Raw genomic sequence first — 54865 nt, forward strand, 5'->3', positions numbered from 1 at the left:
CACCGGATCACGGCGTTCTTGACGAACACCCCACTCGGGGTTGTCCCTGGCCAGGCCGCTGGCCTCGAGCTGCGTCACCGGCAGCATGCCCGGGTCGAGGACCGGATCCGGCAGGCCAAGGCCACCGGGCTGCGGAACTTCCCGTGCTTTGGCTGGGCGGAGAACAACGCCTGGTTGGAAGTGGTGCTGACCGCGACCGACCTGGTCGCCTGGACGAAGCTGATCGGCTTCGCCGATCAGCCCGACCTCGCGCGGTGTGAGATCGCCACGTTCCGCTACCGGGTCCTGCACGTCGCCGCCCGGCTGACCAGATCCAGTCGCCAGCTCCACCTACGACTGGACAAGACATGGCGGTGGGCCACCAGCATTGCCAACGCGTTTCACCGATTACGGGCCGCGTTCGCCTGACCACCCGCGGCCCCGCCCGCCCGACCAGGACTCTTGGAGAACCGCCCACCCGACGCGCCAGTCGGGCCACCAGCATGCGCTGGCCGACAAAACCACCCGCACACGGCCCCAACGGCACTCACAAGCAGTTACTGGCCGCCACATGAAAGAGGGAGGGTAGTGCCCGCGCACGCTGACCCGGCGGGAGGATCCCTTGGCGGGGAACGGGTCGCCGACCTGGAGGAGAGTCTTCATCGGAACCACTGGTCTGGTCGGCGCCGCGAGCAGGGTCTTGTCGACGCCCTTGTCCCGGGCAACCCCAAGCTGCCAGAACCCCAGCTCGGTGAGGATGACGACGATGGCCAGCAGAACGACGAGCCACCCCAGCCAGCGAGGGGTCAGGGCGGTCCGAAGCACGTCAGCCAGGGTACGTCGGCGGCCTGTACGGACGCTCCATGGCCACCGGGGTGCGCACGCCACCGACCCGCCACCTCGCCGACAGGCATACCAATCCACCGAGCGGCATACCAAATAGGTATGCCGCTCAGTGCTGTTGTATGCCTCTCGGCGGCACAGAAATTCGGTGTCGCCGATGGGGGTCCGAGCCGTAACGTGGAGTTGCCATGAAGAAGCTTCCCTACGCCGACCCCGGCACTCCCGACCTGCGCAGCCCCTGGCGGTACCTCCTGTGGACCGCGCGGGGCCAGCAGCGCACGCTGTTCGGCGCCGCGGCCTACGGCACGGGATGGATGCTGTCGCAGGCTCTCGTGCCGGCGGCCGTCAGCCTGGCCATCGACCAGGGCATCAGGGGTCACCACACCGGTCGACTCGTGCTCTGGTCCGCCGTCGTGTTCGCCCTCGCCGTGACCTCGGCGCTGAGCGGGATGATGCGCCACCGGTATGCCGTGGAGAGCTGGATGCGCGCGGCGTTCCGTGTCGTGCAGCTGATCGGGCGGCATGCGACGCACACCGGCGCCGCGCTGCCGCGGTCGATGCCGACCGGAAAGGTCGTGGCCACCGTGGCATCCGACGCGATGCGAGTCGCCAACCCGTTCGACGTGTTCGGTCGCTTCTGCGCGGCGATCGTCTCGTATGTCGTGGTCGCGATCCTGCTGCTCAGCTCGTCGGTGCGGCTCGGCCTGATCGTGCTGCTCGGTGTGCCGGTGCTGCTGGCCTCGCTGACCTTGGTGATGCGACCGTTGCAGCGCAAGCAGACACAACAGCGTGAGGAATCCGGCCGGCTCACCGAGCTCGGGTCCGACACCGTTGCCGGCCTGCGGGTCCTGCGCGGTATCGGCGGCGAGGCCACGTTCCTGCGTCGCTACCAGGACCAGTCGCAGCGGGTGCGGCGCAGCGGTGTCGCCGTTGCGGGCACCCAGTCGACCCTCGACGCCGCCCAGGTCCTGCTGCCCGGGGTGTTCATCGTCGTCGTCACGTGGCTCGGTGCGCGAGCGGTCTTCGACGGCTCGATCAGCGCGGGCGAGCTCGTGGCATTCTTCGGCTACACCGCCTTCCTCGTCATGCCACTGCGCACGGCGACGGAGATGGCGGAGGACTACACGCGAGCGATCGTCGCGGCGGGCAAGGTGATTGCCGTGCTCGAGGTCCCCGGCGACCACACGGACCCCGCACATCCGGTCAACCTGCCCGGCGGGCCGCAGGACCTCGTCGACGCGACCTCCGGCATCCGCATACACCCCGGCCGGCTGACCGCGGTGGTGTCCGCACGGCCGGAGGACTCCGCCGCGCTGGCGGACCGCCTCGGCCGGTTCGGTCCGGACAAGGACGGTGTGACGTATGGTGGAGTGCCCGTCACGGGCGCGCCCGTGGCACAGGTGCGTTCGCGGATCGTGGTCTCTCAGAGCGATCCTCGACTGTTCACCGGCACGCTCCGGCGTGAGCTGGACCCCACCGAGTCGCTCAGCGACGGCGAGATCCTGCGAGTGCTGGATGTTGCCAGTGCTGCCGACGTGCTCGACGCCCTGCCCGGTGGTCTCGATGCAGAGGTCGAGGAGCGTGGTCGCTCGTTCTCCGGTGGCCAGCGGCAGCGGCTTGCACTCGCACGAGCACTGTTGACCATCGCCGAGACCCTGGTGCTGGTCGAGCCTACCAGTGCCGTTGACGCGCACACCGAGTCGCGCATCGCCGGGCGGCTGGTGGCGGCCCGCCGGGGTCGCACCACCGTGCTGATGACGGCGAGCCCACTGTTGCTGGACCACGCCGACGAGGTGGTGCTGCTCGAGGACGGCCGCGAGACCGCCCGCGGCACCCACCGCGAGCTGCTGGCGCACAGCACGGCATACCGCCGCGTCGTGGTGCGCGGCGAAGACCAGAACGACGAACGACCCGTGATGGAGGTGACCCGCTGATGACCGCAATCCATGACGCGCACGACACGACCCGGCGCACCCTGCCGATCGCCGACACGGATGCCGTGCGCGCACACACGGCCCGGCTGATGCGTCGTCACCGTGGCGTGCTGACCCGGGTGATCGGGCTGCACGCGCTCGCCGCGATCGCCGGCCTGGTGGCGCCGCGCGTCATCGGAGAGCTGATCGACGGGCTCACCGGCGGCACGATCACCATGTCGCGCATCAACGACCTGATCATGGTGCTTGCCGCCTCGGTCATCGTGCAGACGGTGCTCGTGTGGTTCGCGCGGCGAGCGGGTTTCGTCATGGGCGAGAGCATCTTCGCCGAGCTGCGGGAGCGCTTCATCGAGCGCGTCGTCGAGCTGCCGCTGTCGACCGTGGAGCGTTCTGGCACAGGCGATCTGGTTGCTCGCACGACCAATGACGTCGAGTCGCTGTCGTATGTCGTGCGCTATGGGATCCCGTCGATCCTCGTCGCCGCGGCGACCGCCCTGCTGACCCTCGTTGCGGCGCTCCTGGTGAGCCCGCTGGTTGCGGTCTCGCTGCTGGTCGGCGTACCCCTGCTGATCACGTCCACCCGCCGCTACCTGCGCTACGCGCGGGACGGCTACCTGCGGGAGCGGGCGGCATACGCGACGAACAACGGGGTCATCACCGAGACCGTTGAAGGTGCTCGGACGGTGGATGCGTTGGGGCTGCAGGGCGCTCGGCGGGAGGAGATCGAGGGCACCATTCGCGAGATGTTCGAGGCGGAGCGCTACACGCTCGGGCTGCGGATGCGGTGGTTCCCGCAGGTCGACCTCGGCATGCTCGGGCCTGCCGCGGTCGCGCTGCTCTGGGGCGGCTGGTTGGTGTCCCAGGGTCACGCGAGCCTGGGGCAGGTCACCACCGTCGTGCTCTACGCGCAGGCGCTGGCGGAGCCGCTGGACGAGCTGATCTCCTGGCTGGACGAGATCCAGGTCGGCACCACCTCCCTTGCTCGGATCATCGGCATCGAGGAGGTGCCGCCCGACCGCAGCGCCGGCGGCGAGACGCCCACCGATGCGCGGATGGCTGCGACGGACGTGCGGTACTCCTATCGCGCCGGCCACGACGTGCTGCACGGCGTCTCGCTCGATCTGCAGCCGGGCGAGCGGCTGGCGATCGTCGGGCCCTCGGGCGCGGGCAAGTCGACCCTGGGTCGGCTGATGGCCGGCATCGACGGGCCGCGCGCGGGTCGGATCGACGTCGGCGGCGTGCCGCTGGTCAACCTCGAGCTGGATCGGCTGCGCGGTGAGGTCGCGCTCGTCACACAGGAGCACCACGTCTTCGTTGGCACCCTGCGCGACAATCTGGTGCTCGCCCGCCCGGGATCGGACGATGAGGTGCTGTGGCAGGCCCTGCGATCCGTGGATGCCGCGGCCTGGGCGTCCGGGCTGCCGGATCGTCTGGACACGGTGGTCGGCCAGGGTGGGACTGCGCTGACCGACGCCCAGTCGCAGCAGCTCGCGCTGGCGCGACTCGTGCTGGCCGACCCGCATACGCTGGTGCTGGATGAGGCGACGTCGCTCCTCGACCCGCGGGCGGCGCGGCATCTGGAGCGGTCGCTGGCTGCGGTGGTGTCCGGGCGCACGGTCATCGCGATTGCGCACCGGTTGCACACCGCGCACGACGCCGATCGCGTCGCCGTGGTCGACGGCGGCAAGATCATCGAGATCGGCTCACACGACGAGCTGCTCGCGATGCAGGGATCGTATGCCGCGCTCTGGCGGTCGTGGAGCGACGAGCCGGTCGAGCACACCGGCTGAGCGGTGCAGTGGATGCGGAAGCTATACCGCGCGCATCCACTGCACCCCAGCACCGCCGCCGGTCGCTGCAGTGAAAACGGAAGCTATACCGCGCGCATCCACTGCACCCCACCCCATCCACAGCCTCCGCAGTGGACACCGGCCCTCCACATCTGCGTCGTTCACCGAAGACGCGGCCCCGCCCTCCCCCGCACGATCTGGGTATGACGACACGAGCCGAGCGTATGCAGCGGCGCCGGCGCGTGGATGCGCTCGCCAGCACCCAGGGCTGGGTGATTTCCCGCCACCAGCTGCACCAGCTCGGCGTCGATCGTCATGCCATCGCCGCCGAAGTTGCGGCACGCCGCTGGTTCCTGCCGGCACGGCATACCGTCGCGGTGCGCACGGGTGCCCTGACCATTCTCGCCACTCAGTGGTGCGCGATCTGGGAGACAGGTGCCGGCGCGGTGCTGGGCGGTGTCACGGCTCTCCAGGCTGCCGGTCTGACGGGGTTCGACTCGGGCATGTCCCACGTGTCGGTGCTGCGCGGTCACTCTCCACGGCGTCTGCGGCCGGTCCGGCTGCATGAACTGACCACTCGCCTGTCCGATGAGGTCGACGCGCGTGGGGTGCCGCGGGTGCGACCCGGGGTCGCTGCCCTACGCGCCGCCGGGTGGGCCGTCTCGGACCGTCAGGCTGCACTGCTTCTGGTGCTGCCCGTGCAACAGCGACTGGTGTCCGCGTCGCGGCTCGAGGAGCTGTTGCCCGTCATCCCATTGCAGCGACGTCGCGGCCTGATCCACTCGCTGGTCCGCGACATCGCCGACGGAGCCGAGTCGTTGGGTGAGCTCGACTTCGCGGGACTGTGTCGGCAGTGGGGCCTGCCGGAGCCGAGTCGTCAGGTCCTCCGTCAGGGACCGAACGGGCGGATCTACCTCGACGTGCGCTGGGATGCCCTCGACCTCGTTGTCGAGATCGAGGGCATCCATCACGAGCACGGGCTGCAACCGGTGGACGACAGCCTGCGGCAGAACGACATCACGCTCAGTCACGACAGGGTCCTGCGCATACCGGTGCTCGGCCTGCGACTGCAGCCTTCGACGTTTATGCGGCAGGTCGTGGCCGCGCACCGTCAAGCTGCCGCGCGCGCCCACGCCACGCAGTGAAAGCGGAAGCTATAGCCAGCGCATCCACTGCCCCGGTCCGTATGCCGTTACGCCGGGCGAGCGGTCGGCATCCCCAGGTCGACGCCGGGCACCCGTCCCGCAGGGGCATCCAGCCGCCGGTATGGCGCACCCTGCTCCGGCCGCTCGTCCTGCTCGCCCTTCTGCGGCCACATCGACATCGCCCGCTCGGACTGCGCGGTGATCGTCAACGACGGGTTCACCCCGAGATTCGCGGACACGGCGGAGCCGTCGACGATGTGCAGGTCCGCGTAGCCCCACACCCGGTGGTACGCATCGATCACGCCGCGCTCCGGCGAGTCGGAGATCGCGGCACCACCGAGGAAGTGCGCCGTCAGTGGGATGCCGAAGATCTCCGACCAGTTGCCACCGGCGATCACCTCATTGCCGCCGAGCTCTCGCAGGCGGTCCGTCATTGCACGAATCGCCTTGTGTCCCGCGGGGATCCACTTGGGGTTCGGCAACCCATGACCCTGCTCACTGGTGAGTCCGATGCGACCGAACCGGCGACGTGCCGACACCGTGATCGAGTTGTCCACCGACTGCATCACCAGAGCAATGATCGTGCGCTCGCTCCATCGCGGGCTCCACGCGGCCTTCGTGTAGGCGATCGGCCGCTTCGCAAAGGTCGCCGCGAACTCGGCGGTGCGCTTCGGACCAGGGTTGTCGCCGTTGACCAGCAGGGTGGACAGCAGCCCCATCAGGTTCGAGCCACGGCCATAGCGCACATTCTCCACATGCGTGTCATGGCTCACGTGGAACGAGGTGGTGATCGCGACTCCGTGCGAGAGATCGACGTTGTCCGGCACCTTTACCGCTGCGGCGCCGCCCAGCTCCTCGGAGTTGGTGCGAGTGAGCACACCGAGCCGGTCGGACAGCCCCGGCAACCTGCCGGTCGCCTTCATCCGATGCAGCAGCTGCTGGGTGCCCCAGGTGCCGGCCGACAGCACCACCTGCCCCGCGGTCACACTGCGCCGGTCTTTCTTGACCCACGCGCCGGTCTGCTCGGTGGTGACCCGGAAGCCACCGCCGGTCAGCGGCTCGAGCTCGACCACCGAGCGCATCGGCTCGATCCGCACACCCTGACCCTCGGCGAGCGCCAGGTAGTTCTTCATCAGCGTGTTCTTCGCGCCCACGCGGCAACCGACCATGCAGTTGCCGCACTCGGTGCATCCGGTGCGTTCCGGTCCTTCGCCGCCGAAGTAGGGGTCGGCCACCGTCTTGCCGGACTCGCCGAAGAACACGCCGACCGGAGTATGCCGGAAGGTGTCACCGACGCCCAGATCGTTGGCGGTGTCCTTCATCAGCTGCTCAACCGGGCCGTTGCACGGGTTCTCGACCACGCCCAGCATCCGAGAGGCCGTCTCATAGTGCGGGTCGAGCTCGCCCTCCCAGTCGGTGATGTCCTTCCACTGGTCGTCCTGGAAGAACGGCGTCGGCGGCTTGTAGAGGGTGTTCGCATAGTTCAGCGAGCCGCCTCCGACTCCGGCACCGGCCAGGATCATCGCATCCGGCAGCTTGTGGATCCGTTGCACGCCATAGCATTTCAGCGCGGGTGCCCACACGTAGCGCCGCACGTCCCACGACGTCTTGGCGAAGTCCTCGTCCTCGAACCGGCGGCCCGCCTCATACACGAGTACGTCATAGCCCTTCTGCGCCAGCCGCAGCGCGGCGACGGATCCGCCGAACCCAGAACCGACGACAACGACATCGTGATCAAAGGTTTTCATTCCGTGGCCACCTCGAAGTAATGAGTGGCGAAGGAACGAAGACTTCGTGGGGTGCTCATGACAGACCAACCTTCTTCATAAGACGCATACTTCCGGACATCGCCGTCGCCCAAGCCTTCTCAGGCACGCCCTTCGGGATCCCGAAGCCGGTGACGTGCTGCACGGTCACGTTCTGCGACTCGGTGTACTTCAAGATGCCCTCGGCGCCGTGCCGCCGGCCGATGCCGGACTGCCCCATGCCGCCCATCGGGGACCCGTTGCTTGCCCAGGCCGCGGCATACCCCTCGTTGACATTGACTGTGCCGCAACGGATCTGGGCTGCCACACGACGACCTCGCGGGATGTTGCGGGTCCACACTGCGGCGTTCAGGCCGTATGCCGTGTCGTTGGCGAGTGCGACAGCCTCCTGGTCGCTCGACACCCGGTAGACCGACACCACGGGTCCGAACGTCTCGCCGTCGCGGCACATCATCTGGTCGGTGACGCCGTCGAGCACGGTGGGTGCATAGAAGTAGGGACCGAGGTCGGGCAACGCCTTTCCCCCAGCCAGCACGGTCGCACCCTTGGAGCGCGCGTCCTCGACATGCGCCTGCACCCGGGCAAGCTGCTCGGGCGAGATCAGCGAGCCCATGTCGTTGCCCCACGCGAGCTCCGGGCCGAGCTTCATCGACTCGACGCGCCCCAGGAAGTGCGTGAGGAACTCGTCGGCGATCGCCTCGTGCAGCACCAGGCGCTCCACCGAGATGCACAGCTGGCCGGCCGATGAGAACACCGCCCGCTCTGCGCATTCCGCGGCCTTCTTGAGGTTGGCGTCGTCGGCGACGTACATCGCGTTCTTGCCGCCGAGCTCCAAGGATGCGCCGACCAGCCGAGCGGCCGCGTCGGTCGCGACCTTGCGCCCGGTCGGGGTGGACCCGGTGAACATCACGTAATCCGCCTGCTCGAGCACGGCCGCGCCGATGTGCGGACCGTCGCCGAGCACCACCTGCAGCACGTCGGGAGGCAGACCCGCCTCGTCCAGCAGCTCGATTGAGCGCAGTGCGGTGAGCACGGCCTTCTCGTCCGGTCGCAGCACCACCGCATTGCCGGCGACCAGCGCCGGCAGCGCATCGGTGAGCGACATCGACAGCGGGTAGTTCCAGGGGGCCACGATGCCGACGACGCCCTTCGGGTGGCGCAGTTCGACCGACTGGCTCAGCACCGGGATGGCGCCCAGGTGGCGGCGCCGCGCCAGGTAGTCGTTCGCCTTGCGGGCGTAGTGCCGGCAGACACCGGCGACGTCCAGGACCTCGTCGAAGGCGTGCCTGCGCGCCTTGCCGGACTCCAGCTGGATCAGGTCGAGCAGCTCGTTCTGGTGGTCGAGGATCAGGTCGTGTAGCCGCAGCAGGATCGCGGCGCGCTCACCGACCGGGGTCTGCGCCCAGGCCGGCTGGGCCGCCCGAGCCAGAGCGTATGCCGCACGCACGTCGTCGGTGGTCGAGCTCGGCACCGTGGCAAGCACCCCGCCGGTCAGCGGTGTCACGCTCACCTGGGTGCCCGCGTCCTTGCCGGCCATCACCCGCCGGCCCAGCCGCTCCCCCAGGCCCGGCCCGACGACATACGGCGGCGGGCTCGGCCGTCGCGGGCCGGCCGGTGCGGGTGTGGGGTGCGACACGGTGTCCCCTGCGGAGGCCCTCGCCCCGACCGGAACGGTCAGCTGATCGGTCATTACTCAAGAGTAGGGTTATCCGCTGCCCAGCGGGGAGCCCGGGTCCCACGAAGTGATGGAAGTCCCGGCCGGAGCAGGCGCGAATCGCCATCGACGCCTCCTCTGCGAAGACGCGCACGGATCCACCCTCGTCAAGGCGTCCATTTGCAGGTCCAAGAACGGCCGACCTGCGTGTAGCCCCGGGACGTGTAGTAGTCGCACAGCACGGTATTGGACTCCACGCAGTCGGGGCGAAGACGACTCGGGCCCTTTTGGCTAGCGCGCTTCGGCCCACCTCGGCAGGCTGGCCCCGAGACCCGCACCCGCTGCGGCGCGCTGGACCCACCGCGGGTCCTGCGGATCAAGTCGGGCCAGCCCGTCAAACCGACGGCTCGCCTCGATCAGCGCCACCAGGCCAGCGAGTCGAGCAGCAGCACCCCATCGTCCATGCACCCATCTGGCACCTTGACACCGCGTCAAGGACAAGTCGGCCAGACGCACCATACGTTGACACTCGGCGGAGGTATCGCGTGCGACCGATCCCACGCTCAGCTCACGTTCGCCTGCTCGGTCGCCGTATCCCGTTCGGCGAATGGGGTATGTCAAAGCACTGCCGACGGTTACTCAAAGGCAGGTTGGCTGCTTTCGATATAACCGGCCGAGTGCGGTAGCGAAGGCCGATCAGGGACCCCACCGCCACGCACGTACGGTCTCCGACATTGACATCAGTGAAACGACGCTGGATATACGAAAATTGGATGGTATAGGTATGGTAAAGAACGTCTCTGGGGAGATCGGAATGTTCTAATCTGTTTATGAACCCCGTACCAGAGGCTCGCGCCGTTCGCGCCTCATCCTGCGCGTCGACAAGCGCTTTTCCTGCACAACCCCGGGCTGCGCCCTTTGTGGTGTAGTCATCTTCTTTCGCCGGTTTAACCGTGCTCATTTCATGGCCTCAGACGGCCACAAGAGTGGTCATTCGAGGTCGTTTACCGAGCGCGAGGGACCTGCGCTTGCCTCATCGGAGGTTTTTCATGTCTGGACTTTATACAGAACATCTCGACGCAATGGATCCAGAGTCGCTGATTGTCACCTATCCCAAGACGATGACCCGAGACCAGGCGCTAGCTGCCGCCAAGAAGAGTCCGTCCAACGCGGAGGTTCTCGCAGCGTGTAAAGACGCCTACCACCAGCACACACCCGCAGTCGACGACACCACCACGGGTTCGATCGCCACGGCCAAAAACCCCGCGAACCGGCAGGACGTGGCCGCCTCACAGGCCTACAACTGGCACTCAAAGGTGGCTGCGCCGAACCTGACTCAGCCGCTGTTGGCTGCCTCCGACATGGGCGCGGCTCGCAAGAGCGTCGAAACCGATGGTGACTTCGCAACCTTCTTCGTCGGCATTGAAGCCAACCTCGATGTGTTCGTCGGTGGGTTCGGCGGCGTTGGCGTGGGCTTCGGGTTCCCCAGCGGATCTCCGCTGTGGATGGCCTGGGGCGGCATCCGGATTTCGATGAACATCGACGTCGGCATCAACCTGACGGCCGGCATCTTCGTCGAACCGCCGGCCAAGGTCGCCGGTGACTTCATCGGGATCGAGGTGTCGTGCGAACCGGTCTACGAGGGCCCCTCGATCGGCTTCGGCATCCACCTGAGCACCGACCTGTCAGAGATCCGCGGATTCTCCGTCGCCGTCGGCGCCGAGCTCGGGCTGCTGCCGGTCAATGCCGCCATCGAGTACGGCCACATCGTCACCAACTAGCCCCAGACAAAGGAGCACCACCCATGGACATCACTCTCGGCACGGCCCTCCTCACCGCCGAGCTCCCGCCGCAGATCAGCGAGGCCGTATCCACCGACGCCTCCACCCCCACAAACCAGCAGATCCTCGACGCGGCCAAGGACTCCTACAAGGTCCACCAAGCGGCGGTCGACGCGCTGACGACCGCCTTGGTCACCGACGTCAACGACACCAGCCTGACCGATGCCCGAAACGCTCTAGATGCCACGAACTGGGCTGGCTCGGGCATCTCTCCCACCTGCGTTACGCCGTTCTTTAGTGGCACAGCAATGACGACGGCGCTGGAGACGGTCCGTCAGGACACGTCCATCAAGGCAGCCTCAGTCGGCGCGTTCACCGGGACAGGGCCAGGCGACGGACCCGAGGTGGTCAGCTTTGCTGCGAACCTGCCGCTGGCTGAGGCTCGTGCCGGCCTCATCGTCGGGCTGGACATCTTCCGCAATATCGTGAACGTCGAGCCTGGCCAGAACCTGCAGTACGGCCTGTGGCTGAGACCTGTGACGGACCTGCACGACAGCGTTCTCGGCCTGTACATCAACACGACCGTCGGGTCGACACCGGTCAACCTCAAGATCCTGATGTCCCAAAGCCTGCAGCCCTACGCGTTCGTGTCCAGCACCGGCGCCTCGGTGCCTCTCAAGGTCGGCGTCTTTGCCGGCTCCACCAGCCAATGGCAGTCCTGACAGCGCAAAGGAGCAAACCATGACCACACCGAAGAGCCTCGGCGACCAGCTCGAAGTCATCACCGCCGACCAGCTGGTCCGCGCCGGCTCCCTGCACAACCTCGCGCAAACGGCCGGAGGCGCACCCTCCAACGCGCAGATCCTCAATGCGATGAAGACCTTCTACAACGCCCACACCGCGGTTGTCGACGGGTCCGCGGACAACACCAAGACCGTCGCCCAGAACCAGCCCGAGTTCGTCAAGACCATGAACGGCTACAACTGGCAGCAGCAGCAGCTCGCCGCAGACGAGCAGGCCACCACACAGGCCGGGATCTTCGGCGACACGAGCAAGGCGGCTGTTGGGGGCATTTTCGATCCGGCCCTGGACGACATCCAGGCAGACCACTTGTTCAGCACCATCGGCCTCGGCGTCAGCGCGGACGTCCAGCTCTTCGTCGGGGGTGCGGGCGGGCTGGGTTGCATGTGGGACATCGCCCAACGGGAACCTTGCAGGGGCTACGGCTACGCCACCGGTGAGATCGGCCTGCGCTTCACCGCCGAGCTCAACGTGCAGGTGTTCGTCACCAATCAGCTGCCTTCGCAGACCGACTTCAACGTGTTCGGACTCAAGGTCTCCATCTCCCTCGGGATCTCTCTGTCGTTCGCGACCTTCTGGTATGGCAACGACCTCACCCTGCTCGGGTTCGCCGTTGGCGCTGGGGTCGGGTTGGGCGGCGGAGCTACAGTCTTCGGCGGTCACATCTGGAACTTCGGCTGATGGCCACGACCGAGTCATCGAGCGCAGCATCGAACCTGGCTCCCCTGCAGGCTGCGCTCGGCCCGGGGCCCACCGTCCTCGGCGCGACGTTCCAATGGCCCTGGGACATCGCCAAGAAGGGTGGCGAACTGTTCTCCCAGGTGTCCGGGGTGGCGTCCACGCTGGCCTCCAGCGCGCAATCGGTCGTCACCTCACCGAGTGGAGCGACGATCTTGGCCAATGTCGCAGCCGACCCACGGAACAGCACCAACACCGAGCAGGTCCTGAACTCAGGACTTTTCGGCCCAGCGATCAACGCCGTCAAAGCGGACTCCTTGCTGCGAACCATGTTCATCGGCTGGTCGGGTGGTGCCCAGGTCGGGTTGTTCGGCGGCGGGGGCGGTAGTGGCGTGGCCTCCGATCTCATCAACCCGAACGCCAAGTCTCCGGTGGGGTACGGCATGTTCAAACTTGGGATCGGAGCTCAGGTGACCGTCGGACTGCTCGTCGGGGCGATGGCAGTCGAGCCCGCCCAGTTGAACAGTTCAACGTGCGTCTTCGAGTTCGGAGCCGGGCTCATGGGGATCGGCACCTTCGTCCAGGTCATCATGACGGACCGGCTCGACCTGCTTGGTTTCACTGTGAACGTCGGCGCTGGAGGCGGACTCTCCAGCGCTACCGGCTACGGTTCGATCTCCGCCGGGTAGAGCGAGACTCCGACTCATCAGTCGAACACCGGCCAGCAGATGTCGTTGGGTCGCAGCTGGCCGTCAAGAACCAACTCGCGAATCGCCTCCGTAAGCTTGGTCCCGCTGCCCGTCGTCACTCTCGAAGCGGCCGGTGCTGAAGGCCGACGGCGGACCGCCCGGTCAGCTGCGGTGGTAGGGCGCGACGACGACCTCCACGCGCTGGAACTCCTTCAGGTCGGAGTAGCCGGTCGTGGCCATCGCCCGGCGCAGCGCACCGATCAGGTTGGTCGTGCCGTCCGCGGTGTGTCCCGGGCCGTTCAGAATCTCCTCGAGGGTGCCCACGGTGCCGACCTCGACCCGCTCGCCGCGGGGCAGCTGCGCGTGATGCGCCTCGGAGCCCCAGTGGTAGCCGCCTCCCGGTGCACCCGTCGAGCGCGCCAGCGCCGCGCCGAGCATCACGGCGTCGGCTCCGCAGGCCACGGCCTTGACGATGTCGCCGCTCTGGCCCATCCCGCCGTCGGCGATGACGTGCACGTAGCGCCCACCGGTCTCGTCCATGTAGTCCCGTCGCGCGGCAGCGACGTCCGCGATCGCGGACGCCATCGGAGCGTGTATGCCGAGTGCGCGCCGGGTGGTGTGCGTCGCCCCGCCGCCGAAGCCGACCAGGACGCCGGCCGCACCGGTGCGCATGAGGTGCAGCGCCGCGGTATACGTCGCGACACCGCCGACGACGACCGGCACATCCAGCTCGTAGATGAAGCGCTTGAGGTTCAGCGGTTCCGCCTGGCTGGAGACGTGCTCGGCGGAGACGGTGGTGCCGCGGATGACGAAGATGTCGACACCGGCGTCGACGACGGCCTTCCAGTGCTCCTGAGTCCGCTGCGGCGACAACGCGCCGGCCACGGTGCAGCCGGATTTGCGGATCTCCTGCAGCCGCTCGGTGATCAGGTCCGAACGGACCGGTGCCGCATAGATCTCTCGCATCCGGGCGATCGCCTGGTGCTCCTGGAGGCCCGCAATCTCCGCGAGCAGCGGCTCGGGCGACTCGTAGCGCGTCCACAGGCCCTCCAGGTCCAAGACCGGCAGGCCACCCAGTCGGCCGAGCTCGATCGCGGACGCCGGAGACATCACCGAGTCCATCGGTGCGGCCATCACCGGCAGCTCGAAGTGGTAGGCGTCGATCTGCCAGCCGACCGAGACCTCCTCGGGGTCACGCGTGCGCCGCGAGGGCACCACGGCGATGTCGTCCAGGGAGTAGGCGCGGCGGCCACGCTTGGCGCGGCCGATCTCGATCTCAGTCACGCAGGACAGGCTATCCGAGGCCTACCGGCCGCTGTAGTTCGGCGCCTCCACGATGCCCTGCACGTCGTGCGGGTGCGACTCCTTCAGGCCCGCCGTGGTGATCCGCACGAACCGGCCACGCGCCTGCAGCTGGGGGATGTCGCGGGCACCGACGTAGAACATCGACTGGTGCAGGCCCCCGGTCAGCTGGTGGACGACGGCGCCCAGCGAGCCGCGGTAGGGCACCCGACCCTCGATGCCCTCGGTGATCACCTCGTCGTCGCTGGAGACGTCGGCCTGGAAGTAGCGGTCCTTGGAGAAGGACCTCTTGCCTCGTGGTGCCATCGCCCCGAGGGACCCCATGCCGCGGTAGGTCTTGAACTGCTTGCCGTTCACCAGCACCAGCTCACCGGGGCTCTCCTCACAGCCGGCCAGCAACGACCCGACCATGACGGTGTCGGCGCCGGCGACCAGTGCCTTGGCGATGTCGCCGGAGTACTGCAGCCCGCCGTCACCGACCACGGGCACTCCCGCTGGCCGGCAGGCCTGCGCCGCCTCGTAGATCGCCGTCACCTGCGGCACGCCGACGCCGGCCACCACGCGGGTCGTGCAGATGGATCCCGGTCCGACACCGACCTTCACACCGTCCGCCCCGGCCTCGACGAGAGCGGCGGCGCCGTCGCGGGTGGCGACGTTGCCGCCGAGGATCTGCACGTGCCGGGTGGCCGGGTCGGACTTCAACCGGCGGATCATGTCGAGCATGAGGCGTGCGTGACCGTTGGCGACATCCGGCACGAGGACGTCGACGCCGGCCTCGACCAGTCGGTTGGCGCGCTCCCAGGCGTCACCGAAGTAGCCGATGGCGGCGGCGACCAGCAGCCGGCCGTCGGCATCCTTGGACGCGTGCGGGAACTGCTCGGACTTCACGAAGTCCTTCACGGTGATCAGGCCGGCGAGCTTGCCGTCGGCGTCCACCAGCGGAAGCCGCTCACGCTTGTGCTGCCGCAGCAGCGCGGTGGCGTCCTCGCGGCTGATGCCCTCCGGCCCGGTCACCAGGGGCATCGGGGTCATGACCTCGTCGACCTTGGTCGTGGCCCACTCGGCGAGCGGGGTGAAGCGCAGGTCGCGGTTGGTGATGATGCCGATCAGGTGGTTCGCCGCGTCGACCACGGGCAGACCCGAGACGCGGTAGCGACCGCAGATCTCGTCGAGGTCCTCGAGCGTCGCGTCGCGCCCGATCGTCACCGGGTTGGAGATGATCCCGGTCTGGGTGCGCTTGACCATGTCGACCTGGTCGGCCTGGTCGTCGATCGACAGGTTGCGGTGCAGGACGCCGATGCCCCCCTGGCGGGCCATGGCGATCGCCATCCGCGACTCGGTGACGGTGTCCATGGCGGCCGACACGAGCGGCACGCGGAGCGAGATCTCCCGGGTCAGTCGGGAGGTGGTGTCGACCTCGGAGGGGATGACGTCGGTCTCACCCGGAAGCAGGAGGACGTCGTCATAGGTGAGGCCCAACTGCCCGAAATGAGCAGGAATCTCGGTGGATGACGTGGGCAACGGTGACTGCGCAGGGGCCATTGCCAAAGTATAGGGATCCGCGCTGACGGCGGTCACGGCACCCGGTCAGCGGGTGCTCGGGATGCTCGGCGGCGGCGTTGAGGTCGCCGTCGAGGTCGGCGAGGTGCTCGGAGCCGGCTTCGACGGGGTGGCCGTCGGCGCGGGTCCCGGCCCGTAGGACGGCGGCGGGTTCCGGGTCATCGTCGGGGTGGGCGGTGACCCGGTCGGGCCGGTCGACGTGCTCGTCGGCGAGGTGCCCGGCGTCGAGGAGGTCGGCGAGGCCGTCGTCGACGAACTCGAACTGCTCCGGGACGTCGGCGACGTCGCCGAGCTGGAGGAACTGGACGTCCCGGTGGACCGGGTCGACGTGCCACGTGTCGAGGTGCCGACGACCGGCGGCACCCGCAGGTAGGTCGTACCGGCGCTCGTCGTGATCACGGAGCCGGGAGGCACCGACGTCGCCGACGAGCTGTCGGAGGAGGTCGTGCTCGACCCCCAGGAGGCGGCCGTCGTGGTCTCGGTCGGGCCGGCGGGCTGGGTCGTCTGAAGCGGATGGGTGCCGAACACCAGGCCGTGGGTGAACTGGCCGAGCTGGTGGAAGACCGGCAGGTTGGTCTCGGTCATGGCTGCGGCCACGCCGCTGACGGACATCGCCGCGACCAGCAGCGCGGACGCGGCTCCCACGCGCATCCCGCCGCGACGCACCCGGGCGTAGCGGCCCGGCGCGAGCTGGTCGTGCTCGTCGATCTCCTCGACCCAGGCCGCGAGCATCCCGGCGACCTCGTCGTCGCCCTTGGCGCGTCGGCGCGCACCGAGGCTGTCGAGCAACTCGTTGTCGTCGCGGATATCGCGGATCGAGGGAGGTGTCACGGCTTCGCCTGCCCGGTGTCGTGCAGCGAACGCAGCTTGCGCAGCGCGCGGTGCTGCGCCACCCGCACGGCACCCGGCGTCATGTCGAGCGCGCTGGCGGTCTCTTCGGCGGACATCCCGACCGCCACCCGCAGGGTGAGGATCTCGCGGTGCTGGTCGGACAGCTTGTCCATCAGCGCCCAGACCTCACCCGCCTGGTCGTCGGCAAGGGCCACGTCCTCGGGCCCGGGCGAACTGTCGGCGTTGTCGGGCAGCTCCTCGGTCGGCACCGGGCGACGCATCACCCCGCGCTGGACGTCGGCGACCTTGCGTGAGGCGATGCCGTAGACGAACGCCTCGAAGGGCGCTCCACGGTCGGCATACCGAGGTAGCGCAGTCAGCACAGCCACGCACACCTCCTGTGCCGCATCGTGAGCGGCGTCCGCCGCAGCCGGGTACCGCCCCAGTCGCGCACGGGAGTAGCGCACTGCGAGCTGATGCACGGCCGCCATCAGTTCATCGGTCGCGGCGGCATCACCGGATCGAGCTGAGGCCGCCAGATCACGCAGGGAAACCTGCGCGTCTGACTCACTCATCGCTGGAGGGCCGGAAAGTGTTACGTCCGTCTCAGGTGCGCCCGCATGGTGGTCGGAACCGGAGTCATCGGGGTCGCTCGCGGCACGCCACGTCCCTATGCTCACCAGTCCTCCATACCGCCGGTAGTCCGTGCACTGCACCCACCCAGAGCCTGCCGGCGGGCACCTGTGCGGCGCTGCACGGCTCGGTCACCCAGCAGCGCGCCCGGACTCCCACCGTCCTGGGAACACTCCAGAGTAAGCAGGTCTCCCCCCGCGTGGTCAAACCCTGAGAAATTCCGTGGAAATCTCCGACAACGCCCGCCGCAACGCAAAACCCGGCCCGGGGCACCCGCGTGGGGCGCCCGGACCGGGTTTTGAGCAGTGCAGACGGACGGGTCAGTGGCTGTGACCGTGCCCGGCGGCCGCGCTCTCGTCCTCGTCCGGCTTGTCCACGACGAGCGTCTCGGTCGTGAGCACCATCGCGGCGATCGACGCGGCGTTGCGCAGAGCCGACCGGGTGACCTTCACCGGGTCGATGACGCCCTGCTTGATCAGGTCGCCGTACTCACCGGTCGCGGCGTTGAGACCGTTGCCGGACTCCAGGTCGCGCACCTTCGCCACCGCGACGTAGCCCTCGAGGCCCGCGTTTTCGGCGATCCAGCGCAGCGGCTCGGCGACGGCCTTGCCGATGATCGCGGCACCGGTTGCCTCGTCACCCTCGAGCGCGAGACTCTGCAGGGCGGCGGAGGCGTGCAGCAGGGCCGAGCCGCCGCCGGCGACGATGCCCTCCTCGATGGCCGCGCGGGTCGCGGAGATCGCGTCCTCGATGCGGTGCTTCTTCTCCTTGAGCTCCACCTCGGTGTGCGCGCCCACCGAGATGACGCAGACGCCACCGGCGAGCTTGGCGAGACGCTCCTGGAGCTTCTCGCGGTCCCAGTCGGAGTCGGTCCGCTCGATCTCGGCCTTGAGCTCCTTGACGCGGCCGTCGACCTCGCCCTGATCGCCCTGTCCGTCGATCACCGTCGTGTTGTCCTTGGTGACGACCACGCGGCGAGCCTGGCCCAGCACCTCGATCCCGACCTGGTCGAGCTTGAGGCCGACCTCCTCGGCGACGACCTGTCCGCCGGTCAGGATCGCGAGATCCTGCAGCATCGCCTTGCGGCGGTCACCGAAGCCCGGCGCCTTCACCGCAACGACGTTGAAGGTGCCACGGATTTTGTTGACCACCAGGGTCGACAGCGCCTCGCCATCGACGTCCTCGCCGATGATGACCAGCGGCTTGCCGGACTGGACAACCTTCTCCAGCAGCGGCAGCAGGTCGGCGACGGCCGAGATCTTGCCCTGGTTGATGAGGACGTAGGCGTCCTCGAGGACGGCCTCCATGCGCTCGGTGTCGGTGACGAAGTAGGGCGAGATGTAACCCTTGTCGAACTGCATACCCTCGGTGAAGTCCAGGTCGGTCAGCGCGGTCGAGGACTCCTCGACCGTGATGACGCCGTCCTTGCCGACCTTGTCGAAGGCCTCGGCGATCAGACCACCGATGGTGGCGTCCTGGGCGGAGAGCGTCGCGACCTGGGCGATCTCGTCCTTGCCCTCGAGCTCACGGGCGTTCGCCAGCAGCCGCTCGCTGATGACGTCGACGGCCTGGTCGATGCCGCGCTTCAAGGCTGCGGGGGCGGCGCCGGCCGCGACGTTGCGCAGACCTTCGTGCACCATCGCCTGGGCAAGCACCGTGGCGGTCGTCGTGCCGTCACCGGCGACGTCGTTGGTCTTGGTCGCCACTTCCTTGGCGAGCTGGGCGCCGAGGTTCTCGTAGGGCTCCTCCAGCTCGACCTCACGGGCGATGGTCACCCCATCGTTGGTGATGGTCGGTGCGCCCCACTTCTTGTCGATGACGACATTGCGGCCCTTGGGGCCGAGCGTCACCTTGACGGCGTTGGCGAGCGCGTCGACGCCGCGCTCGAGAGACTTGCGTGCGGAGTCGCTGAACTCCAGCTGCTTGGCCATAGTTGTCCTTAACGTTGGCTCGGGTGATGGGCCGTATGACGATGCCCCGACTCACGCCCGCGAGGGGCGCCGGAGCCGGGGCACGTCATACGTGGTGCGGTGCCTGACGGCGACCGCGGGAAAGTGGACCGGTCGGCGCGCCCCGGTGAGGCGTCACGAGCGCGGTCCGCGCGCAGTAGGTCAGGCGACGACCGCGAGGATGTCGCGTGCCGACAGGATCAGCAGTTCCTCGCCGGAGTACTTGATCTCGGTGCCGCCGTACTTGCTGTAGATGACCTTGTCACCGACCTTGACGTCGAGCGGGACGCGGTTGCCATTGTCATCGACACGGCCGGGGCCGATCGCCAGGACCTCACCCTCCTGGGGCTTTTCCTTGGCGGTGTCCGGGATGACCAGGCCGGAGGCAGTGGTCTGCTCGGCCTCGACGGACTTGACGACAATGCGGTCTTCGAGCGGCTTGATGTTCACCGACACGGTTGGACCTTCCTTCACAGGTTGACCTGCTGGAGAGCAGGTGTGTTTGCTGAGCCCGGGTCAGCTGATGCCGGCTGCCGCCCGATCGCCGTCGCGGGGGTCGATCGATCGCCTGCTGGCACTGACCTGGGTAGAGTGCCAGCACTGAATCTATGCCGGGATTAGCACTCGGTCAACTCGAGTGCCAGATCTGCTCGGATATGGCTGCACCTCTCGCCGTAGCACCGACCCCCATGCGACGAGCACAGCGTTGATCTGCGCTTGAAGCGATCTGGGCCCGGACCGGGTGAGCTGCTACTCCGGTCGACCCGATGCGGACGTCGGCGCTGACAGCCCCGGTATGCGCTCGTGCACCTCGTTCAAGGCAGTGTGAGCAAGAGCAGAGAAGGACCCGTCGGCAGTGTCGGCCATGATCCAACGTTCGAGGGCCACCTGGAAGGCGAGAAGCCCCACCTCGGCGGCCAACCTCGCGGCCAGCTCGTCGAAGCCGCGTTCGCACAACGCTGCGACGAGCGCGGCGGCGATGCGGGCATGCTTGAGCAGTCCCCGCTCCTGCACCTCCGCGTTCGCCGCCAGTACCTGGACGCGTTGCACGGCCTTCGCCCGTTGCCGTGGGGTCATTGCCGGGCCCGTTGCCAGGACTGCTGCTCGTATGCAGTCGGCGAGCGTCGCGCCTGCGGACGCGTTGCGCACTCCGTCGGCGAACAGGTGGGCGAGCTTGTCCTCGCCGCCGAACAGCACCTCGCGCTTGTCGGCGAAATGCCGGAAGAAGGTGGCCCGGTTGACCCCGGCGCGGTCCGCGATCTGAGCCACGGTCGTGCGAGCGAACCCGTTCTCAACAAAGAGATCCAACGCCGCGCACTCGAGGCGATCCGCCGCGTCCGGTGCCCATCTGGCCATACCGACAGGCTACGCGACTCGATCGCATCAGTGATGCGATCGAGTCGCATCACATGTTAGATTAGTGATGCGACTCGATCGCATCACTAAATTGAAGGAGAACCACATGCGCGTCTTCGTCACCGGCGGGTCCGGCTGGATCGGATCGGCCCTCATCCCCGAACTCGTTGCCGCCGGTCACCACGTACTGGCGTTGGCGCGCTCCGACGCCTCCGCCGAAGCCGTCACCGAACTCGGTGCCCACGCGCTACGCGGCGACCTGACCGACACCACCATCGTCAGCTCGGGCGCGGCCGACACCGACGGCGTCATTCACCTGGCCTACCGACACGATCTCGGCCAGGCCGCCGGTGCAGAGGCGGACGCCGCCGCCATCAACGCCTTCATCGACACTCTTGCCGGCACCGACAAGCCCCTCGTGGTCACCGGCGCGACTCTCAGACGGCGCGGCCGCGTCGCCACCGAGCGCGATGAGCTCGTTCCCGAAGGACCCATCGCCGCCCGTATCGTCAACCTGCGAACTGCCCACGCCGCTGCCCAGCGCGGCATTCGGACGTCCCTGGTGATGATCCCTCGCTCTGTTCACGGCGAGGGAGAACGCCATGGCTTCATCCCGCAGCTCATCGACCGCGCCCGGGACAAGCGCGTATCCGGCTACACAGGTGACGGCGCCAACCGCTGGCCCGCTGTCCACGTCAAGGACGCTGCCACCCTCTACCGACTCGCCCTTGAGCGGGCCCCGGCCGGCTCGATTCAATACGCCGTCGGCGACCAAGGCGTGGCCGTGCGCGAGATCGCCGCCGCCATTGGCCGCCACCTCGACATCCCCGCCCGATCACTGCCGCCGACCGATTTCGTGCCGCCTCTGTCCATGGTGCTCGGTGCCGACATGCCCGCCTCGAGCACCATCACCCAGCAGTCGCTCGGATGGACACCCACCCATCCCGGCCTCATCGACGACATCGAATCAGGCCACTACTTCACCTGACCGCAACGATCACCAACGGCGGCAGAGCCCAAAGCGCCAGGGCAACCGGCAGTGCGACGACCAAGGGCGTACGTCCGGTCGACGATCGGCTTGTGGTGCTGGTTGGTCAGCGGGCTGTGTTGATCAGCCAGCGGGTGAGGCCGAGCGCGATGCGTTGTTGTCCCGAACCTCTGCTGTGCCGGCTTTCAGCCCAGCGGCAGTGTCGCCTCGGGCGGACCGCAGGTCGGGTCCACCCCGTCGAAGAGCTTGCTGACGGACTCGCCGGCGTGGATCCTGCTGATGGCCTCCGCGAAGAGACCAGAGGTCGAGCGCACCTTCAACTGTGGCCAGTCGTCGGGCGGCGGGACGGTGTCGGTCGTGACGACCTCGTCGATCATCGGGTGCGATCCGAGACGTTGCACGGCCTTGCCGGAGAACAGCCCGTGCGTGCAGGCCACGGAGGCGCCGGTGCAGCCGAAGTCGTCCAGCCGGTCCATCAGCTCGATCACCGAGCCACCGGTCGCGATCTCGTCGTCGAGCACTATGGCCCGCTTGCCGCGCACGTCGCCGACGATCGCGTCGATCACCACCTGGTCGTCCGCGAGGCGCTGCTTGCTGCCCGCGGCGACCGGCAGGCCGAGCAGTCGGGCGAACAGCGTCGCCTGCTTCGCGTTGCCGAGGTCCGGTGACACGACCACACAGTTCGCCAGATCCGCCTCCCGGAAGTGATCGGCCAGCACCCCGATCGCCGTCAGGTGGTCGACCGGCACCGAGAAGAACCCGTGCACCTGCGGTGCGTGCAGCGCCATCGTGAGGACCCGATGCGCCCCAGCCGTCACCAGCATGTCCGCGACGAGCCGGCCACCCAGGGAGATGCGCGAGGCGTCCTTCTTGTCCGAGCGGGCATACGCATAGTGCGGGATCACGGCGGTGATCTGCGCCGCCGATGCACCTCGCGCCGCGTCGATCATCAGCAACAGCTCCATCAGATGCTCCTGCGTCGGAGGCACGAGCGGCTGAATGATGTAGACATCGCGCTGGCGACAGTTGGTCAGCAGCTGCGCCTGCAGGCAGTCGTTGCTGAACCGCTTGATGCTCACCGGCGACAGCGGCACTCCGAGGGCTCCGCAGATGCGTTGGGCGAGGTCTGGATGTGCTGAACCGGTGAACACGACGAGGTCGCGCACGGAGGACTCCTTCACGAAGGGCGGCTCCTGGCCCTCGCAGCGTACCGATACCTGCCCGCCGCACAACACCCCCGTGCGGGAGGATGTGCGCATGGACCTGCGGCTGGTGGAACGTCTGACCACGGGCGAGGGCTGGGGGCTGCTGCAGTCCTTGCCGCCGTATGACGAGTCGGCGGCTCTGTCGCTCGGTGTCCGCCTGCGAGATGCCGGGTTCGATCCCGACCTCGTGGCAGCCACCCTCACCCAGTCCCGCCTGCGCAGCAGAGCCGTGCACAAGTTCGGCGACGGCGCCGCGGAGATGCTGTTCACCGCGGACGGGCTGGAGCAGGCGACCAGGGCGGAGGTCGCCGCCACCCACGCACAGCGATTCCGGCAGGCGGGAGTGCAGCACGTCTTCGACCTCGGCTGCGGCATCGGCTCTGACGCGATGGCCCTCGCCCGGGCCGGCATGCGGGTGCACGCCGTGGACGCCGACGAGACCACGGCCGCGATCGCCGGGGTCAATCTGCGGCCGTGGCCCACGGCGAGCGCTCACACGGCACGTGCCGAGGAGGTCACGCTGCCGACCGGCGCCGACGCCCGCACCGCCGGGATCTGGCTCGACCCGGCGCGCCGCACACCGGGCGTCGCCGACATCACCGGGCGGACCCGCCGGCTCTTCCGCCTCGAGGACCTCTCCCCCGGCTGGGACTTCGTGCGCAGGGCGGCCCAGTCGGTGCCCGCGGCCGGCGCAAAGCTCAGCCCGGCCTTCTCCCATCGACAGGTGCCGCCCGGCGCCGAGGCGCAGTGGACGTCATACCGTGGTGAGGTCGTGGAGTGCACCATCTGGTGGGGCTCGCTCGTGCATGAGCCGGGGCGCACCGCGCTCATGCTGAATGGGCGAGACGCCTACGCGGTGACCGAGGCGGACGCCGCGGAGGCAGACCCGACGCCGGCCAGTCTGGGGCGCCTGCCGGGCTACCTCTACGAGGCCGATCGCGCGGTGCTGCGCGCCGGCCTGGTCGGCGCCCTCATCCGTGCCGTCGACGGGCAGGAGCTCGCTCCCGGCACCGGCTATGTGTGCTCGACCCGGGAGGTCCATGTGACCTGGGCCAAGCGGTATGCCGTGCGAGAGGCGTTCCCGTTCAACGTGAAGGCCCTCCGTGCCTGGATGCGCGACCATGACGTGGGTCGCGTGACCATCAAGAAGCGCGGCGTGTCGCTCGACCCCGAGACGCTGCGCCGACAGCTGCGACTGAGCGGTTCGCGGGAGATCACGGTGCTCGTCACCCGCATCGACGACCTGCAGTCCGCGCTCGTGCTCGACGCAGTCTGAGCGCTCCCGCCTCCTCGCCGCGCGGTTGAGTTAACGTCGACGCATGTCGACGAGTCGCCGCACCTTCCTCGGCGTCCTGGTCTGCATGGCATTCGCCGCAACGGCCTGCGGTGCCTCCGACGGGCCACCTGCCGCCGGTTCCACCGTGCCCGGCACGTCATCGCCCGCCGCCACCTCGAGCTCCTCGAGCGCAGGCACGTCACCCACTTCCGGGTCGGCCACCACGACCACTCGCCCCTCGTCTCCAGGTGCGTCGCACGGGAGCTGCGCGGCCACGACCTACGCGCAGCTGCGTCCGAACCAGCGGGTCGGGCAGCTGGTGATGGTGGGCCTGGAGACCTCCCAGCCGAGAGCCGAGGTCGGAAGGATCATCTCCTCCGAGCATGTGGGCAACGTCTTCTACCTCGGCGGCTGGCACGGATCGAGCACGGTCGCAGACACCTCCAACCAGCTGCAGCACCAGGCGACCTCGAGCGCCACCGGCGGAGTCGGCCTCCTCATCGCCGCCGACCAGGAGGGCGGCGACGTGCAGCAGCTGAAGGGGCCCGGATTCTCACCGCTGCCCTCCGCGCTCCAGCAGGGGGCGATGTCCTCGAGCGCCCTGGTCGGTCACGCCACCACCATCGGGCGGGAGCTCAAGGCGGCCGGGGTCAATGTCGACCTGGCACCCGTTGCCGGCACCGTGCCGAGGTCGATCGGTCAGGCGAACCAGCCACTCGGACGATGGGGCCGCGAGTACGGCCATACCCCGCAGACCGTTTCGCCCGCAGTCACCGATGTCGTGCACGGGCTGACTCGCGGCGGAGTCGCCGCCACCCTCAAGCACTTCCCGGGGCTCGGTCGCGTGCGCGCCAACACCGACTTCTCGATGACCGGCATCACCGACGACGTGATGACCACGAATGATCCCTATCTGCGGCCCTTCTCGGCCGGGATCAAGGCCGGCGCGGACCTGGTCATGATGTCCCTGGCACGCTATCCCAAGATGGACGCGGCCAGTCCGGCGGCGTTCTCGTCCAAGATCATCACCCAGACCCTGCGCGGCGACCTGGGTTTTCACGGGGTCGTGATCAGTGACGACCTGAATGCCGTCGCCGTGCGTAGCACGCCGGTGGGCCAACGCGCCGTGCGCTTCATCGCGGCCGGCGGGGACATTGCGCTCACCGGTGGGACCCTGTCCGCGCCCACCATCGTGGCAGCGATCCTGGCCCGCAGCGCGAAGGACAGCGCGTTCGCCCTCAAGGTCGACCGGTCCGTGCACCGCGTGCTCGCTCTCAAGGCACGCATCGGTCTGATCTCCTGCCCGGCGAAGTGAGACGGTGACCGCGACCAAAGGCTCGCGGGTCAGCCGGCGCGGACCTGGCTCACCGGCATCGACGAGTCGGCCGGCAGGTCCAGCGACGACGGAGACACGCCACGCTGCACCATCTGCGAGCCCAGTGCCGCGACCATCGCGCCATTATCCGTGCACAGCCGGATCTGAGGCACTCGTAGGCTGATCCCGGCCTGCGCGCAACGCTCCTCCGCCAGGGCCCGCAGCCGCGTGTTCGCCGTGACGCCGCCACCGATCTGCAGGTCGTTGATGCCATGCACCTTGCAGGCATCGATCGCCTTGCGCGTGAGCACGTCCACCACGGCCTCTCGGAAGCTGGCTGCGACGTCCGCGACCGGCACCGGCCGCCCGTCACGCTCACACGCCTCGACCCAGCGGACCACAGAGGTCTTCAACCCGGAGAACGAGAAGTCGAAACGGTGCCGTTCCATGTCCTTGCCGGCCGTCAGCCCCCGAGGGAAGCGGATGGCCCTCGGATCGCCCTCTGCGGCAACACGGTCGATGTGCGGGCCGCCTGGATACGGCAGATTGAGCACCCGTGCGACCTTGTCGAAGGCCTCCCCTGCCGCATCGTCCACCGTGCCACCCAGCTCGTGCACCTCCACCGCGATATCTCGCACCAGCAACAGGTTGGTGTGGCCGCCGGAGACGAGCAGGGCCACCGTCGGCTCGGGCAGCGGGCCGTGGTCCAGCACATCGGCACACACATGTGCGGCAAGGTGATTCACGCCATACAGCGGCTTGTCCAGCGCCCAGGACAACGCCTTGGCCGCAGACACACCGACCATCAGGGCACCCGCCAGTCCCGGCCCGGAGGTCACCGCCACCGCATCGATGTCGCGCAGTGCATGCCCCGCCTCTGCACAGGCCCTCGTGAGCATCGGCACGACCGCCTCGAGGTGTGCGCGGCTGGCCACCTCGGGCACGACGCCACCGAACCGCGCATGCTCGTCCACACTGCTTGCCACGGCGTCCGCGAGCAATGTGTTGCCCCGCACCAGCGCGATCCCCGTCTCGTCGCACGAGCTCTCGATGCCCAGGACCAGGGGTTCGTCAGTGGACATCGGCAACCTCCGTCAGCTGTGTCCGCAGGACAAGCGCGTCGACGCCGCCCGGCTGGTAGTAGTGGCGACGCACGCGTATCTGCTCAAAACCGTTGCGGTCATACAGCGCACGTGCCGGATCGTTGTCGGCACGCACCTCCAGCAGGACCGCCTCGGCGCCACTGTCACGCGCCTGGTCCAGCAGCCAGTCCAGCATCCGCTGCCCCAGCCCGCGCCCCTGCTGTCCGGGTGCCACCGCGATCGTCATCACATCGGCGACCTCCCCCGCGCAGTCAAGTCCCGCATACCCGGCCAGCTGCCCATTGACCTCGGCCACGGCATACCTGCGCCGCGGACGGTGTGCCAGCTCACTCCACCAGGACTGCCGGTTCCACGCGTCACCCGGAAAGAGTGCGCCTTCCAGCTCGGCGAGCTGCTCGATGTCGGTCCACCTCATCGGACGCAGCTGCGGGGCTGCGGTCTTCATGGCAGCACCGGCTTGCGTGCGGCGGCCGGCATCGCGTCGGGCTGCCGGAGATACAGCGGCCGCACCGGCAACGGCTCCCGGCCGGCCCGCTGCTCGATCGTGGCAAACGAGGCGAGCGCACCGGCACTCACGTCCAGCACGTCCAACGGCGTCGCAAACAGATCGGGATACAGCACCGGGCCACGCCCGGCCGTCGGCAGACCTCGCAGCTCTTGGGGCAGGTCGGCCGGCTTGGCGACGGCGGGCTCGCCCTGTCGCACCGCCCGACCTTCGACAATCGCGTAGCGCGCCCAGTAGACCTCCTTGCGGCGGGCGTCCGACGCCACCAGGAAGTCGGCGGGCCCCCCCGCCACCAGCACCTCGTGCGCGATGGCATCCAGACTGCATACGCCGGTCACCGGTATGCCGAGTGTGTGGCCGAGCGTCGCCGCCGTCACGATCCCGACACGCAGGCCGGTGAACGGGCCGGGGCCGACGCCGACTGCCACCGCGTCCAGGTCGGCCGGGGTGACATCCGCATCAATGGCCACCTGCCGGATGGAGGGCGCGAGGATCTCGGTATGCCGCCGGGCATCGAGTGTCGAGCGCTCGGCGAGCGTGCGGGTGCCGTCGTGGACGGCCACCGTGACCGCGGTCGTCGACGTATCCAGGGCAAGCAGCACCGACATAGGCTAGCGAGTAAGCCTGCGAACCAGCGACTCGAACCGGTCACCGACCGGACGCAAGGTCACCCGGCGCTCGTCGACGCCGGCAAGTTCAATCTCCAGCCGGTCGTCCGCAAGGTTCTCTGCCAGACCCGCGCCCCACTCGATGACCGTGACGACCTCGGGCAGCGCCTCGTCCAGGTCCAGGTCATCCAGCTCCGCCGATCCGCCCAAGCGGTAGGCGTCCACGTGCACGAGAGCCGGGCCGTCCCCGAGCGAGGGGTGCATTCGGGCGATGACGAAGGTGGGCGAGGTGATCGGGCCGCGCACGTTCAGGCCGCGGGCAATCCCCTGCGTGAGGGTGGTCTTGCCGGCGCCGAGCCCACCCGTCAGGACGATGACGTCGCCGGCCTGCAGCAGCCCGCCGAGCAGCTCGCCCCACTCCTGGGTCTGGTCCGCGGTGGTGAGCACGAGATCAGTCACGGGCGCCGCTTCGTCGCGTTGTCCTTCGTCGTGGACTTCTCGGTAGCGCGCCTCGGCTTGCCCTCACCGACCGCCGCCTTACCTCGTCCCGTGCGAACGGCCTTGGCACGGCGCTCCGCCGAAACTCCGGTGACCTTCTTGACGGCGCGCCCGACAGCCCGTGTCCCGGCGACACCCCGGCGCGGTGCGGGCGCGGACCTGCGCGCGCGCTCGATCATGGCGAGCAGCTCCGAGCTGACGACATCGGGATACTCCAGGGGGAGCAGATGACCGGCGTGCGCAACCTCGACATACTCGCATCCGGGGATCGCGTCGACGATCCGCGCCCCATGCGGAAGGGGTGCGATGCGGTCCTGGGCGCCATGCATCACGAGAGTCTCGACGCCGATGAATGTTGGGAGTGAACCCGTTTCGTCGTGGGCCATCAACTGCGGGAGGAATACGCTGATGACGTGCAGCCGGGTGTGGAAGATCATGTCGGCGGTGAGCCGCACGATGGCCAGCGGGACGTGCGACGCGAAGGAGTAGTGGTGGACCAGGTATTCCTCCAGGTCCCGCCCGGCGACACGCGCCGAGTCGAGCACGATCGGCCGGGTGGACAGCTTGGACACTGCTGCCGGCCCGAGGCGGTGCACGACCAGGCCTAGACGCTTGCCCAGACCGAAGTCGATCGTGGCGAGCTCGCCCGCACTGGTGGAGATCAGGCCGACCCCGATCACCTTTCCTTCGAACAGTTCCGGCCGCTGCCCGGCGAGGCTCATCACGGCCATCGCGCCCATCGAGTGCCCGACCAGAACGACCGTGCTGTCGGGCACGACGTCCTCGATGACCTTCGCGAGGTCACGGCCGAGCTGTTTGACGGTGTACGACTCGTCGTCGCCTTCTCCGGACCGGCCGTGTCCGCGCAGGTCCCACATGACCACGCGATAGCCGGCGGCTCGCAGTGCGCGACGCTGGAACACCCAGACGCCGAGGTTGTGGGTGTACCCGTGGGTGAGCACGATCGTGGGCACCTGTGCGCCGTCCGCCGAGGAGGGGGTCCCCTGCGGTTCATCGATCTCGACATGCAGCAGGACGCCGTCCTCGGCGATGACTACACGCTCGGCGTCGGCGACCTCTTCGAAGTCACTGACCTGAGTGCCGAGCCGGACCGCGGTCACCCGGTTACGTCGCAACTTGTCGACGACGATCCCAGCGGTGGTCAGTGCGCCGGCGGCGACGCCGGCCCCGGCGCCGATGAGCGGCCAGCGCGAGCGGCTCATGCGATGCTTCCGGAAAGACGCCCGCTCGGCTTGGTCACGCATACTCCCAGGGTTGTCGGCTATGCACCGTCCCCGAGATACAAGCGCGGGAGCCGGGTGCTCATCCTTGCAACAATCTCATAGGAGATGGTGCCGACGACGTCTGCCCAGTCCTGCGCTGTCGGTTCACCGTTCGTGCCGGGCCCGAAGAGCACCACCGGCTCACCGTCGTGAACCTCGAGGTCGCCGACATCCACGACGAACTGGTCCATGCATACGCGCCCGGCGACGGTGAAGCGTCGGCCGCCGATCTGGACAGGCCCCGACGACGACGCGTGCCGCGGCACGCCGTCGGCGTATCCGCAGGGAACATCGACCAGCGTGGTCTCTTGCGGTGTCACGTAGGTGTGCCCATAGCTGACGCCCTGGCCCTTCGGGACCCGCTTGATGACCGTCGCGTTGGCGCTGACCGTCATCGCCGGCACCAGCCCGAACGACGCGGCGCTGCCGAGGTCCGGGACCGGTGTCAGGCCGTAGACCGCCAGCCCGGGGCGCACCATGTCCCAGGCAGCCGCCGGGGTGGTCAAGGTAGCGGCCGAGTTCGACATGTGGCGCACCTCGAGGTCGAAGCCGGCCCGCTCGCAGTCCGCGACCGCGTCGGCGAACTTCTCCTGCTGGGTGATCACCGTCGGGTGCTTGGGCGAGTCTGCATACGCGAAGTGCGTGAAGACGCCGGTCACCGTGATGGCACCCTCGGCCGCCAGCTTGGCCGCCGCCTCGACCAGCGCGGGCCAGTCGGGCCCGTAGGCCCCGTTGCGCGCCAGGCCGGTGTCGACCTTCAGCTGGACTCGGGCGGTCTGCCCGAGCTCTCGAGCGGCCGCGGCGACGGCCTCGACCTCCCACACGGCGGGCACGCCCACGTCGATGCCCTGACTCACTGCCGGTCCGAAGTCAAGGCCCGGCGCATGCAGCCAGGTCAGGAGCGGTGCGGTGACGCCCGCGTCGCGCAGTGCCAGCGCCTCCGACATCTGAGCGACGCCCAGCCAGGTCGCGCCGCCGCGCAGCGCGGCTCGGGCGCTGGGCACCAGCCCGTGACCGTAGGCGTCCCCCTTGACGACGGCCATGACCTGCGCGTCGCCGGCGCGCTGCTTCAGGACGCCGACGTTGGAGGCGATGGCGTCGAGGTCCACGGTGATCCTGGCCGGTGCACTTCCCAGCAGTTCCGGCGACGATGCGGTGCTCATGCTCGTAGTCTGACACCGTCCGTGATCTGGCTCACTGGCACTTCCGGCCTACGCCGATCTGGCACCATCCCTCCACCACCCGCATATCGACACCAGGGACACCCAAATGCGCCCTATCACCTGCCCGTCGGCAGGGAGCTGGCCGACCTGTGTCGTTCCTGCTCAGCCCGCCGGTACGACGTCCGGGCGTCAGGGGATCTCGTGGTGGCACAAGAGGCATCGCCGCCGTGTTCAGAGTCCGAGCGCTTTGGCCATCTCCTGTGACACCTCCAACACCTCGGCATGCGGCTCGATAACCCCATCCACTTCGTGCGTGGTCCGCCTGCCTGCAAGAGTGAGTGCAAAGGGCAGAGCCACCGACAACCAAGATCTCCGCATCGATCCCGAGCCGTTCGAGGCGCGTTCCAAGTTCATCGAGCAGCGCTCCGATGTCGCTTGCACTCAGGGTGACAGGGGTGGTCATCGGCTTGTCAGGTCCTTGGCCCGGATGCGGATGTTCAGTCTCGCAAGCGCGGTGTCCAATTCGGCATCGCGGCGAATAGGGAGGCGTGGGAGTGGCTGCCAGGGCTGATCCAGCGCCCGGTGCTTCGTCCACGTGGGAGCGCGCACTCCGCGATCTCGGTACGCGGCCGCTGTGACCGCGCGAAAGAGGACAGACCAGCGCTCATCTCGTGGAAGCCGTTTGGGCGCAACCCATTTCAGGTCGGCCTCCAGTGCACTCATTTCCTGCAGATGGGGACGCTCGCCTACACCGTGCGCCTATGCCGTCGGCGTATGCAGCAGCCTCGCGACGGTGCCCCCGACCTGGTGTGCGACGTCCATGGCGCGCACCGGCCCACCAGGATTCGCGTCCTCGGCGGCGACTCCATGCACCAGCGCCGCCAGCGACCCCGCATCGAGCGGCGAGAGGCCGCCGGCCAGCAGCGCACCGCAGATACCGGCCAGCACATCGCCGGCACCCGCAGTCGCCAGCCACGCAGGTGCGTCCGCCTGCGAACGCAGCGGCAACCCGGCGTCGCTCGGCGGCACGACCGTGGTGACGGCGCCCTTGAGCAGCACCGTGGCCTGCAGGTGATCGGCCACCCGCTGAGCAAGGGCCACTCCCCCACCGCCTGTCGGTATGCCGAGCCGCTCGGCCAGCCGGCCCAGCTCACCGGCGTGCGGGGTGAGCAGGGTCGGCGCATCGCGCGGTTCGTCGATCAGATCCAGACCGCCCGCATCGAGCACGACCGGCAGCGATGACGCGAGCGCGGCTCGTGCGACCGAAAGCTGTTGCGGATCAGCGGAGTCCATCTCCCACCCGGATCCGATGGCCCACGCCTGACACCGCCCGTCGCCGAACACCGCCTCGGGCACCCGCGAGCGCAGCAGGTCGGTGGGCGCCGGTGGACCGACGTACCGCACCATCCCGATGCCGGCGGTCACCGCCGCGGTGACCGCCATGACCGCGGCGCCGGTGTATGTCTCACCGCCGGCCACGACACCGAGCACCCCGCGGCTGTACTTGTCGTCGTGCGGACCGGGCACCGGCCACAGCCCGAGCACATCCTCTCGGGTCAACCGTTCCACCACAGGCACCTTCGGCAGACGCACGCCGATGTCGACAACGTTCAGCAGCCCCACGGCATACTCGGTCGCCGGCAGCAGGTGCACCGGCTTGGCCATGCTGAAGGTCACCGTCTCGTCGGCATAGATCGACGGACCGGTCACCAGACCCGCCGGGTCACAGCCGGACGGCAGATCCACCGCGAGGACGTATGCGGTGTCGGCGATGTGGTCGGGCAGCTCCCGCAGATGCTCGGGCAGGCCTGGGCGGCCCCCGATTCCGGCGATCCCGTCGATGACGACATCCGCTTCCGCGAGTGCGGACAGGACCTGCGAGTCGGCCTCCCCCGCGCGCCATTCGAGCACTGAGACGCCGCGCGTGCGTGCGTACTCCAGTCCGCCCTCGTGCTGCGAGCGCCCGACCAGCACCGCGAGGACGTTCGCGTCGGCCTGCGCGAGGTGCCCTGCGGCATACAGCGCGTCGCCCCCGTTGTCCCCGGATCCAACGAGCACCACGACGCGATCGCCATCGTGCCCCAACCGGTTCAGCACCACGTCGGTGAGCCCTGTGGCCGCTCGCGCCATCAGCTCACCCTGCGGTTGCCGGTCCGTCTCGGATGCCTCGGCCGCTCGCACATCGGCGACGGAGTATGCGCGGATCATGGTGGGACTCCCTGGTCTTCGGTGGTTCAGTCCTCGGCGATCACGATGGCGGACGCGATGCCGGCATCGTGGGAGATCGACAGGTGCAACGACTGCACACCGAGGTCCGCGGCACGGGCGTTCACCGTGCCGGACAGCTGCCAGTAGGGCCGGCCGTCGTCGTTCTTGGCGACCACCGCGTCGACCCAGTGCAGGCCGCCGGGCGCGCCGAGCGCCTTGGCAAGCGCCTCCTTGGCGGCGAACCGACCGGCGAGCGAGTTCGGTGGCAGTGTGCGCTCCTCGGCCGCGAAAAGCCGGTCCCGCAGGGCCGGAGTGGCATCCAGCTTGGCCATGAACCGGCCCACATCAACGACGTCGATGCCCACGCCCACGATCATGGCCGGCCCCCTATTCGACCGTGACCGACTTGGCCAGGTTGCGCGGCTGGTCGACATCGAGGCCCTTGGCGGTGGACAGCTCGAGGGCGAACACCTGCAATGGCACGGTCGTCAGCAGCGGCTGCAGCATCGGCGACGTGCGCGGCACCCGGATCACCTCGTCGGCGAACGGCACGACCGCGTCGTCGCCCTCCTGCGCGATCACCAGGGTGCGCGCGCCACGGGCCCGGATCTCCTGGATGTTGGAGACCACCTTGCCGTGCAGCCCGTGCGGGGTGTCCGGGCCGGGGACGACGATGAACACCGGCTGCCCGGGCTCGATCAGGGCGATCGGCCCGTGCTTCAGCTCGCCGGCCGCGAACCCCTCCGCGTGGATGTAGGCCAGTTCCTTGAGCTTGAGCGCTCCCTCCATCGCAACGGGGAAGCCGACCTGGCGGCCCAGGAAGAGGACGGCTCGGGTGTCGGCCATGAATCGCGCGATCTCCCGGACGCGGTCCAGGCTCCCCAGCAACGCCTCGATCTTCGCCGGCACCTCCTGCAGCTCGGCCATGACGGCCTTCGCGTCATCGGCGTAGGACCCACCGCGCAGCTGGGCCAGATAGAGGCCGAGCACGTAGCAGGCGGTGATCTGCGCGAGGAACGCCTTGGTGGACGCCACCGCTACCTCCGGACCCGCGTGCGTGTAGAGCACCGCGTCGGACTCCCGCGGGATCGTCGAACCGTGCGTGTTGCAGATGGCGATCGTCTGCGCGCCGAGCTCGCGGGCGTGCTTGACCGCCATCAGCGTGTCCATCGTCTCGCCGGACTGGCTGATCGACACGACGAGTGTCTGCTCGTCAACGATCGGGTCGCAGTAGCGGAACTCGTGCGCGAGCGCGACCTCGACCGGGATCCGGGTCCACCGCTCGATGGCGTACTTGGCGACCATCCCGGCATACGCCGCGGTGCCGCAGGCCACGATGGTGATGCGCCCGACTCTGCGCAGCGCCTCTTCCGGTATGCGCAGCTCGTCCAGCACCAGCGCCCCGCTCTCGTCGGTGCGGCCCAGCAGAGTCTCGCCGACGGCACGCGGCTGCTCGTTGATCTCCTTCTCCATGAAGGTGTCGTAGCCGCCCTTCTCGGCGGCGGCGGCGTCCCAGTCGACGCTGAAGACCTTGCCCTGCGCCGGGGTGCCGTCGAAGCCGGTCACGGTCACCTCCCGCGGGGTGATCGTGACGATCTGGTCCTGGGCCAGCTCCATCGCCTGACGGGTGTACCCGATGAACGCGGCGACGTCGGAGCCGAGAAAGTTCTCCCCGTCGCCGAGGCCGACGACCAGGGGGCTGTTGCGCCTCGCACCCACGACGACGCCGGGCTGGTCAGCATGCACCGCCAGGAGGGTGAACGCCCCCTCCAGCCGCGCGACGACCTGCCGCATCGCGGCGGTCAGGTCACCGTCGTAGGCCCGCGCGAGCAGGTGCGCGACCACCTCGGTGTCGGTCTCGCTGGTCAGCCGCACACCATCCGCACGCAACTCGTTGCCGAGCACGTGGAAGTTCTCGATGATCCCGTTGTGGATGAGGGCGAGCTTTCCGTCCGTCCCGCCCAGATGCGGGTGGGCGTTCTCGTTCGTCGGCCCACCGTGCGTGGCCCAGCGGGTGTGGCCGATACCGGCGCTCGAACCGAGCATCGGGTCCGTCTCGATGGCGGCGCTCAGATTGGCCAGCTTGCCGGCGCGCTTGCGGACCTCGGCGCGGTTCCCGGTCAACAGGGCCACTCCCGCCGAGTCATAGCCGCGGTACTCCAGTCTCGCCAGCCCTTCCATCACCACGCTGAGGGCCCGGTCGTCCTCGTTCGGGCCGACATACCCAACAATTCCACACATGGGCCCCAGCCTATGGCCTGCGTTGAGCGGTCCGTACTGCCCACCGGCGATGACACGCGGCGGCGGCGCGGAGTCGGGTCCCGGGCCGCTCGCCGCCCTGAAGTTTCGGCCCTCCCCTCACACGACCTCGACCGATCGTGAACAATGGCCCGCGTGCCTCGTCCACGTGCCGTCATCGAGTCGCCCTATGTGGAGCTGGATCGCGCCGCGTGGGCTCGGCTGCGCAACTCGCACCCGCTGAGCCTGACGGGCGACGACGTGCGCCGACTGCGCGGCACCGCGGACCGGCTGGACCTCAACGAGGTCGAAGAGGTCTACCTGCCGCTCTCTCGACTGCTGAACTTCTATGTCGGCGCGACCGCCGGGCTGCACCGGGTGACGACCGACTTCCTCGGCGAGCGACCCGCCAAGACGCCGTTCGTCATCGGTATCGCCGGCTCGGTCGCCGTCGGCAAGTCCACGACCGCGCGGATCCTGCGCGAGCTGCTCATCCGCTGGCCCGACACCCCGCGCGTCGAGCTGGTCACCACCGATGGGTTCCTGTTTCCCAATGCGGAGCTGGAACGTCGCGGCATGCTGGACCGCAAGGGTTTTCCGGAGTCGTATGACCGGCGGGCCCTGGTGCGGTTCGTCGCGGCCGTGAAGTCCGGCGTCACGGAGGTGACCGCACCGGTCTACTCGCACCTGACCTACGACATCGTGCCGGACGAGCACATCGCGGTGCACCAGCCGGATGTCCTGATCATCGAGGGGCTGAACGTCCTGCAACCCGCCCTGCCGGCGCCGGAGCGTCGCAGCACCCTGGCCCTGTCGGACTTCTTCGACTTCTCGGTCTACGTCGATGCACGCGAGAGCGAGATCCGCGGCTGGTATGTCGAGCGGTTCCTGCGGCTGCGGCAGACCGCCTTCGCCGACCCGAAGTCATACTTCCACCGGTATGCCTCCCTGTCCGACGAGCAGGCAGTGGATCGGGCGACCTCCATCTGGGACTCGATCAACGCGCCGAACCTGCGCCAGAACGTCGCACCGACGCGTAGTCGTGCCACCCTCGTGCTCGGCAAGGGCCCCGATCACAGCGTGACCCGGGTCCAGCTGCGCAAACTCTGAGTCACCCCACGAAGTTCTCCGCTCGTCCCTCGCTCCGATACTTCGCGAGGACCCCGAAGCCAAGTCACCCCACGAAGTTCTCCGCTCGTCCCTCGCTCCGATACTTCGCGAGGACCCCGAAGCCAAGTCACCCCACGAAGTTCTCCGCTCGTCCTACGCCTGGCCCCGGTCCTGGTCGTAGACGTTGGCCTCGTCCGAGGCAGCGTCCGCCTGCGGCTCACCGTCGTCCTGCAGCAGGCCCTCGAAGTCTTCCACGGACATCCGGTCGTGGCCGATCTCTTCCGGGTCGTCGCTCGGCCCGGACGCGCGGCGGGCGCGCGCCCACATGACCAACCAGACGGCGGCGAAGACGGCAAGCACCGCAAGCGCCAACAGCACGGCGCCGAAGACGCTGTATAGGAAGTGGGACGCGGAGTTGGCCGGGACTGCGCCCTTGTCCTCGTTGTCGAACGTGGGCGCCTCACTGCCGCCCCAGCTGGCGCCGACAATGCCGCCGATAACCGCAAACACCACGGCAATGCACCAAAACGTCAGCCCATTCCACCGCTTCCCGAGCCACATGCCACCAAACTACGGGATGAAGGCGATGTGCCGCACCACGACACCACCTCGGACTCGCAACGTCCGGCTACCGGTTGCGTCGAGATCGCGGTTTTCGGGGCTACCCGTCATCCAGATCGCAATTTTCCGCCCTTCCACCCTGTTGAAAGGCGGGAAACTGCGATCTCGACGAGGCGACGGCGATGGCTCCCGGGGTGAAGAACTTCTATCGTCGATGTCGAAGAGCATGCCCGCCGTTCGACGTACATGCGAGAAGCAACTCCCCACCAACCAGTAGGAGTGATCAAGATGCCGCGTTTCATGGGATTCGTGAGGATGGAAGAGGGCATTGGCACGCCGCCACAGGCGCTGTTCGACGCCATGGATGCTCACATCGGCGAGCGTGCCGCCAAGGGCGTGTTCCTGGACGGCGGCGGTCTGTACGGGACCGAGGACGCCGTGAATTTCGTGGTCCGCCAGGGCGAGGTCAGTCGGGTCGACGGTCCGTACGCCGAGGCGAAGGAGGTCGTCGGAGGCTGGGCCATCATGCAGTACGACACCCTGGAAGAGGCCGTGGCAGATCAGCGGGAGTTCGCCGAGCTGCACGCGAAGTACTGGCCCGAGGCGACCGTGGTCGCGACCCTCCGCCAGATCTCCACCGGCCCGGAGGCACCCGGCGACTGAACGGGACTGACTAGCCTGGCACCGTGGAGGCAGCGACGAGTGCGGATGACCCGACCGGGGCCATCATTGCCGCGTGGCGGGCCGAGTCGGCCCGCCTCGTCGGCGCCCTCACCCGGATGACCCGCGATGTGGACCTCGCCGAGGATCTCGCGCAGGACGCACTGCTGGCCGCGCTCGAGCAGTGGCCCAGCGGCGGGGTACCCGAGAACCCGACCGCGTGGCTGATGACCACCGCGAAGCGGCGCGGCATCGATCACTTCCGGCGCGCCGACAACCTTCGCCGCAAGGTCGCCGGGCTCGATCATGCCCGTGGGGAGGAGGTGGCGGAGATGCCCGACCTCGACGCCCAGGTCGACTACATCGAGGACGACGTCCTGCGGCTCATCTTCTTGTCCTGCCATCCCCTCCTGACCGTCGAGTCCCGTGTCGCGCTGACGCTGCGTCTGGTCGGAGGACTCACCACCACCGAGATCGCCCGCGGTTTCCTGACCACCGAATCCACCATGGGTCAGCGCATCTCGCGAGCAAAGAAGACTCTGTCCGAGGCCCATGCCGAGTTCGAGCTGCCCACGGGACCGGAGCGGACCAGGCGCCTCGACGACGTCATGGCCGTGATCTACCTGATCTTCAACGAGGGCTACACCGCCACCTCGGGTGCGCACTGGATGCGCCCCGACCTCGCGAACGAGGCGATGCGGCTCGCGCGCATGCTGGCCGCACTCGCTGCCGAGGAGCCCGAGGTGCTCGGGCTGCAGTCGCTGCTGGAGATCCAGGGCTCACGGGTGGCGGCCCGGCTCGACGAGTATGGCATGCCGGTCCTGCTGGAGGCCCAGGACCGCACGCGCTGGGACCGGCTGCTCATCAGACGCGGGATGGCCGCCCTGCAGCAGGCCAATCTGCTCGCCGCGCGCGGGAAGCCGGTCGGGAAGTACTTCCTGCAGGCCACGATCGCCGCCCAGCACGCTCGTGCGGAGCGGGCGGAGGACACGGACTGGGGCCGGATCGCGGACCTCTACGACGTGCTGGCGGACGCCGCGCCGGGGCCGGTCGTCGAGGTGAACCGGGCCGTCGCGCATGGGCGGGCGTTCGGCCCGGATGCGGGGCTCGCCGTGCTGGCGGAGCTCGGCTCGGGTGTGCTCCGCGACTCACCGCTCGTGCCGAGCGTGCGGGGAGATCTGCTCGAGCGGGCCGGGCTGCACGCGCAGGCCGGCGAGGCGTTCATCGAGGCGGCCGCGCGTACCCGAAACGAGAGCGAGCGTGCAGTCCTGCACCGTCGGGCCGAGCTGAACCTGACACATGCGGCGAAGCCGGGCTGATCCGCTCGAGGCGGTCATAGCGCACGACCGACTCGGCTGCACGAAGAATGGCGCGGTCCTGTCAGACTGACCGGTATGCGATTGCGGGACTTCACTCCACCGGAGACTCGTGCGGCCACTGCCGCGGCCGAGCTTGCCGCCGGCTATCACACGCCGGCGATGTTGAACCATGTGATCCGATCATGGCTCTGGGCGCGGGCCTACGCCGCCCTCGAGGGCAGGACCCACACCGACGACGAGCTCCTTTACGTCGCAGCGCTGCTGCATGACATCGGCACCGTCACAGCTTTCGACAACCACACGTTGTCGTATGAGGAGGCCGGCGGGCACGTCGCCGTCGCACTCACCGCGGGAGCAGGATGGCCGGCCCACCGGCAGCAGCGAGCCCTGGAAGTCATCGTCCGCCACAACTGGGCGTCGGTCGATCCGGCCCTGGACATCGAGGGCTACCTGCTGGAGGCGGCAACCGCTCTTGACATCTCGGGGGCCCGGCCGGACGCGCTACCGCTGCCCTTTCGGCAGGAGGTGCTCGACGCCTACCCGCGTCTGACCCTGGCGGCGGAGTTCACGGCATGCGTGACGGATCAGGCGGCGCGCAAGCCCACTACCGCCGCCCAGCGACTGGTCAGCGGCGGTCTGGCACACAAGATGAGCCATCACCCGCTGGAGCGGCCTGCCATGGACCACCCCGACAGCCATCCAGATCGGTGAGCCGGGCCCGATCCTGATCGACAAGGTCGCGACCGCCGGCGGATGATGTCCTCCCGTCACTCTGCGTCGAGTGCTTCGCGTGCGTAGCGTGCCGGTGAGACCCCGACGGTTCGGGAGAAGGCAATGCTGAAGGCGCTGGCCGAGCCGTATCCGGTCGCCGCCGCCACCTGCTCGACGTTCTTGTGGCCAGTGACCAGGGCGTCGCGTGCAATGGCCATCCGCCAGGTCAGGGCGTAGGTCATCGGGGGCTGCCCGACGACGGTGGTGAAACGGCCGGAGAACGCAGAGCGCGACAGATGCGCCTGTGCCGCCATCGAGGCGACCGACCAGGGCTTGTCGATATCGGCGTGAAATGCACGAAGAGCCGCGGCGATCGGTGGGTCGGAGAGCCCGCTCAGCATGCCGCGCCGGGTCGTGGCGAGTTGCGGCGTACGCAGCAGCTCAACCAGCATGATCTCCAGCAGTCTGGACAGCACAGCCGGTCGACCGGGCCGCTCGGACGAGGCCTCGGCATCGATCATCTGCAGCACTCCGGTCAGGAGCTCGTGCTCTGCGCGCCGCACGGCAGGCAGATGGACGACCGGCGACAGCAGTGACGCGAGCAGCCAGGCGTTGATCGGGTCGAACTCGAAGTGGCCGGCAACTATCCGGGTCACGTCCGCACCCGCCCGCTCGCCCATCGGCGGGCTCGCGAGGTTCGTCCGGTCCGGGTCATCGGCATTCATCGCGGCATATACCGTGTCGAAGTCCACCGGGAGCGCGTGTCCCGCACCGCCGCGCAGGCTCCAGGGTGCCGGGTTTGTCAGCAGCAAGTAGTCGCCCGGCCCGACCTCGTGCTCCCCCGATCCCGGCACCTCGAAACGGCAGCGTCCGCTGATCACGCGCCCGAAGACCACTCCACGGTCCGCCGGAAACAGCCACTCCCAGGAGCCGGTGCCGACAAGTTCCTTCCAGAGGAAGGAACGCGGACGGAGCAGTTCGATCAGCTGCGTCAGGGGATCCATCGCACTCCTTGCGGACGATCTATAGATAAGTGTGGATTCTGAGCTATAGATCGTACGGCCACTGGTTTCTACAGTCGAGAGGTATAGACCTCCACGAAAGGACTCCATCATGACCAAGACGGTTTTCCTCACCGGTAGCTCCTCCGGTTTCGGCAAGGCGGCCGTGGCGCAGTTCCACGCCGCCGGCTGGCACGTGGTGGCGACGATGCTCGAGTCTTCAGTCGAGGTCTTCCACGACACCTGGGACAAGCAGACGGACCGCCTGCTGGTGCTCCCCCTCGATGTCACGGACCCGGAGGCCACCGAGGCCTCCCTCGACACCGCGGCCGCCCACTTCGGTGGCATCGACACGATCGTGAACATCGCCGGCTTCGGCATGTTTCACCCCTTCGAGACCACCACAGCGAAGGACGTCCGGCTCCTGTTCGACACCAACTGCTTCGGACCCATGACTCTCATTCGCCAGGCCATCCCACATCTGCGCGCCCGCGGTGGCGGGAGCATCGTCAACCTCACGGCCGGGTCCGCCGTCGTGCCGGAGCCCTTGATGGCCGCCTACAACGCCAGCAAGGCCGCCCTGGACAACCTGAGCGAGGCGATCCGCTACGAGTTGGCTCCGCAAGGCATCTCGGTGCGCGTGATCGAGCCCGGCTTCGTGCCGACCACCGGCTTCGTACAGCGGATCCAGGAGACCGCCGCCGGCCGGGCGATCCCGGAGGTCTACCTGGACTATGTGGGCCAACGACTGGCCTCCTTCGGCATGGCCACCGGCCGAGCATTGGCCAGCGCCGACGACGTCGCGCAGGTCATCCTCGAGGCGGCGACCGACCACTCGGGGCAGTTGCGCTACCTGGTCGGCGACGACCAGATCGAGCGGATGCGAATGCGGCACTCCACCTCGGAGCCCGAGTACGACGCCTGGGCGTGGGCGAACTTCGGGCCGCGTTCCAACGACACGGCACTCGATGCCGCGGCCGAGCGCGCCACGGGGAGCTCGCCGACTACGGCCGCGTGAAAGACACGGGCTCGTCGGTGAGATCATCGCCGACTCGGGACGTCGGACGCTGCCCGGGTGGCTGACGCGTGGGCGCCAGTCGAGTCAATGCCAGATAGGTGACGACGGCAATGGCCAGGTGCATGACCATCAGGACGCCCACCGCGAGGCCAGGTTGGTTCTTGATCAGGAGCCACACATCGGGCAGGAGTAGCGCCAGCGTCACCAGGTACGCCATCCGAGTGAACAACCACCGAGGCGCGGTGCTGATTCGGGTGGTGATGGGCCAGGCGATACACGCGATGAGAACCCCGATGACGGTGAGCTGTGCGTAGTCACCAAACTGGAAGTGCCCGTATCCCCGCGTGGTCGGGAACAGTGCCGTGCCAATCCGCACCAGGATCGCATCCGCGATCAAGGATCCCGCGACCGCAGCCACGGTCGCGACGATGAGCCGGGATAGGGCGGGGATGCGGTGTGATGGGGACAAGTCCACCCGAAGAGCAGTGGCAGCACGAAGAAGCACGCCCGAAAACGTAACCCGAGGCTCCTGAAGGTCGCCTCAGTCGACACCGTGGACAGACGCGTCAAACGGGTGGCCCGAGCGTGGATCACCCGTTTGGCGGTGGTGCGTTCAGTGGTGGATCAGTACCAGTTGGTGGCCTGCGAGTGGCCCCAGGCGCTGCAGGGCGAGCCGTAGACCGACTGGATGTAACCAAGGCCCCAGCGGATCTGCGTGGCAGGGTTGGTGCGCCAGTCGGCGCCGGCGCTGGCCATCTTCGAGCCAGGCAGCGACTGCGGGATGCCGTAGGCGCCGGACCCGCCGTTGCTGGCGGAGACGTTCCAGCCCGACTCCTTGTTCCACAGGCTGGTCAGGCAGCCCATCTGGTCCTGCCCCCAGCCGTACGACGAGAGCATGGACGATGCGATCGCCTGCGGGCTTCCGCCGTAGGCCCGGGTCTGGTTTGCCGGCGGACGGGCACCGCCGCGCGAGACGGTCTGGGTGTCGCGAGTTCGCTTCGCCTCGGCCTTGGCCGCGGCGGCAGCCTTCGCCTTGGCCGCGGCGGCCGATTTCGCCCTGGCGACGCTGCCGCGCTTGGCGGCGGCCGACTTGTCGGCCCTGGTGCGCAGCGCGGCGGCCTGTGCACGCTGCTTGGCGAGCAACGACTTGGTCTTGCCCTGCGCGGCGGCTCGGGCGGCGACGGCGGAGTTCTGGGCGTTCAGCTGGGCGGCCGCGTCGGCGGCAACACCGGCATCGGCGGCACCGAGCGCGGCGCCATTGGCCTGCTGGTTGCCCGTCCGCATGCTGACGCTGGAGGCACTACTGGTGAGTGAGCCGGACGCCGTGGCGTAGCCGGCGGCGGAGACGGACACGGCCGAGATCGCTGCCGTTGCGACAACGGCGGGCCTGCGCAGTGCGCGTCGGCCGGATTCACGGCGCACGCGATGACGGCCAGTGGGGCGTGACATCAAGTCGAGCCTTTCGTTGACGAACCTGAGAACGCAGCTACGCAATGGACCTGACGACCATCGCGTGCAGCGCTTCGCATCATCTCGGGTCACGCCCCCGGCGTTACCAAAATGAGATAACCCGCCAGAGTCTGCCGCACCCGGCAGAGGAGGTCAAGTCGAGACACCACTGATTCCGGGTGTCAATGCCGGGCTGCCGCCGAAAATCAAGGGTACCGAGTCCGAATTGCAGCAGGAATAAAGGGTCCCGCGCGGAGTGGCCCCATGAGTACCATCCGCCCCAGGTGGCAGACCAGGCCCGCGCGCCGCCTGGCGTTCGGCCGGCCCCCACGGTCGAGGTCAGTGCACCTGCATGTATCACAACGCATCGTTGCGGTGTATTTATCGATACTCTCGATGCATGGAGACCGCGCCCGGTGCCCGCCGAGGCACACCCCGCAAGGTGCACGAGATCTTCGCCGCGACGCTCGAGCTGCTGCGCGAGCAGGGGTATGCGGGGCTGACGATCGAGGGCGTGGCGGCACGATCCGGGGTGAACAAGACGACCATCTACCGGTGGTGGCCCGGCAAGGGCGCCCTGCTCGGCGAGGCTCTCCTGGGTGCCCGTGACCTGGACCTACGACCGCCCGACACGGGGAGCCTGCGCGGCGACCTGGAGGAGTTGATGCACACGATCTGCGTGCTGTTGGCGACCCCGCCGGCCGCGGAGATCGCCATCTCCACGCTCGGCGCAGTCACGCACAGTCGCGATCTCGCCGGTTACGCGCACGACTTCTTCGCGGACCGTCTTGCCCGTGAGCGCGCAGTCTTCGACCGCGCCGTGCGACGGGGTGAGCTGGATCCGTCGGTCGACCCGATGCTGCTGGTCGATCTGCTGGTCGGTGCGGCCTGGGTGCGAGTGGTCTTCCGCGGCCTTCCGGTCGACGACCGGTTCGCCCAGGAGGCGGTCGCGACAGTGCTCGGCAGTGTGGATCGACCGATCACGCCATCGTGCCGCCGCTGACGCTGTCGCCGAACGGTGCCTCCGGCATGCCCTCAGCTCTCGGCGACGGGCTCCAGCAGGTCGACGCCCTCGAGCATCTCGGTGACCAGGGCCGCGATCGGACTGCGCTCGGAACGGTGCAGAGTGATGTGGCTGAACAGCGGGTGCCCCTTCAGCCGCTCGATCACGGCGGCCACACCGTCGTGCCGCCCGACCCGCAGGTTGTCGCGCTGCCCGACATCGTGGGTGAGCACGACGCGGGAGTTCTGCCCGATCCGCGACAGCACCGTCAGCAGCACATTGCGCTCGAGCGACTGGGCCTCGTCGACGATGACGAACGCGTCGTGCAACGAGCGCCCGCGGATGTGGGTCAGGGGCAGCACCTCGATCAGGTCCCGGTCGAACACCTCCTCGACCACCTCGCGGGAGACCAGCGCACCGAGCGTGTCATGCACCGCCTGCGCCCAGGGCCCCATCTTCTCCCCCTCGCTACCCGGCAGGTATCCCAGCTCCTGGCCGCCCACGGCATACAGCGGCCGGAAAACGATGACCCGGCGATGCTGATGCCGCTCCATCACCGCTTCCAGGCCGGCGCACAGGGCGAGCGCCGACTTGCCGGTGCCCGCCCGCCCGCCGAGACTGACGATGCCGATGTCCGGGTCCAGCAGCATGTCCAGCGCGATGCGCTGCTCGGCCGACCGCCCGTGCAGGCCGAACGCATCGCGATCGCCGCGCACCAGCCGCACCGCCTTGTCCGGCATCACTCGGCCGAGCGCGCTGCCGCCAGGGCCGAGGAGCACCACCCCGGTGTGGCAGGGCAGCTCGGCTGCCGACTCCAGCTCGAGTCGCCCATCGGCGAAGAGCGTGTCGATCTGCTCGGTCGTCGTGTCCAACTCCGTCATCCCGGTCCAGCCGGAGTCGACGGACTGCTCCGCGCGGTATTCGTCCGCCTTCAGGCCCACCGCGGATGCCTTGATCCGCATCGGCAGATCCTTGCTCACGACCGTGACGTCATGGCCCTCGTTGGCGAGGTTCCGGGCCACGGCCAGGATGCGAGTGTCGTTGTCTCCCAGTCGAAAGCCGGCGGGCAGGGAGGTGGGGTCCGTATGGTTGAGCTCGACCCGAAGGGTGCCACCGTCACCGATGTCGACGGGCGCGTCGAGCCGGCCGCCAGAGCTGCGCAGGTCGTCCAGGAGTCGCAGCGCGGTGCGGGCGAAGTAGCCGAGCTCGGGATGGTGACGCTTGGCCTCCAGCTCCGTCACGACAACGATGGGGAGCACCACCTCATGCTCCGCAAAGCGGGTCATGGCCCGCGGATCCGACAGGAGAACGGACGTGTCGAGCACGTAGGTCCGGTGGTTCTGGTTGCGAGCAGATGCCATGGCCGACTCCCTCGCCGCGGGCGATTTCGCCTAGCGGCTTTGCGCGGATGGAATGCCGGGACCGGTCCGCGAGTGGACATCGAGCCGGTGCCGGCCCTCCGTCCGCAGCAGTGGTCGCTGCATCTCGATGGACCTTCCCGAACGTGAGGGCGGGTGCTCTCGCGTCATGTCTGACGGTAGGTCCAAGGCCGGCCGCTCGCATCCTGACGCGCCGATGATCTCGATGTTTGCGAACTGTTCATCGTTGCGGATGCCGGCGTCGGGCACACAGCACGAGACCCCCTGCCGCCAACAGCGCACCGCACACCTCGGCCGCGGCAGATATCCGCTTGCCCGGCAGCGCCCAGGTGGGCTCGTAGAGGTCGGGCAGCGGACCGATGGCCCCGACGTCGACATAGGTGTAGATGAAGACGGCGGCAGCGGCCGTCGCGGTCACCAGGACGGCGGCCGTGAAGGTCGCGACCCCCGGCCGCACGAGCACCAGGATCGCCACCACGAAGGCAACGACGGACTGCGCGAGGAACAGGTGCGACTCGGTGAGCAGACCTCCGCCCGGCACGGCATACAGGCCGGCATCACTCAGATGGACCACCGCATCGATGCCCAACCCCGCCGCGACCAGCACCGCGAGCAGCCGGATCGCGAACCGGTCTCGCGACCAGGGCCCCGCGGCCCGCCCCCTCGCACCGAGGACCGTCATCAGTAGCCGTATCCCTTGCCGGTCGATGACGGCGTCGACCCAGAGCCGCGGACCGGGCTACCGGCAGGCGACACCACTGTCCACAGACCACCGTTGAGCACCTTGCCCTGCCCATTGGCCTGGCCCGCCTTCGTGTCCCCGACGTAGGTGTAGACCGGGTGCCCGCCCACGGTCAGCTGCCGAGTGCCGCCGGACCTTGTCGTGACCCCGAGCTTCGCACTGACGCCGGCCACCTTGGACGGGATCGACGACGGCGCGGGCACCGGTGGCCAGTTGGCAGCACATGCGCCGGTGCACTTCGAGGTGCTCCCGGCGTCTCCGGCAAAGTCATAGATCGTGCGACCGCTGCGATCGACCAGCACGGTCCCGACCGAGATCGTGCTCGTATGCAGCAGGGCACCGGAGGCAGCCGTCCTGGCGCTCGTCGACCCACTGCCTCCCCCACCGCTCCCGCACGCCGCCAGACCGGCCATCGCAAGGCCGGCAACCGCAACACTCAACGGTCCGGAAAGGCCACGAATGATCTTGTCATGTCTCATAGCTGGGCATACGCGTGAGGCCGTCGAATGGTTCAGTCCGAGTCAGGAGTGCAGCAGGACGTTGCCGCCCGGACCCTCCACCCGCACCTCGGATATCTGGGTGGGCGTCAGGTTCGTGCTGCCCGTGACGACGGCTTCCTTGCCGGGGTGCGCCGTCCAGCGGGCCACCGTCTGGGTCCTGCCACCGGCCTTGGGCACCACCACCAGCTCGTAGGTCGCTCCCGACCAGGTCGCCGAACCGACATACCGGCAGTGCATCTGCAGCTCGCTGCCCCACGACTTGGTCTCGATGCGCAAGGTGGCCTGCAGCGGGGCAGCGGCAGTCGTGCTCAACGCCACCGACTGCCCCGGTGCGGTGCCGTTGGATGGGTGCCCCACGACCGCAGCGGTGCCCGCGACCAGGCACACCACCGCGGCGGCCGCCGCGAGCCCTGCCAACCATCGCCGACGCAGGTGGCGGCGCCGTACGCTTCGCAGCATCGCCGGCAGGACGGTCTGCGGCATGGGCGGCAGCTGCTGTGCCTCGTTGTCCGGCAGACCCGGCACCTTCTGCAACAGACCACGCATCGGCATGAGCTGCTGCACGGCATTGCGACAGTCCGGGCAGCGCCCCAGGTGCTCCTCGAACGCGGTCTGATCCGCGTCGGAGAGCGCGCCCATCACATAGGCGGCGTCGTAGGTGGCGAACGGGTCCGGCGACAGATGTGTCACGTCTGAACTCCCATCTCCTGCAGCGCCAGTCGAAGGGCACGCAACGCGTAGTGCGCACGGGACTTCACCGTGCCCTCGGGCACCCCGAGACGGACGGCAGCCTCACCGGTCGTGTATCGCCGGTAGTAGCACAGGTCGAGCACCGCGCGGTGATCTGCAGTGAGCCGCGACAGGGCCTCCGACACGACGACGGCGTCGAGCAGCGCGTCCACCTGGTCGGCATACCCGTCCTCGGGTGCGTCCGCCAGCGGCACGTCCTGTCGACGGTCGCGTCGGCGCCATTCGTCGATCACGATCCGTCGAGCGACGGTGAACAGCCACGAGCGCACTGAACCGCGCCGCTGCTCGAGGATCTCCGGGGTGCGCCAGGCCCGAAGCATGGTCTCCTGCACCACATCCTGCGCCCGTGTCGGGTCACCGCCGGTCAGCGGCACGACGAACGCCCACAAGGCGTGCCCGTGCTCGTCGAAGAGAGCCCGCAGCAGTGCCTCGTCCTCGCTCACCCGCTCCGACTCCACACCACCTCATACGCAGCTTGCTCCTGTTCGGTTCAACCACCGCGCACGTTGCCGCTCAGGAGCCGAAGCGCCGCTCGCGCTCGGCATACGCACGAAGCGCGCGCAGGAAGTCCACCCGCCGGAAGTCGGGCCAGTAGGCCTCACAGAAGTAGAACTCGGAGTGCGCGCTCTGCCACAACAGGAAGCCGCCGAGCCGCTGCTCACCGGAGGTCCGGATCACCAGGTCCGGGTCGGGCTGGCCCTTGGTGTAGAGGTGGTCGGTGATCTGCTCCACGTCGACCGTCTCGGCAAGGGCTTCCAGGGAGGTGCCGCGCACCGCATGCTCCAGCAGCATCGCGCGCACCGCGTCGGCTATCTCCTGCCGTCCGCCGTAGCCGACCGCCACATTGACGATCATCCCGGAGACCTCCCGGGTGTCGTCGGCCGCCTGCTTGAGCGCCTGCGAGGTCTGCACCGGCAGCAGGTCGAGCGCCCCCACGGGGTTGAGCCGCCAACGGCTGCGGCCGGCGAGATCGCCGACGACTCCCTCGATGATCGACAGCAGTGGAGTCAGCTCGCTCGCGGGTCGGTCCAGGTTGTCGGTCGACAACAGCCACAGCGTGACGACCTCGACGCCTACCTCCTCGCACCAGGTCAGCAGCGGCTCGATGTTGTCCGCCCCCGCCTGGTGACCGGACGCGGTGTCCGCGCCGCGAGCGCGCGCCCAGCGACGGTTGCCGTCGAGCATGACCCCGACGTGTCGGGGCAGGCGCTCGGTGGGAAGGGAGGATGCAAGATGGCGTTCGTAGACGCCATACAGCAGATCACTCACTCCGCGCATTCGCGCACCCCTACAGCCATCTCGTCCGTTGTCGTCGCCAGGATATCGCCTGTGCCGATGCAACCAGACGCACAGAGCAACTTACGGAAAAGTAAGTTAAACTCGGCGGGGTGATTGACTCCTTCAACGCGAGCGCCGGTCAGGTCCAGCAGGACGCGGCCGACCTGTTGCGCCTGGTGAAGCCGAAGCTGCGAGGCTGGCTGCACGCGGTGATGTGCCCCCTGGCCGTCGCCGCAGGGATTGTCCTGATCTGTCTGGCCCCCAGCGTGAAGGGCAAGATCGGCGCGACCGTCTTTGCGCTCAGCACCGCCGTGCTCTTCGGCACCTCCGCGGTCTACCACCGTGGTCGCTGGAACCCGCGCGTCGAGGCGACGCTGAAGCGGATGGACCACTCCAACATCTTCCTGGTGATCGCGGGCACCTACACACCCTTCGCGCTCACCCTGCTCTCTCGCTCGCAGGCGACCCACCTGCTGCTGATCGTCTGGGGCGGCGCCCTTGCCGGCGTGCTGTTCCGCGTCTTCTGGGTGAACGCACCCCGCTGGCTCTATACACCGGTGTATGTCGCACTCGGCTGGGTCGCGATCTTCTACTTCGGCCCGCTGCTGCACACCGGCGGCGTTGCCGTGGTCACGCTCATCGCGGTCGGTGGCGGGCTCTACACCCTCGGCGCGGTCGTCTACGGCACCAAGCGGCCCAACCCCTCACCGCGCTGGTTCGGGTTCCACGAGGTCTTCCACGCCTGCACGGTGCTGGCCTTTGCGGCGCACTATGTGGCGGCGTCCATGGCGATCTATCAGGTGCCCGGCCACGCCTGATCGGCGCCGACAGCACCGCCGCGCGCTCAGTCCTGCGGTGTGGCCCCGCCGTCGACAGGCCCAGCCTGGTCGTCAGGGCCGGCAGCCGCCTCCGCAGCCTCGGACCGCTGACGCTCCTCACGCTCCTCGCGCCAGCGCACCTTGCGCAGGTGACTGTTCATGCTGCGAAAGAGGAAGATACAGGCCACGGCGAGCGCGAACAGCACCACGAATCCTGCGAGTCCCGCGGTGACCGCGGTGCTCTCGTTGCCGCCCATCAGCCCGCCTCCGCCGCGGACCGCTCGACGACGTCGTCGATGACCACGTCCGGCAGCTTCGAGGTGGCCAGCTCATCGGCGTCCGCGGCGTCCGGCAGCCCCGCGAACAGGTCATCCTCACCCTCGGGCACCGGCACGTAGGAGACGACCAGGTCGAACTCCTCCGTGGGCCATACTCGCGCCTGGTCGGCCTGCGACAGCGTGAAGAAGGTGCCGTCCGGGTCGACCTGTGTCGCGTGCGCCAGCAGCGCCTGCTCGCGCTTGCTGAAGTATTCGGCGCACTCCACCCGTGTGGTGATGCGACCCTGGCGCCGCTTCTCCCACCGTGCCAGCCAGTCGGCATACGGCGACTCACGGTGCATGTCGAGCAACGCCTGATGGAACGTGGTCATCTTGTCCTTGGAGAAGCCGCGGTCGTAGTAGAGCTTGAGCGGCGCCCAGGGGCGGCCGGCGTCCGGGAACTGGGATGGGTCACCGGCGGCACGGAACGCCGCTATCGACACGTCGTGGCACATGATGTGGTCCGGATGCGGGTAGCCGCCGTGCTCGTCGTACGTCGTCACGACGTGCGGCCGGAACTCACGGATCACCCGCACCAGGGCCTCGGTCGCGACCGCGAGCGGCTCCAGCGCGAAACACCCGTCCGGCAGGGGCGGCAGCGGGTCACCCTCGGGCAGGCCGGAGTCGACAAATCCCAGCCAGGTCTGCTCGACGCCGAGGATCTCTCTGGCCTTGGCCATCTCCTCGCGCCGCACCTGCGGCAGGTTGCGCTGGATGTGCGCGTCGTCCTTCAGGCGAGGATTCAGCACGTCACCACGCTCACCACCGGTGCATGTCACGACCATCACCGGATGCCCGGCGGCAACGTATTTCGCCATCGTCGCCGAACCCTTGCTGGACTCGTCGTCGGGGTGCGCATGCACCGCCATGAGTCGCAGACTTTCCGTCACAGGCCACCTCACCACTGTTCATTGAGCAACGGGACCTATCCTCTCATCCCATGACGATCACTCGCCCCGCACCCGGGCAGCTCAAGTGGTGGGTGATCGGCACCGTGGGCATTCTCCTCGGGTGCGCCGTCGCCGTATGGTTCGGCATCTCCTCGACTCGAGGAGTCAGCTGGTCCGACGCCGGCTTCAACATCGTCGGCAACACCCGCGTCGACGTGACGTTCGACGTCATCCACCAGAACGGCAAGCCGGTCACGTGCACCCTGGAGGCGCTCGACCTCCAGCACGGGCAGGTGGGCCAGACGACGGTGGACCTGCCGGCGAGCACCTACTCGTCCACCCGGTACACCCGGACCGTGCACACGGTGGCCAAGGCGGTCACCGGCACCGTGGACTCCTGCAGTTACAAGTGACATCTGGGCAGGTCTTGCTAGACTGATGCGTTCAACCAAGGTCTGGGCCTGACACGCGCATCCTATGCGGTGGCCCGGGCCTGATTGTTTGACACGCCAAAGCAAGGAGAACGTCGTGACCAGTACCGCCGACTCATCGGCCAGTTTCCTGACCCCGGAGGCCTATGACCGGTTGAAGGCAGAGCTTGCGAACCTTCAGGGTGCGGGGCGGAGCGAGATCTCCCAGCGGATCGAGGATGCCCGCGAGGAGGGCGACCTCAAGGAGAACGGCGGCTACCACGCGGCCAAGGAGGAGCAGGGCAAGATGGAGGCCCGCATCCGCCAACTGGACGAACTGCTGCGCACCGCCGTCGTGGGGAACGCCTCCGGCGCCGCGGCCGCTGCGGGCACCGTCAGCTCGGGCATGGTCGTGACGGTCGAGATGTTCGGCGACAAGGAGAAGTTCCTGCTCGGCAACCGAGAGATCGCCGAGGACTCCGAGATCGACGTGTACAGCGAGCGGTCACCGCTCGGGCAGGCCATTCTCGGCAAGAAGATCGGCGACACCACCAGCTACAACGCGCCCAACGGCAACACGGTCGAGGTCAAGGTGCTGGAGGCCACGCCCTACGCGTGACCCGCTCACGGCACGGCGAGACGGTGGTCCTGCGCCGGACCACCGTCTCGCTACAGGCGAGGTGGTTGCCTTGGTGCGGCTTCAGCCCGCGCCCTGCGCGAGGTAGGCCAGCAGGATCAGTGCCGCCACCACGATCAGGATCCCCATCCAGAGCAGGTGACCAGACCCTGGGCGCGGCGGCAGCTGCGGTGCACCGGGTGTCCCGGACGGCACGGCATACGGCGAGGAGAGTTGCGGCGGGCCGGACTCGTCCTGGTTGAACGGGGTGCCCACCCGCGCCGTCTCCCATTGGCGCATCTGGGCGATCTGCCGCGTGTGGTCCTGCCACTGCGAGCGTTGCACGATCACGTCATGCAGCAGCCAGATCACCCCGCCCAGGCAGGCGGCGACCAGCACGACGACGACCCAGAAGCTCACCCCAGCGCCTGCCCAAGGTCGTCGATGAGGTCGCGGACGTCCTCGATGCCGGTCGACAGCCGGATGAGGTCCGCCGGCACCTCCAGCTCGGTGCCCGCAACACTGGCGTGTGTCATACGTCCAGGATGCTCGATCAACGACTCGACTCCCCCGAGCGACTCGCCGAGAGTCCAAATCTTTGTGCGACCGATCGCATCGACGGCGTGCTGCTCACCGCCCTCGAGCTGGAAGCTCACCATCCCACCGAAGCGGCGCATCTGCCGCGCGGCGACGTCATGGCCGGGGTGGCTGTCCAGACCCGGGTAGTGGATGTGGGTGACGTCGCCCCGGCCCTGCAGATACTCCACGACCTGCTCCGCGTTGCTGCAGTGCTGCTCCATCCGCACCGCGAGCGTCTTGAGGCCGCGCAGCACCAGCCAGGAGTCCATCGGCCCACTGATCGCACCCATGGAGTTCTGGTGGAAGCCGATGCGCTCGGCGGCATCCGCGAACTCCCGGACCGCGACGCTCTTGGACACCACGACGGCGCCGCCCACCACGTCGCTGTGCCCGCCGCAGTACTTCGTCGTGGAGTGCACCACGATGTCGGCGCCGAGCGCGAGCGGCTGCTGCAGGTAGGGCGACGCGAACGTGTTGTCGACCACCATCAGGGCACCCGCCTCGTGCGCGATCTGCGCGATGGCGGCGATGTCGGCGATGCCCAGCAGCGGGTTGGTCGGCGTCTCGATCCACACGATCTTGGTGACCCCCGGCCGGATCTCACCGCGGATGGCGTCCGGCTGCGAGACCTTGGCCAGGCTGTAGTCGATCCCCCAGCGCTTCTGAACCTTGTCGATGAGGCGGAACGTGCCACCGTAGGCATCGGTCGGCACGATCATGTGGTCGCCCGGGTGCAGCAAGGAACGGATGACGGTGTCCTCTGCCGCGAGGCCCGAGGAGAAGGCGAAACCCTTTGCCCCTCCTTCGAGCTCGGCAATGCACTGCTCCAAGGCGGTGCGCGTGGGGTTGGCCGAGCGCGAGTACTCATAACCCTCCCGCATGCCTCCGACGCCATCTTGCTTGTAGGTCGAGGTCTGGTAGATCGCCGGCACGACGGCTCCGGTGCGCGGATCAGGCTCCTGGCCCGCGTGGATGGCTCGAGTGGAGAAACCGGGGTTCGTAGGCTGCGTCATGGATACAGGCTAGCCATCCCCCACCAAGCCGCATCTACGACGTCGACGTCGTAGGGTCATGCCATGGAGCACACCACCTACCGGATCACCTGGACGCGCGACCCCGGCAGGGAGGCCTGGGCGTTGCTGCGGGCCGTGCGCGGGGTGACGATGGGGCTCTTCTTGATCCTCGCCCTTATCCTGCTCATCTTCTGCCTCACCCAGGCCGCGTGGCTCGTCGCCGGGGTGCTGGTCGTCCTCATGGCCGTCGTGCCGGTGTCGGTGTGGAATCGCACGCGACACAGCATCGCTCGCGGCGGCACCAAAGTGTCGATCGCACTGAGCGGCACCGGGCTGTCCGGTCGGACACCGGACAAGTTCGCGCTGCCGTGGGACACCTTCACGCACTGGCGCGCGACCTCCACCGACATCGTGCTGGTGCGCAAACGGGGTCGGCTCGCGAGCCGCGGCATGCTCATCCCGCTGTCCGCGGTGACCGCCGACGACCGCCCGGGCATCACCGACCTGCTCGACAAGCACCTCACCCGGCTCTGACCGCGGGCGGCGCCGGCAGCTGTCGTACATCGAATGGATGACACACCGCCGCGGAAGTTGCCCCACAGGGCCGACGACAGGCCATCACCTCGGTCGTAGTGTCAGCAGTACCCCCCACTACAGATCGGATTTCGGACATGATCGAGGCCAATCAGCTGTCCAAGACGTATGGTGACAAGGTCGCGGTCGACTCCCTCACCTTCACCGTCGAGCCGGGCAAGGTGACCGGATTCCTCGGCCCGAACGGCGCCGGCAAGTCCACGACCATGCGGCTGATCCTTGGTCTGGACCGCCCCACCTCCGGCTGGGTGACCGTCAACGGCAAGGCGTACGCCGATCACCCGCGGCCGATGGCCGAGGTCGGGGCGCTGCTGGAGGCGCGGGCGATGCACACGTCGCGAACTGCGTACAACCACCTGCGCGCGCTCGCCGCGACCCACGGCATCTCGAACCAGCGGGTGCAGGAGGTGATCGACCTGGTCGGCCTCGGCGAAGTCGCCCGCAAGCGCACCGGCGGCTTCTCACTCGGCATGGGACAGCGCCTGGGAATCGCCTGCGCCCTCCTCGGAGATCCCCGCACCGTGATTCTGGACGAGCCGGTGAATGGGCTCGACCCGGAAGGGGTTCGATGGGTTCGTGACCTGCTGCGCAATCTGTGCTCCGAGGGACGCACGGTCTTCCTGTCCAGCCACCTGATGAGTGAGATGGCAATGACCGCCGACCAGCTGATCATCATCGGACACGGGCGGCTGATCGCGGACATGTCCCTGGAGGAGCTGATCGCGTCGGTCGGCGCCGACCGGGTGCGGGTGCGCACTCCCGACCCGGATGCCCTGACCAGAGCCCTCGCCGGCCCGCACGTCAAGGTGTCCAGCGAGGAGACCGGGGTGCTGGAGGTGCAAGGACTGCCGGCGCCACGAATTGGCGAGCTCGCCTCGCAGCACGGCGCCGTGCTGCACGAGCTGACGCCACTGCGCGCCTCCCTCGAGGAGGCCTACATGGACATGACCAAGGACGCGGTCGAGTACCACGCCATATCCACCACTACATCCCAGGACGCAGCATGAAAAGCAGCCCCACAAAGTTCTCCGCTCGCCAGCTCGCTTCGATACTTTGCGAGGACCCC

The 54865-nt window shown here is 68.4% G+C and carries 56 protein-coding genes; 22 read left to right on the forward strand and 34 right to left on the reverse strand.

Annotated elements, in window-relative coordinates; translation table 11 throughout:
* Positions 1-408, forward strand: a 408-nt coding sequence (locus FGL98_RS10650; protein ID WP_186526099.1) for a transposase, incomplete at its 5' end; no start/stop codon positions are given.
* Here the strand turns inward: FGL98_RS10650 and FGL98_RS10655 are convergent.
* Positions 388-804 carry an SURF1 family cytochrome oxidase biogenesis protein gene (locus FGL98_RS10655; RefSeq protein ID WP_146316750.1) on the reverse strand — a complete coding sequence of 139 codons (417 nt, stop codon included), beginning with the start codon at positions 802-804 and terminating at the stop codon, positions 388-390. The two genes, FGL98_RS10650 and FGL98_RS10655, sit on opposite strands and share 21 nt — an antisense overlap.
* A 206-nt stretch (positions 805-1010) precedes the next feature.
* Here FGL98_RS10655 and FGL98_RS10660 point away from each other — a divergent pair, with 206 nt between their 5' ends.
* From FGL98_RS10660 to FGL98_RS10670, 3 genes are all read left to right on the forward strand, one after another.
* Positions 1011-2756 carry an ABC transporter ATP-binding protein gene (locus tag FGL98_RS10660; protein WP_146316751.1) on the forward strand — a complete coding sequence of 582 codons (1746 nt, stop codon included), beginning with the start codon at positions 1011-1013 and terminating at the stop codon, positions 2754-2756.
* Positions 2756-4546 carry an ABC transporter ATP-binding protein gene (locus tag FGL98_RS10665; RefSeq protein WP_146316752.1) on the forward strand — a complete coding sequence of 597 codons (1791 nt, stop codon included), beginning with the start codon at positions 2756-2758 and terminating at the stop codon, positions 4544-4546. Before FGL98_RS10660 ends, FGL98_RS10665 begins: the two co-directional genes overlap by 1 nt.
* 203 nt (positions 4547-4749) lie before the next feature.
* Entirely contained in the window at positions 4750-5691 is a 942-nt protein-coding gene (locus tag FGL98_RS10670; RefSeq protein WP_146316753.1) for a hypothetical protein, read from the forward strand.
* A 47-nt stretch (positions 5692-5738) separates the two neighbouring features.
* Here the strand turns inward: FGL98_RS10670 and FGL98_RS10675 are convergent, their stop codons facing one another.
* Positions 5739-7439 carry a GMC family oxidoreductase gene (locus FGL98_RS10675; RefSeq protein WP_146316754.1) on the reverse strand — a complete coding sequence of 567 codons (1701 nt, stop codon included), beginning with the start codon at positions 7437-7439 and terminating at the stop codon, positions 5739-5741.
* 55 nt (positions 7440-7494) lie between these two features.
* The gene (locus FGL98_RS10680; RefSeq protein WP_146316755.1) at positions 7495-9147 is read right to left on the reverse strand and encodes a succinic semialdehyde dehydrogenase; all 1653 of its coding nucleotides are present in this window, start codon (positions 9145-9147) and stop codon (positions 7495-7497) included.
* A gap of 1013 nt (positions 9148-10160) precedes the next feature.
* On the opposite strand from FGL98_RS10680, the gene FGL98_RS10685 reads away from it, so the two are divergent.
* The 4 genes from FGL98_RS10685 to FGL98_RS10700 are packed head-to-tail and all read left to right on the forward strand — an operon-like array spanning position 10161 to position 13060.
* Positions 10161-10892, forward strand: coding sequence for a hypothetical protein (locus tag FGL98_RS10685; protein ID WP_146316756.1), 732 nt, complete (start codon positions 10161-10163; stop codon positions 10890-10892).
* Positions 10893-10915: 23 nt separating this feature from the next.
* A complete protein-coding gene (locus FGL98_RS10690; RefSeq protein WP_146316757.1) occupies positions 10916-11614 on the forward strand; it encodes a hypothetical protein in 699 nt (232 codons plus the stop codon).
* A 19-nt stretch (positions 11615-11633) separates the two neighbouring features.
* On the forward strand, positions 11634-12374 hold the full coding sequence (locus FGL98_RS10695) for a hypothetical protein (RefSeq protein WP_146316758.1): 741 nt from the start codon (positions 11634-11636) through the stop codon (positions 12372-12374).
* Positions 12374-13060 carry a hypothetical protein gene (locus FGL98_RS10700; RefSeq protein ID WP_146316759.1) on the forward strand — a complete coding sequence of 229 codons (687 nt, stop codon included), beginning with the start codon at positions 12374-12376 and terminating at the stop codon, positions 13058-13060. The genes FGL98_RS10695 and FGL98_RS10700 overlap by 1 nt, the downstream gene beginning before the upstream one ends.
* 162 nt (positions 13061-13222) lie before the next feature.
* Here FGL98_RS10700 and FGL98_RS10705 read toward each other — a convergent pair whose 3' ends face one another.
* The 7 genes from FGL98_RS10705 to FGL98_RS10735 form a co-directional block, all read right to left on the reverse strand.
* On the reverse strand, positions 13223-14344 hold the full coding sequence (locus tag FGL98_RS10705; RefSeq protein WP_146316760.1) for a GuaB3 family IMP dehydrogenase-related protein: 1122 nt from the start codon (positions 14342-14344) through the stop codon (positions 13223-13225).
* A 21-nt stretch (positions 14345-14365) separates the two neighbouring features.
* A complete protein-coding gene (gene guaB / locus FGL98_RS10710) occupies positions 14366-15904 on the reverse strand; it encodes an IMP dehydrogenase (RefSeq protein ID WP_146316761.1) in 1539 nt (512 codons plus the stop codon).
* A gap of 45 nt (positions 15905-15949) precedes the next feature.
* Positions 15950-16753, reverse strand: a complete 804-nt coding sequence (locus FGL98_RS10715; RefSeq protein ID WP_146316762.1) for a hypothetical protein — start codon at positions 16751-16753, stop codon at positions 15950-15952.
* Entirely contained in the window at positions 16750-17328 is a 579-nt protein-coding gene (gene shbA / locus FGL98_RS10720; RefSeq protein WP_146316763.1) for an RNA polymerase sigma factor ShbA, read from the reverse strand. The genes FGL98_RS10715 and shbA overlap by 4 nt, the downstream gene beginning before the upstream one ends.
* A 378-nt stretch (positions 17329-17706) precedes the next feature.
* Positions 17707-19317 carry a chaperonin GroEL gene (gene groL, locus FGL98_RS10725; protein WP_146316764.1) on the reverse strand — a complete coding sequence of 537 codons (1611 nt, stop codon included), beginning with the start codon at positions 19315-19317 and terminating at the stop codon, positions 17707-17709.
* 180 nt (positions 19318-19497) lie between these two features.
* On the reverse strand, positions 19498-19791 hold the full coding sequence (gene groES / locus FGL98_RS10730; RefSeq protein ID WP_146316765.1) for a co-chaperone GroES: 294 nt from the start codon (positions 19789-19791) through the stop codon (positions 19498-19500).
* Between the two features lie 294 nt (positions 19792-20085).
* The gene (locus FGL98_RS10735) at positions 20086-20691 is read right to left on the reverse strand and encodes a TetR/AcrR family transcriptional regulator (RefSeq protein WP_146316766.1); all 606 of its coding nucleotides are present in this window, start codon (positions 20689-20691) and stop codon (positions 20086-20088) included.
* Between the two features lie 106 nt (positions 20692-20797).
* Between FGL98_RS10735 and FGL98_RS10740 the strand changes: the two genes are divergently transcribed.
* Positions 20798-21679 carry an SDR family oxidoreductase gene (locus FGL98_RS10740; RefSeq protein WP_146316767.1) on the forward strand — a complete coding sequence of 294 codons (882 nt, stop codon included), beginning with the start codon at positions 20798-20800 and terminating at the stop codon, positions 21677-21679.
* 185 nt (positions 21680-21864) lie between these two features.
* Here the strand turns inward: FGL98_RS10740 and FGL98_RS10745 are convergent, their stop codons facing one another.
* A complete protein-coding gene (locus tag FGL98_RS10745; protein ID WP_146316768.1) occupies positions 21865-22845 on the reverse strand; it encodes a ribose-phosphate diphosphokinase in 981 nt (326 codons plus the stop codon).
* Between FGL98_RS10745 and FGL98_RS10750 the strand changes: the two genes are divergently transcribed.
* The gene (locus tag FGL98_RS10750; RefSeq protein WP_342779965.1) at positions 22823-24160 is read left to right on the forward strand and encodes a THUMP-like domain-containing protein; all 1338 of its coding nucleotides are present in this window, start codon (positions 22823-22825) and stop codon (positions 24158-24160) included. The two genes, FGL98_RS10745 and FGL98_RS10750, sit on opposite strands and share 23 nt — an antisense overlap.
* Positions 24161-24203: 43 nt before the next feature.
* Positions 24204-25475, forward strand: a complete 1272-nt coding sequence (locus FGL98_RS10755; protein ID WP_246136494.1) for a glycoside hydrolase family 3 N-terminal domain-containing protein — start codon at positions 24204-24206, stop codon at positions 25473-25475.
* Between the two features lie 29 nt (positions 25476-25504).
* Here FGL98_RS10755 and tsaD read toward each other — a convergent pair whose 3' ends face one another.
* The 9 genes from tsaD to glmS form a co-directional block, all read right to left on the reverse strand.
* Positions 25505-26557 (reverse strand): tRNA (adenosine(37)-N6)-threonylcarbamoyltransferase complex transferase subunit TsaD, encoded by a 1053-nt coding sequence (tsaD, locus tag FGL98_RS10760; RefSeq protein ID WP_146316769.1) that lies wholly within the window; start codon positions 26555-26557, stop codon positions 25505-25507.
* The gene (gene rimI, locus FGL98_RS10765; protein WP_246136495.1) at positions 26547-27023 is read right to left on the reverse strand and encodes a ribosomal protein S18-alanine N-acetyltransferase; all 477 of its coding nucleotides are present in this window, start codon (positions 27021-27023) and stop codon (positions 26547-26549) included. Before rimI ends, tsaD begins: the two co-directional genes overlap by 11 nt.
* Entirely contained in the window at positions 27020-27691 is a 672-nt protein-coding gene (gene tsaB, locus FGL98_RS10770; RefSeq protein WP_146316770.1) for a tRNA (adenosine(37)-N6)-threonylcarbamoyltransferase complex dimerization subunit type 1 TsaB, read from the reverse strand. Before tsaB ends, rimI begins: the two co-directional genes overlap by 4 nt.
* Before the next feature lie 3 nt (positions 27692-27694).
* Positions 27695-28150 (reverse strand): tRNA (adenosine(37)-N6)-threonylcarbamoyltransferase complex ATPase subunit type 1 TsaE, encoded by a 456-nt coding sequence (tsaE, locus tag FGL98_RS10775; RefSeq protein WP_146316771.1) that lies wholly within the window; start codon positions 28148-28150, stop codon positions 27695-27697.
* Positions 28147-29412 (reverse strand): alpha/beta fold hydrolase, encoded by a 1266-nt coding sequence (locus FGL98_RS10780; RefSeq protein ID WP_186526100.1) that lies wholly within the window; start codon positions 29410-29412, stop codon positions 28147-28149. Before FGL98_RS10780 ends, tsaE begins: the two co-directional genes overlap by 4 nt.
* A gap of 59 nt (positions 29413-29471) precedes the next feature.
* Entirely contained in the window at positions 29472-30635 is a 1164-nt protein-coding gene (gene alr / locus FGL98_RS10785; RefSeq protein ID WP_146316773.1) for an alanine racemase, read from the reverse strand.
* A gap of 759 nt (positions 30636-31394) precedes the next feature.
* Positions 31395-32843, reverse strand: coding sequence for a bifunctional ADP-dependent NAD(P)H-hydrate dehydratase/NAD(P)H-hydrate epimerase (locus FGL98_RS10790; protein WP_146316774.1), 1449 nt, complete (start codon positions 32841-32843; stop codon positions 31395-31397).
* Positions 32844-32869: 26 nt separating this feature from the next.
* The gene (locus FGL98_RS10795; protein WP_146316775.1) at positions 32870-33220 is read right to left on the reverse strand and encodes a holo-ACP synthase; all 351 of its coding nucleotides are present in this window, start codon (positions 33218-33220) and stop codon (positions 32870-32872) included.
* A gap of 10 nt (positions 33221-33230) precedes the next feature.
* The gene (glmS, locus tag FGL98_RS10800; protein ID WP_146316776.1) at positions 33231-35084 is read right to left on the reverse strand and encodes a glutamine--fructose-6-phosphate transaminase (isomerizing); all 1854 of its coding nucleotides are present in this window, start codon (positions 35082-35084) and stop codon (positions 33231-33233) included.
* 153 nt (positions 35085-35237) lie between these two features.
* On the opposite strand from glmS, the gene coaA reads away from it, so the two are divergent.
* A complete protein-coding gene (gene coaA / locus FGL98_RS10805) occupies positions 35238-36191 on the forward strand; it encodes a type I pantothenate kinase (RefSeq protein ID WP_246136496.1) in 954 nt (317 codons plus the stop codon).
* Between the two features lie 153 nt (positions 36192-36344).
* On the opposite strand, the gene FGL98_RS10810 is transcribed toward coaA, so the two are convergent.
* Positions 36345-36752, reverse strand: a complete 408-nt coding sequence (locus FGL98_RS10810) for a hypothetical protein (protein ID WP_146316778.1) — start codon at positions 36750-36752, stop codon at positions 36345-36347.
* Positions 36753-37040: 288 nt separating this feature from the next.
* Here FGL98_RS10810 and FGL98_RS10815 point away from each other — a divergent pair, with 288 nt between their 5' ends.
* From FGL98_RS10815 to FGL98_RS10825, 3 genes are all read left to right on the forward strand, one after another.
* Positions 37041-37415 (forward strand): YciI family protein, encoded by a 375-nt coding sequence (locus FGL98_RS10815; protein ID WP_146316779.1) that lies wholly within the window; start codon positions 37041-37043, stop codon positions 37413-37415.
* A gap of 23 nt (positions 37416-37438) precedes the next feature.
* The gene (locus FGL98_RS10820) at positions 37439-38731 is read left to right on the forward strand and encodes an RNA polymerase sigma factor (RefSeq protein ID WP_146316780.1); all 1293 of its coding nucleotides are present in this window, start codon (positions 37439-37441) and stop codon (positions 38729-38731) included.
* Positions 38732-38806: 75 nt separating this feature from the next.
* Positions 38807-39442 carry an HD domain-containing protein gene (locus tag FGL98_RS10825; RefSeq protein WP_146316781.1) on the forward strand — a complete coding sequence of 212 codons (636 nt, stop codon included), beginning with the start codon at positions 38807-38809 and terminating at the stop codon, positions 39440-39442.
* 56 nt (positions 39443-39498) lie between these two features.
* Here FGL98_RS10825 and FGL98_RS10830 read toward each other — a convergent pair whose 3' ends face one another.
* A complete protein-coding gene (locus FGL98_RS10830; protein WP_186526101.1) occupies positions 39499-40446 on the reverse strand; it encodes an AraC family transcriptional regulator in 948 nt (315 codons plus the stop codon).
* A 109-nt stretch (positions 40447-40555) separates the two neighbouring features.
* Here FGL98_RS10830 and FGL98_RS10835 point away from each other — a divergent pair, with 109 nt between their 5' ends.
* Positions 40556-41461 carry an SDR family oxidoreductase gene (locus FGL98_RS10835; RefSeq protein WP_146316783.1) on the forward strand — a complete coding sequence of 302 codons (906 nt, stop codon included), beginning with the start codon at positions 40556-40558 and terminating at the stop codon, positions 41459-41461.
* Here the strand turns inward: FGL98_RS10835 and FGL98_RS10840 are convergent.
* Both FGL98_RS10840 and FGL98_RS10845 read right to left on the reverse strand, forming a co-directional pair.
* The gene (locus FGL98_RS10840; protein ID WP_342779966.1) at positions 41448-41966 is read right to left on the reverse strand and encodes a DUF6069 family protein; all 519 of its coding nucleotides are present in this window, start codon (positions 41964-41966) and stop codon (positions 41448-41450) included. The genes FGL98_RS10835 and FGL98_RS10840 overlap by 14 nt on opposite strands.
* A gap of 119 nt (positions 41967-42085) precedes the next feature.
* On the reverse strand, positions 42086-42910 hold the full coding sequence (locus FGL98_RS10845; RefSeq protein ID WP_146316785.1) for an aggregation-promoting factor C-terminal-like domain-containing protein: 825 nt from the start codon (positions 42908-42910) through the stop codon (positions 42086-42088).
* Positions 42911-43310: 400 nt separating this feature from the next.
* Here FGL98_RS10845 and FGL98_RS10850 point away from each other — a divergent pair, with 400 nt between their 5' ends.
* A complete protein-coding gene (locus FGL98_RS10850) occupies positions 43311-43913 on the forward strand; it encodes a TetR/AcrR family transcriptional regulator (RefSeq protein ID WP_146316786.1) in 603 nt (200 codons plus the stop codon).
* A 32-nt stretch (positions 43914-43945) separates the two neighbouring features.
* Here the strand turns inward: FGL98_RS10850 and phoH2 are convergent, their stop codons facing one another.
* From phoH2 to FGL98_RS10880, 6 genes are all read right to left on the reverse strand, one after another.
* Positions 43946-45274 carry an RNA 5'-3' helicase PhoH2 gene (gene phoH2 / locus FGL98_RS10855; RefSeq protein ID WP_146316787.1) on the reverse strand — a complete coding sequence of 443 codons (1329 nt, stop codon included), beginning with the start codon at positions 45272-45274 and terminating at the stop codon, positions 43946-43948.
* A 238-nt stretch (positions 45275-45512) separates the two neighbouring features.
* A complete protein-coding gene (locus FGL98_RS10860) occupies positions 45513-45974 on the reverse strand; it encodes a hypothetical protein (RefSeq protein ID WP_146316788.1) in 462 nt (153 codons plus the stop codon).
* On the reverse strand, positions 45974-46513 hold the full coding sequence (locus tag FGL98_RS10865) for a COG4315 family predicted lipoprotein (protein ID WP_146316789.1): 540 nt from the start codon (positions 46511-46513) through the stop codon (positions 45974-45976). The genes FGL98_RS10860 and FGL98_RS10865 overlap by 1 nt, the downstream gene beginning before the upstream one ends.
* A 42-nt stretch (positions 46514-46555) precedes the next feature.
* Positions 46556-47224, reverse strand: coding sequence for an anti-sigma factor family protein (locus FGL98_RS10870; protein WP_146316790.1), 669 nt, complete (start codon positions 47222-47224; stop codon positions 46556-46558).
* The gene (locus FGL98_RS10875) at positions 47221-47727 is read right to left on the reverse strand and encodes a sigma-70 family RNA polymerase sigma factor (protein ID WP_146316791.1); all 507 of its coding nucleotides are present in this window, start codon (positions 47725-47727) and stop codon (positions 47221-47223) included. Before FGL98_RS10875 ends, FGL98_RS10870 begins: the two co-directional genes overlap by 4 nt.
* A 70-nt stretch (positions 47728-47797) precedes the next feature.
* Entirely contained in the window at positions 47798-48562 is a 765-nt protein-coding gene (locus tag FGL98_RS10880) for an isoprenyl transferase (RefSeq protein WP_146316792.1), read from the reverse strand.
* A gap of 113 nt (positions 48563-48675) precedes the next feature.
* Here FGL98_RS10880 and trhA point away from each other — a divergent pair, with 113 nt between their 5' ends.
* Positions 48676-49380, forward strand: coding sequence for a PAQR family membrane homeostasis protein TrhA (trhA, locus tag FGL98_RS10885; protein ID WP_425460993.1), 705 nt, complete (start codon positions 48676-48678; stop codon positions 49378-49380).
* Between the two features lie 26 nt (positions 49381-49406).
* Here the strand turns inward: trhA and FGL98_RS10890 are convergent, their stop codons facing one another.
* Together FGL98_RS10890 and mca are read right to left on the reverse strand one after the other, a co-directional pair.
* Positions 49407-49637 carry a hypothetical protein gene (locus tag FGL98_RS10890; protein ID WP_146316793.1) on the reverse strand — a complete coding sequence of 77 codons (231 nt, stop codon included), beginning with the start codon at positions 49635-49637 and terminating at the stop codon, positions 49407-49409.
* Positions 49637-50587 carry a mycothiol conjugate amidase Mca gene (mca, locus tag FGL98_RS10895; RefSeq protein WP_186526102.1) on the reverse strand — a complete coding sequence of 317 codons (951 nt, stop codon included), beginning with the start codon at positions 50585-50587 and terminating at the stop codon, positions 49637-49639. The genes FGL98_RS10890 and mca overlap by 1 nt, the downstream gene beginning before the upstream one ends.
* A 50-nt stretch (positions 50588-50637) precedes the next feature.
* On the opposite strand from mca, the gene FGL98_RS10900 reads away from it, so the two are divergent.
* Both FGL98_RS10900 and greA read left to right on the forward strand, forming a co-directional pair.
* Positions 50638-51000 carry a DUF4307 domain-containing protein gene (locus FGL98_RS10900; RefSeq protein WP_146316794.1) on the forward strand — a complete coding sequence of 121 codons (363 nt, stop codon included), beginning with the start codon at positions 50638-50640 and terminating at the stop codon, positions 50998-51000.
* Positions 51001-51115: 115 nt separating this feature from the next.
* A complete protein-coding gene (gene greA, locus FGL98_RS10905) occupies positions 51116-51616 on the forward strand; it encodes a transcription elongation factor GreA (protein ID WP_146316795.1) in 501 nt (166 codons plus the stop codon).
* Positions 51617-51697: 81 nt separating this feature from the next.
* Here the strand turns inward: greA and FGL98_RS10910 are convergent, their stop codons facing one another.
* Both FGL98_RS10910 and FGL98_RS10915 read right to left on the reverse strand, forming a co-directional pair.
* Positions 51698-52033, reverse strand: coding sequence for a hypothetical protein (locus tag FGL98_RS10910; RefSeq protein ID WP_146316796.1), 336 nt, complete (start codon positions 52031-52033; stop codon positions 51698-51700).
* The gene (locus tag FGL98_RS10915; RefSeq protein WP_146316797.1) at positions 52030-53205 is read right to left on the reverse strand and encodes a cystathionine gamma-synthase; all 1176 of its coding nucleotides are present in this window, start codon (positions 53203-53205) and stop codon (positions 52030-52032) included. Before FGL98_RS10915 ends, FGL98_RS10910 begins: the two co-directional genes overlap by 4 nt.
* Before the next feature lie 63 nt (positions 53206-53268).
* Between FGL98_RS10915 and FGL98_RS10920 the strand changes: the two genes are divergently transcribed.
* The gene (locus tag FGL98_RS10920) at positions 53269-53739 is read left to right on the forward strand and encodes a hypothetical protein (protein WP_146316798.1); all 471 of its coding nucleotides are present in this window, start codon (positions 53269-53271) and stop codon (positions 53737-53739) included.
* A 137-nt stretch (positions 53740-53876) separates the two neighbouring features.
* Positions 53877-54806: an ABC transporter ATP-binding protein gene (locus tag FGL98_RS10925; protein ID WP_146316799.1), complete on the forward strand. Its 930-nt coding sequence runs from the start codon at positions 53877-53879 to the stop codon at positions 54804-54806.
* Positions 54807-54865 lie beyond the last annotated feature (59 nt).

It is taken from the genome of Leekyejoonella antrihumi (genome assembly GCF_007845645.1).
Taxonomy (GTDB): domain Bacteria; phylum Actinomycetota; class Actinomycetes; order Actinomycetales; family Dermatophilaceae; genus Leekyejoonella; species Leekyejoonella antrihumi.

Coding starts and splice junctions, on each gene's coding strand:
- FGL98_RS10660 (WP_146316751.1), top strand. CDS start 1,011: ATGAAGAAGCTTCCCTACGCCGACCCCGGCACTCCCGACCTGCGCAGC.
- FGL98_RS10665 (WP_146316752.1), top strand. CDS start 2,756: ATGACCGCAATCCATGACGCGCACGACACGACCCGGCGCACCCTGCCG.
- FGL98_RS10670 (WP_146316753.1), top strand. CDS start 4,750: ATGACGACACGAGCCGAGCGTATGCAGCGGCGCCGGCGCGTGGATGCG.
- FGL98_RS10675 (WP_146316754.1), bottom strand. CDS start 7,439: ATGAAAACCTTTGATCACGATGTCGTTGTCGTCGGTTCTGGGTTCGGC.
- FGL98_RS10680 (WP_146316755.1), bottom strand. CDS start 9,147: ATGACCGATCAGCTGACCGTTCCGGTCGGGGCGAGGGCCTCCGCAGGG.
- FGL98_RS10685 (WP_146316756.1), top strand. CDS start 10,161: ATGTCTGGACTTTATACAGAACATCTCGACGCAATGGATCCAGAGTCG.
- FGL98_RS10690 (WP_146316757.1), top strand. CDS start 10,916: ATGGACATCACTCTCGGCACGGCCCTCCTCACCGCCGAGCTCCCGCCG.
- FGL98_RS10695 (WP_146316758.1), top strand. CDS start 11,634: ATGACCACACCGAAGAGCCTCGGCGACCAGCTCGAAGTCATCACCGCC.
- FGL98_RS10700 (WP_146316759.1), top strand. CDS start 12,374: ATGGCCACGACCGAGTCATCGAGCGCAGCATCGAACCTGGCTCCCCTG.
- guaB (WP_146316761.1), bottom strand. CDS start 15,904: ATGGCCCCTGCGCAGTCACCGTTGCCCACGTCATCCACCGAGATTCCT.
- shbA (WP_146316763.1), bottom strand. CDS start 17,328: ATGAGTGAGTCAGACGCGCAGGTTTCCCTGCGTGATCTGGCGGCCTCA.
- groL (WP_146316764.1), bottom strand. CDS start 19,317: ATGGCCAAGCAGCTGGAGTTCAGCGACTCCGCACGCAAGTCTCTCGAG.
- FGL98_RS10735 (WP_146316766.1), bottom strand. CDS start 20,691: ATGGCCAGATGGGCACCGGACGCGGCGGATCGCCTCGAGTGCGCGGCG.
- FGL98_RS10740 (WP_146316767.1), top strand. CDS start 20,798: ATGCGCGTCTTCGTCACCGGCGGGTCCGGCTGGATCGGATCGGCCCTC.
- FGL98_RS10755 (WP_246136494.1), top strand. CDS start 24,204: ATGTCGACGAGTCGCCGCACCTTCCTCGGCGTCCTGGTCTGCATGGCA.
- tsaD (WP_146316769.1), bottom strand. CDS start 26,557: ATGTCCACTGACGAACCCCTGGTCCTGGGCATCGAGAGCTCGTGCGAC.
- rimI (WP_246136495.1), bottom strand. CDS start 27,023: ATGAAGACCGCAGCCCCGCAGCTGCGTCCGATGAGGTGGACCGACATC.
- tsaB (WP_146316770.1), bottom strand. CDS start 27,691: ATGTCGGTGCTGCTTGCCCTGGATACGTCGACGACCGCGGTCACGGTG.
- FGL98_RS10780 (WP_186526100.1), bottom strand. CDS start 29,412: ATGAGCCGCTCGCGCTGGCCGCTCATCGGCGCCGGGGCCGGCGTCGCC.
- alr (WP_146316773.1), bottom strand. CDS start 30,635: ATGAGCACCGCATCGTCGCCGGAACTGCTGGGAAGTGCACCGGCCAGG.
- FGL98_RS10790 (WP_146316774.1), bottom strand. CDS start 32,843: ATGATCCGCGCATACTCCGTCGCCGATGTGCGAGCGGCCGAGGCATCC.
- FGL98_RS10795 (WP_146316775.1), bottom strand. CDS start 33,220: ATGATCGTGGGCGTGGGCATCGACGTCGTTGATGTGGGCCGGTTCATG.
- glmS (WP_146316776.1), bottom strand. CDS start 35,084: ATGTGTGGAATTGTTGGGTATGTCGGCCCGAACGAGGACGACCGGGCC.
- FGL98_RS10810 (WP_146316778.1), bottom strand. CDS start 36,752: ATGTGGCTCGGGAAGCGGTGGAATGGGCTGACGTTTTGGTGCATTGCC.
- FGL98_RS10815 (WP_146316779.1), top strand. CDS start 37,041: ATGCCGCGTTTCATGGGATTCGTGAGGATGGAAGAGGGCATTGGCACG.
- FGL98_RS10825 (WP_146316781.1), top strand. CDS start 38,807: ATGCGATTGCGGGACTTCACTCCACCGGAGACTCGTGCGGCCACTGCC.
- FGL98_RS10830 (WP_186526101.1), bottom strand. CDS start 40,446: ATGGATCCCCTGACGCAGCTGATCGAACTGCTCCGTCCGCGTTCCTTC.
- FGL98_RS10835 (WP_146316783.1), top strand. CDS start 40,556: ATGACCAAGACGGTTTTCCTCACCGGTAGCTCCTCCGGTTTCGGCAAG.
- FGL98_RS10845 (WP_146316785.1), bottom strand. CDS start 42,910: ATGTCACGCCCCACTGGCCGTCATCGCGTGCGCCGTGAATCCGGCCGA.
- FGL98_RS10850 (WP_146316786.1), top strand. CDS start 43,311: ATGGAGACCGCGCCCGGTGCCCGCCGAGGCACACCCCGCAAGGTGCAC.
- phoH2 (WP_146316787.1), bottom strand. CDS start 45,274: ATGGCATCTGCTCGCAACCAGAACCACCGGACCTACGTGCTCGACACG.
- FGL98_RS10860 (WP_146316788.1), bottom strand. CDS start 45,974: ATGACGGTCCTCGGTGCGAGGGGGCGGGCCGCGGGGCCCTGGTCGCGA.
- FGL98_RS10865 (WP_146316789.1), bottom strand. CDS start 46,513: ATGAGACATGACAAGATCATTCGTGGCCTTTCCGGACCGTTGAGTGTT.
- FGL98_RS10880 (WP_146316792.1), bottom strand. CDS start 48,562: ATGCGCGGAGTGAGTGATCTGCTGTATGGCGTCTACGAACGCCATCTT.
- FGL98_RS10890 (WP_146316793.1), bottom strand. CDS start 49,637: ATGGGCGGCAACGAGAGCACCGCGGTCACCGCGGGACTCGCAGGATTC.
- FGL98_RS10900 (WP_146316794.1), top strand. CDS start 50,638: ATGACGATCACTCGCCCCGCACCCGGGCAGCTCAAGTGGTGGGTGATC.
- FGL98_RS10915 (WP_146316797.1), bottom strand. CDS start 53,205: ATGACGCAGCCTACGAACCCCGGTTTCTCCACTCGAGCCATCCACGCG.
- FGL98_RS10920 (WP_146316798.1), top strand. CDS start 53,269: ATGGAGCACACCACCTACCGGATCACCTGGACGCGCGACCCCGGCAGG.
- FGL98_RS10925 (WP_146316799.1), top strand. CDS start 53,877: ATGATCGAGGCCAATCAGCTGTCCAAGACGTATGGTGACAAGGTCGCG.